Genomic DNA, 56,501 nt, shown 5'->3' with positions numbered 1-56,501 from the left:
GCTGGCCATTGGACGACATTTTAAGGCCCCGATGCCGACGATGCCCGCATTGATTCGCATCCCCAGTGTTCTGCTGCTGTCCCTGGCCTGCGCCCAGGCCCTAGCGGCGGTGCCGGCCAGGGTCCCCGTGCGGGCCGCGGCCACCGGGGAACTGGCGCTGGAGCCGGTGATGGCCGGTGAGTTCGCCCTGCAGGCCGGCAAGCTGGCCGAGGCCGCGCGCTGGTACCTGCAGGCCGCGCAGCAGACCGACGGCGACGCTGGCCTGGCCGAGCGCGCGACCCGTATCTCCATGCTTGCCAATGATGACGCCAGCGCCGCCAAGGGCCTGGCCCTGTGGCAGCAGCGCGCCCCGCGTTCGTTGACCATGCGCAGCGCCGCCGGTGCGCTGGCCATGCGCCAGGGCGATGTGAAGGCCGCCCGCACTGAATTGCAGGCGCTGCTGGCCGACCCCGACGAGCGCGGCTGGAAGTTCGCCCTGGCCGCGCTGATCGGCGGTGGCCGCGACCCGGCGGTGCCGGCGCAGGTGCTCGGCGAGCTGGTCGATGCCAATGCGATTCCGCCGAAGATCGAGGCCTGGCAGGAGTTCGGCCGCCTCGCCCTGCGCATGGACAAGCCCGACCTGGCGCGGCGCATGATCGATGAAGTGGTCAGGCGCTTCCCCGAAGAACCGCGCGTAGCGTTGCTGCGTGCCAGCCAGCTGCAGCAGGCCGGCGAGACCGACAAGGCCTTGTCGCTGCTGCACGACGTCGAGCCGAAGACACGGCAGGACCCCGAGCTGCGCAATGCGGTGGCCATCGCCTACGACAGCCTGGGGCAACCGGCTGCGGCCGAGCGCGTACTGGCATTCGGCCCGCAGGATGTGCAGACCTGGGGCATGCGCGCTTCACTGTTGGCCAAGCAGGGCGACAAGGCGGCGCTGTCCAACCTCTACAACGAACTGTCGCGGCAGGCGGCCAAGCCGGACCCCGCGCAGCGCCTGTTGCTGGGCAAGATCGCCGAATACCTGAAGCGCTATCCCGAGGCGGTGCAGTGGTACCACAGTGTGCCCGGCGGTGATGAGCTGAGCGAGGCGCGCCTGCGTGCGGCCAACGCCCAGGCCCTGGCCGGACGGCTGCCGCAGGCACTGGATGAGGTGCACGCGATCCAGTCCGACGCGGTGGTCGATGATGATGTGCGCCGTGACGCGTATCTGCTGGAGGCCGAGCTGCGCCAGCGCGGCGATGACAGTGCTGGCGAGCTGGATGCGCTGGCCCGCGGCCTGGCCGCCTACCCGGATGACAATGGCCTGCTGTACGCCCGCGCGCTCACCTGGGAGCGTCGTGACGATATTCCGCGCGCCGAGGCCGACCTGCGCAAGATCCTGGTGACCGACCCGGAAAACGTGCCGGCCCTGAATGCCTTGGGCTACACCCTGGCTGACCGTACCGGGCGCCTGCAGGAGGCGCTGGAGCTGATCGACCGCGCCCGCGTCGCCGAGCCGGACAACGCCGCCATCGTCGACAGCTATGGCTGGGTGCTGTATCGCCTGGGCCGCAAGGACGAAGCGCTGGTGCAGCTGCGCCGGGCCTGGACCCTGGCCAAGGACCCGGAGATCGCCGCCCATGTCGGCGAGGTGCTGTGGGTGCTGGGCAAGCATGACGAGGCCCGCCACTTCTTCGACGAAGCGGCCAAGCTCGACCCTGAAAACCGCGCGCTGCTGCGCGCCCGCGAGAAATTCAATCCATGAGTGTTTCCCTGATCCGGCCGCTGCTGTTGGCGGCTGCGACCCTGGCGGTGACCGCCTGTACCAGCGTGGGCACGCAGAAGACCCCCCCACCGGCGGTGGTCGAGACGGTCTCGGCCGAAGCGGCGCAGGCCGAAGCGGCGCGCGTGGCCGCCCTGCATGCACAACCGGACTGGGCCTTCCAGGGCCGGGTCGCGGTCAGCAAGGGCAAGGACGGCGGCAGCGGTCGCATCGACTGGAAGCAGCAAGGCCGCCGCTACGTGGTGGAGTTGAGCGCGCCGGTGACCCGGCAGAGCTGGAAGCTGACCGGTGACACCCATTCCGAAGCTGGCCGCCTGGAAGGACTGGCAGGCGGTCCGCGCGACGGCGAGGACGCCCAGCAGCTGTTGCTGGAAGCGACCGGCTGGGACATTCCGGTCAACCAGTTGCCGGAGTGGATCCGTGGCCTGGTGGCCGGCGACGCCGCCGGCCCCGAGACGGTCGAACGCGACGGTGAAGGCCGGCCGCGCCGCATGCAGCAGATGGGCTGGCAGGTACAGTACCTGGACTGGTACCCGGCCGACGCCGGACGGCCGGCGCTGCCGCGCCGGATCGAGGCCAGCAACGGTGACGCCAAGGTGCGCCTGCTGGTGGACGAGTGGGGGCAGGGCACGCCATGAGCGGGGCAGTCGACGACGCGGGCTGGTCCTGGTGGCCGGCCCCGGCCAAGCTGAACCTGTTCCTGCACATTACCGGCCGCCGGGCCGACGGCTACCACGAACTGCAGACCGTGTTCCGCCTGCTGGACTGGGGGGACCGCATCGGCCTGCGCCTGCGTGAAGACGGCCAGGTGCGCCGGCAGGGCGAGGGCCTGGCCGGCGTGGCCGAGGCCGATGATCTGGCGGTGCGCGCCGCGCGTCTGCTCCAGGAAGCGGCGAAGGTTGCGCAAGGTGCTGACATCATCGTCGAAAAGCACGTTCCTGCCGGTGGTGGATTCGGCGGCGGTTCGTCCGACGCGGCCACCGTACTGGTGGTACTGAACCGGCTCTGGCATGCCGGCCTGGATGAAGATGCCCTGGCCGCGCTGGGCCTGCGCCTGGGCGCCGACGTGCCGGTGTTCGTGCGCGGCCGCAACGCCTGGGCCGAAGGGGTGGGCGAGCGCCTGCAGCCGATCACGCTGGCGCCGGCCTGGTATGTGGTGGTTGAACCGGGCGTTCATGTTCCCACGCCGGCCCTGTTTGCAGACCCGGATTTGACGCGCGACAGCCCAGTGGCGAAAATAGAGGACTTCGCTTCCGGGACCCTGGTCGGGAACGCGTTCGAACCGGTGCTGCGCCGCCGTGAGCCTGCCGTCGAGGCAGCGCTTGCCGCGTTGAGAGACATCGGCACGGCGCGGCTGACCGGTTCGGGAAGTGGTTGTTTCGTCGAATTCGCGTCGCAGTCTGCTGCAGAGCAGGGACGGTCGAAATTGCCGAAGGAGTTGCGGGCAAGGGTGGCAGCGGGCGTTGCGCGTTCGCCACTGCTGGATGCACTCGAGCAACACTGATTTATCAATGCAGGGGCGTCGCCAAGAGGCCCAAGGCACCAGGTTTTGATCCTGGCATTCGTAGGTTCGAATCCTACCGCCCCTGCCAATAGCGGCTGTGTCCGCGCCTTCCAGCGCATCGCCCGCGCGGGACGTGGAAACAACCGCGGTGTTGTCAGCAGCAAGGGTCCATCCGGGTCCTTGCCGCCCCCGGATCCCCGCCACTCGTCCCCGCCCGAGACAATCATGATGCAAGAGTCCCCGAACCTGCTGGTCTTTTCCGGCAACGCCAACAAACGTCTGGCGCAGAACATCTGCAAGGAACTGGGGGTTCGCCCGGGCAAGGCGCTGGTCTCGCACTTCTCCGATGGTGAAGTGCAGGTGGAGATCGAAGAGAACGTCCGCAAGCAGGACGTGTTCGTGATCCAGCCGACCTGCGCGCCGAGCGCGGAAAACCTGATGGAACTGCTGGTGCTGATCGACGCGCTCAAGCGCGCATCGGTGGCCAGCGTGACCGCCGTGGTGCCGTACTTCGGCTACTCGCGCCAGGATCGCCGCATGCGCTCCTCGCGCGTGCCGATCACCGCCAAGCTGGCGGCCAAGATGTTCAGCACCGCGGGCGCTGATCGCGTGCTGACCGTCGACCTGCACGCCGACCAGATCCAGGGCTTCTTCGATATTCCGGTGGACAACGTGTATGCGTCCCCGCTGCTGCTGGCCGACATCTGGCGCGCCTACGGCACCGAGAACCTGATCGTCGTCTCGCCGGACGTGGGCGGCGTGGTCCGCGCCCGTGCGGTGGCCAAGCGCCTGGATGACGCCGACCTGGCGATCATCGACAAGCGCCGCCCGCGCGCCAACGTCTCCACCGTGATGAACATCATCGGCGACGTCGAAGGCAAGACCTGCGTCATGGTCGATGACATCGTCGATACCGCCGGCACCCTGTGCGCCGCTGCCGCTGCGCTGAAGGCGCGCGGTGCGCTCAAGGTCGCCGCCTACTGCACCCACGCGGTGCTGTCGGGCCCGGCGGTGGACAACATCACCAATTCCCAGCTCGACGAACTGGTGGTGACCGACACCATCCCGCTGAAGGACGCCGCGCGGGTGTGCAGCAAGATCCGCCAGCTGAGCGTGGCGGAAATGCTGGCCGAAACGATGCGCCGCATCGCCTTCGGCGAGTCGGTCAGCTCGCTGTACGTGGACTGAGTTTTTCGTCCCTGCCGGCAACGGCGGGGACATACCCCGGGTGCTTCTGGTCGCGGAAGCATCTTCAACCGCCAAGCCGCAAGGCGAGGCAACAACCTGAGTAGTCGAAAATGTCGAAGACCCATGAAATCAAGGTCACCAAGCGTGAACTGCAGCGTAAGGGTGCGAGCCGCCGCCTGCGTCACGCTGGTGTGATCCCGGCCATCGTGTACGGCGGCAACGCCGAGCCGGTCGCCATCAGCCTGGACCACAACGAAATCTGGCTGGCCCAGCAGAACGAATGGTTCTATGCCTCGATCCTGGACCTGAACCTGGACGGTCAGGTGCAGAAGGTCCTGCTGCGTGACATGCAGCGCCACCCGTACAAGCAGCTGATCATGCACCTGGACTTCCAGCGCGTGAACGAGAACGAAGCCCTGACCGCTTCGGTCCCGCTGCACTTCATCAACGAAGACACCTCGCCGGCTGGCAAGGCTGCCGACGTCGTGGTCACCCACGAACTGAAGGAAGTGACCATCACCTGCCTGCCGAAGGACCTGCCGGAGTCGATCGAAGTCGACCTGGGCGAGCTGAAGGCCGGTGACGTGGTGTACCTGTCCGACATCAAGCTGCCGAAGGGCGTGGAAATCCCGGCGCTGGCGCTGGGCAAGGACCACGACGACGCCATCGTCACCGCCAAGGCCGGCAAGGCCGACGCGGCTGACGAAGAAGCGGCTGCCGCCGAGTAATACCGTTACGGTGCCTGCCTCCGGGCAGGCACCGTACTGGAAGGAACCATGGCAGGACTGCGACTGATCGTCGGTCTGGGCAACCCCGGATCTGAACACGCCCGGACCCGGCACAATGCCGGGTTTCATTTCGTTGAGGCCCTGGCGGAAAAAGCCGGTGCGCGATGGAATGTGGACAGCAAGCTGTTCGGCGAGACCGCCAAGGTCGAGATCGCCGGGCAGACGGTGTGGCTGCTCAAGCCCGCCACCTTCATGAACCTCAGCGGCAAGTCGGTCACCGCCGCCCAGCGGTTCTGGAAGATCGAGCCGGAGGAAACCCTGCTGGCCCACGACGAGCTGGACCTGCCGCCCGGCGCGGCACGGCTGAAGTTCGACGGTGGCCACGGCGGCCAGAACGGCCTGCGCGACACCATCCGCCTGCTCGGCCACGGCAGGTTCCATCGCCTGCGCGTGGGCATCGGCCATCCCGGTCACAAGGACCGCGTGGTGGGTTGGGTGCTGGGGCGCCCGTCGAAGGACGACGACGTGCTGATTGCACGCGCCATCGATGATGCGATCGACGTGATGCCGCTGGCGGTGCAGGGCGATTTCAACGAAGCGATGAAGCGGCTGCACACCCCGAAGTAGCCGGTAGGTACCGACCGTTGGTCGGTACGGAACCAACCAATCCGGTAGGTACCGACCGTTGGTCGGTACGGAGAATGATTGGAAAAGCAGCGCCCAGGTCGCTGTTTCCCCAATCACTTTCACCCCAGAGAGCTGTCACCCATGGGTATCAAATGCGGCATCGTCGGCCTGCCCAACGTCGGCAAGTCGACCCTGTTCAATGCGCTGACCAAGGCGGGTATCGCCGCGGCGAACTTCCCGTTCTGCACCATCGAGCCGAACGTCGGCATCGTGCCGGTACCGGATCCGCGCCTGAACGAGCTGGCGGGCATCATCAACCCGCAGAAGGTCATCCCGACCGCAGTCGAGTTCGTCGACATCGCCGGCCTGGTAGCCGGCGCCGCCAGCGGTGAAGGCCTGGGCAACAAGTTCCTGGCACACATCCGCGAAGTCGATGCGATCACTCACGTGGTGCGCTGCTTCGAGCACGGCGACATCGTGCACGTGGCCGGCAAGGTCGATCCGATCTCGGACATCGAAACCATCGATACCGAACTGGCGCTGGCCGACCTGGACAGCGTCGAGAAGGCACTGAACCGTGCCGAGCGTGCGGCCAAGGGCGGCGACAAGGATGCAGCGGCGCGCAAGCCGGTACTGGCCAAGCTGCAGGCGGCGCTGTCGGAGGGCAAGGCCGGCCGCTCGGCCGGCCTGGACGAGGAAGAGAAGGCGCTGGTGCGCGACCTGTTCCTGCTGACCCTGAAGCCGGTGATGTACATCGCCAACGTGCTGGAAGACGGTTTCGAGAACAACCCGCACCTGGAAGCCGTGCGCGCGCATGCCGCCGCAGAAGGCGCGCAGGTGGTACCGGTGTCGGCCGCGATCGAAGAAGAGCTGTCCCAGCTCGACGACGAGGACCGCGATACCTTCCTGGCCGACCTGGGCCTGAGCGAGCCGGGCTTGAACCGCGTGATCAACGCGGCCTACAGCCTGCTCGGCCTGCAGACCTACTTCACCGCTGGCGTGAAGGAAGTCCGTGCGTGGACCGTGCGCAAGGGCGCCACTGCCCCGCAGGCCGCCGCGGTCATCCACACCGACTTCGAGAAGGGCTTCATCCGCGCCGAAACCATCGCGTATGACGACTTCATCAAGTACAAGGGCGAAGCCGGCGCCAAGGAAGCAGGTCGCCTGCGCCTGGAAGGCAAGGAATACCGCGTGCAGGAAGGCGATATCCTGCACTTCCGCTTCAACGTCTGATCCGGCGGCAACGGATCGACCCCGGACGCCCCGCCCTGTGCGGGGCGTTCGCGTTTCCGGCGATGGACAAAAAATCACCACACTGCGAAACGCTTGCGGCGTGACGTTCGCCGGCACTTGTCCACAGCAAACTCCCATCGCTTTCCACGCCACATGTGGAAAACCGCACAGCTCCCCTGTAGAGCCGAGCCTACGCTCGGCTCAGGGGGTATCAGCAGAGCGTGGGCTCGGCTCTGCCAGGTTGCCTGTGCAATATGGACAAATTTTCACCACGCTTCGAAACGCCTGCGGTGCAATGCTCGCACCCACTTGTCCACACCAAATCCCAACCACTCTCCACGGCGGATGTGGAAAACCGCGCATGGGCGTGGACAAAAAAACGCCACACCCTGAAACGCTTGGTGCGTGGAGCTCACCGCCACTTGTCCACACCAAACTCCCACCGCTTTCCACGCGGCATGTGGAAAAAGCGCCCGGCACTCCCTTGCCGGGCACTTCCCGCATCACCAGGTGTACGACACGCCCAGCTGGGCACCGACGTCGCGGAAGCCCATGCCGCCGCTCTGCCGGCTCAGTTCGCCCCAGCCGCGCCAGCCGCCGGACAGATCCACCTGTACACCGGCCTTGGCCTCGTAGATGTCGCGCGGCAACTGCCGCTGCAGCCGTTCACCGTCCATCGCCAGGCCCGCGCCATTGCCGCCGGACCACCAGTTCACTGCCACGTACGGATGCACCTGGCCCTGCGCCGCGCTCAACCCACGGCTGTACAGGCGCAGGCCGAGGCGGGTGCTGGTCTCGTCACCACTGCGGTCTTCGACCACCGTGCCGTTGGCCTCGACCACGCGGTCGCTGTCATAGCGGCTGTGCACTACCTGCAGTTGCGGTTGCAGGTAGATGCCGCGCTGCGCGGTGCGCCGCAGGGGCAGCACATAGCCAGCTTCGGCCGATGCACTCCAGTTGCGGGCGTCATAACGTTCCTTCTGCAGTCCATCGCCCTGCACGCTGTTGCGGAAGCGGCCGTACTGCAGCCAACCATCCACATAGGCGCCGCCTTGCATGCGTGCATCCTGCAGCCAGGTGGCATAGGCACCCACACTGGTGCCGGTGACCACGCCACGCGCGGTGTAGCCGGTCACCTGCGAGCGGCTGTCATTGCGCGCGCGGCCGTGGCCGAGCATCGCACCTGCCTGCAGTTCGCCCGCGCCGCCCACCTCGAAGCGACGGCCGACGCCGACCAGCACGCTGCTGATCTGCCCATCGACCTGGACCTGGCGGTTGCGGTCGTGGCTGTCGGGCTGCGCGCTGCGAAGGTGCATCCAGGCCACGGCATCGCTGCTGGCGCCGGCCTCGGCGGCGGGGTCACCGGCGCGGTCGTGCAGGCTGTGCCGGAACATGCCCAGCGCGGCGTTGCGGTTGGCCAGGTAAGCCGCCGGTTCCGGGCGTTCCACCTGCGGGCGCGGCGGGTCGATCGGCGGTTCCGGCGGCAACGGCGGGTCGACCGGCGGTTCCGGCGGTGACGGCGGGTCGACCGGCGGCTCCGGCGGCTGCGGCGGATCAATCGGCGGTTCCGGCGGCTCCGGCGGATCGACGGGTGGCACGTATTCCGAACGCAGGTACCAGTTGCCATCATCCGGGGTCGACACGCCGCCCTTGAACAGGAAGTAGTCGTAGGCACCGGCGACCGCGCGTCCCTGCAGGCTGAACTGTGCATCGGACTGGCCGCCAACGGTGATCAGGCGGATACCCTCCTGCGTCAGTGCACCGGCACCGCCGGCATTGCGCACGCTCACGCTGGCAGTGCCGCTGCTGTTGCCATTGATGACCAGCTGGTCGCCCAGCGAAGTGTCGTCACCCAGTGCACGGTTGAAGATCCACTGGCCCCCGTTGCCCACATAGTCGCCGCTGACAGTGACGGTCTTGAAGCCGCTTGCCCCCGGGGTATCGAAGGCGATGGTGCCGGCGTGTTCGAGCGCGCCGACGCTGGAACTGGCACGCACGTTCCACTGGCTGCTGCCATCCAGCGCAAGGTGTGCGACCTGGTAGCCGGAGTCGTTGCGCAGAGCACCGCTGAACGTGGTGCCGTTGCCCAGCACCATGCGTACGTCAGCCGTTGCGCTGTCGACCACCACGTCACCGCGCAGCGTGCTGGCGTCGGCGCTGAAGTCGATGCGGCTGGTCGCCACGCTGCTGCCATCGGTGAACACCGTGTCGCTGACGCGCAGCAGGCGCCCGCTGCCGTCGCCTGCGGTCACATCGCTGCCATTGACGGTCAACGCATGGTTGCTGCCCTGCAGCCAGAACGCGGCGCCGCTGGCGGTCTCGATGTGGCTGTCATTGAAGGTGGCGCGGTTCCAGTACGGGCCGAACGCGGTCAGGTAGGAGCGGTAGCCACCGCTGTTGCTGCCGGTCATGCGGATGTCCAGGCGATCGGCCTGGGTCAGCCGCGCGGTGTTCATGTGCACGATGCCGAACACGTTCTCGCCGTCGCCGCGGATCGCAACGGTGTCGAGCAGCGCGGTGGCGGTGGAGCCACCGATGAACACGCCGCCACCCCCGTTGCCGCGCATGTCGATCACGCTTCCGGTGGCTTCAATGCGGCTGGCGGTGCTGCCGGTGGAACCGGTCACGCGTACGCCATAGGTCGCATCGCCGTGCGTGGTGATCCGGCCGCCCTGCACGGTGGCGACACCGCCAGCGATCTCGACACCGTAGCCGTAGGTGTCGGTCCAGGTGTCGATGGTGCTGTCGGTCAGCTGCAGGCGCGACTCATCGCTGGCCAGCCAGAATCCGGAGTAGCCATCACGCACATCGAACGCGGCGTCGCGGGCGGTCAGCTGCCCCCAGCTGTTGATGTTCACGCCATAGCCGCCGACGGTGTAGAAGCTGCCGCCGTTGATCACTGCGCTGGAATAGGTCTTGCTGATGCGGCTGCCGAGCAGGCGCATGCTGCCACCCACCGAGTGCGCTTCCACGTTCTCCAGCAGCACGCTGCCACCACTGTCGATATCGAACCAGCCGCCTTCCATGTAGGTGTCATACAGCTCGGCGCGGCTGCCCGCGCCATCGACGGCAACGCCGGCGAGGATGCCACCGGGAGCGAGGGTGATGCGGCTGTTGCGGATCGTCAGCAGGCCCGCGCTGTCGGCGCGCAGGCGGGCACCACCGTCGGCGCTCATCTGCAGATCGGCCAGGTGCAGTTCACTGCCCTTGCCGGACGCACCGGCCAGCGCCGCACCGGTACCTGTCACTGAAAGACGGCCCCCGGTGTAACGGATCACGCCACCGTTGTAGGCCTGCACGCTGCCGAATCCGCTGCCGTTGCGCGTGGCATCGATATCGACATCGCGCGCATCGATCACGCTGCCGGCGCCATTGGCATACAGTGCGTAGAAGCCAACGCCGGTAGCGGGTGCGATCGACATGGTGGCACCGCGCAGCTGCACCTGGCCGCCACTGGCAGCAGACACGGCGCTGCCATTACCGGTCACGTTGATGCGGCTGCCATCGATCAGTGCGCTGCTGCCAGCGCCGGTGACGGTCAGTGCGAAGCTGCCCGCGCCATGGGTGAGGACATCATCGGCACCCAGCTGCAGGTTGTTGCCGTCGCTGACCTGCAGGGGCCCGGTCAGATCGGCGGCGTGGACTGGCAGTGCCGCCCACAGGGCGGTTGCCAGCAGGCTGGGAAGGAGGGGAGCAGGCGCGAGGCGCGCGCGCCCGGACGCTCGGCGGCGCCGAGTGGGGGAGGCGTACATGCTGTTGGACTTCCTGTGGCAGGGCGCAGCAGGGCTGCGCGGACTGGCGCGGCAGGGCCGCGTCGCTGCGGAAGCCACACGCGATAGCAGCTGCAGGCGCCATCGGGCTTCCGTCCCCCACGGCGACGCGGTTGCTGCCGGCAGGCGCACCATGGCGGGATGCGTCCAGCCTAGAAATCGGCACTGTCCTATGGAATCAGGCGTTTCCTAAAGCCGTCGCAGGCCCTCGTACGGGGCCCGCAGGATTCAGCCTGGAGTGGGCCTCAGGCGAACAACGAGGCCTGCAGGCAGTACTCGATCAGTGCCTGGTCACTGTCCACGCCGAGCTTGCGCATCGCACTGATCTTCTGCGTGCTGACCGTCTTGGCGCTGCGCTGCAGCTGGCGTGCGATGTCGCCCACGCTCATGCCGCCGGTAAACAGCCGGATCACTTCCAGTTCGCGCGGCGACAGGCGTGCACGGACCGCATCGGCATCGGCTGGTTCGCTCGCCGCGACCGGCAGCAGGCCCGGTGGCCGGTAGACGCGGTCGGCCAGCACCACGCGCAGGGCCTGTACCAGGCTGCCCAATCCATGGCTCTTGAGCACGACGCCGCCGGCGCCGGCGGCATACATCGCTGCAACCAACGACGGATTGGACACCATCGTCAGCACCAGCAGGCGCGTCTCCGGGAAGCTGCGGCGCAGGAACGAGATCAGCTTGATGCCGTCACCGAAGCGGTCGCCCCCCGGCATGCTGTAGTCGGTGATCACGACCTGTGGGCGGGTGCGGGTCATCAGTTCGATCAGCGTCGCCGGGTCGGCCGCCTCACCCACCACGTCCAGGTCCAGTTCCCCGGCCAATACGTCGCGGATGCCGGCAAGCACGATCGGGTGGTCGTCGGCGATGAGGATCCGTGTGGTCATGGCAGGGTCGGGTCGTCAGGTGGGGAAGGGGAGGCCGCATCAAGCAGCGGATGCAACAGCTGTTCGAGGCGTCGCTGGAAGTGGGCAAGCGACGCCGCCTGGGTGGTCAGGTCATCGCCGCTCGCAAGGCTGTGCTCGATCTGCAGGCCGCTGTCCACCAGGGCGGGTGCGCCCACGATGACCAGTGCGCCACGGATGCGATGCAGTACCTGCACCACGCGCGCGGGATCGGCGCTGGCAATCGACTGGCGCAGGCTGTCCAGGTCGGCCTGCATGGTCTGCACGAACAACGCCTGCATCCTCGCGGGAACCTGCAGCGGGAGATCATCATCGCCCGTATCGGTGGATTCCGGTGCTTGCGATGGCGCGGGAACCGTTGCGTCGCCCCGGGTTATCCCGATCAGCAGGCGTTGCAGCGCTTCCAGCGTGATCGGCTTGACCAGCACGCCCTGCATGCCCGATTCCTGGCAGCGCTGGCGTTCGGCCGGGTCGGCATTGGCGGTGGCGCCGTGGATCGGCACGCTGACACCGCGCGCCCGCAAGGCGCGCGCCAGGCCATAGCCATCCAGCCCGGGCATGTTCAGGTCGGTCAGCACCAGCGCGAACTCGTCCTGCTGCCAGTAGCCCAACGCTTCATTGCCGTCGCTGGCGACCACGGCGCGGCAGCCGAGCTGTTCCAGCTGGTCGCGCAGGATCGCCTGGTTGATCGGGTTGTCCTCGGCCACCAGCACCTGCAGGCCGAAACGGCGCGTCGCCGGCAGGCGCCCTTCGGCGCTGGCCGCCAGCGGCTGGCCACTGGCGGCAGCCAACGCGAGCACGATCGCGTCGAACCGGTGCAGGCCAACCTGCCAGGCGCCATCGATCTGCCGTGGCCGCACGCCGCCGTCGCGGCAGGCAACCGCACGCGGTCCATCCACCCACCCGGGCAACGCGTCGCCCAGGACCAGGTCGAGCAGCACGGTGGACGACGGCAAGCCCGCCGCGCTTTCATCGCGGTACACGCTGGCCAGTGCACCGCGCTGCTGCAGGCGGTCGCACAGTGATTGGACCAGCTCGCGCACACCACCCCGCACCTGTACCTGCAGGCCCGCAGGCAACTGCGGCGCAGGAGATTGCTGCGGATCGGCCGGCGCCGGGGGCAGCGGCAGTTCTACGCTGAAGCTGCTGCCCAGGCCGCTCTCGCTGACCACGCGCAGCTGGCCTTCCATCAACGCCACAAGATGCGCGCAGATGGAAAGGCCCAGGCCGGTGCCGCGCATCGCATCGGTGCCCGGGTTGGCCTGGAAGAACGGCTCGAACAGGTGTGCCTGGTGCTCGCTGGCAATGCCGATGCCGGTATCGGCGACCTGCCACTGCAGCCAGCAGCGCTGCTCTTGCCAGCGTGCCGAGACGCGCACCACCACGCGTCCGCTGTCAGTGAACTTCAGCGCGTTGCTGATCAGGTTGTTGAGTATCTGGCGGATCCGTGCCGCATCACCGCACACCACGGACGGCACGTCGGCATCGATGCAGGCGTAGAACTGCAGCCCTTTGCTGGCGGCCGCGGCAGCATACGAGTCGAGCGCATCCTCGGTCAGATGCACTGGATCGAACGGGCTGGGTTCCAGGCTCAGTTGCCCGGCCTCGGCCTTGCTGACATCGAGGATGTCGCTGATCAGTTGCATCAGCGTCGAGGACGAACGCTGGATCGTCCCCAGGTAGTCCCGCTGACGCGCATCCAGTGGCGTGAGTCCGAGCAGTTCGAGGGTGCCGAGCACGCCGTACAGCGGCGTGCGGATCTCGTGGCTCATGGTGGCCAGGAACTGGCTCTTGGCCCGGTTGGCCTGGTCGGCGGCACGGCGCGCCTGCTGCAGCACCTGCTCGGCTTCGTGCTGGCTGCTGAGATCGATGAACAGACACAGCACCGCCGGCTCGCCGCGATAGCGCGCCGGCGTCGCGGTCACCAGCAGGTGGCGGCCTTCGGGCGTGGTGTAGGCCAGCCCATCGCCGAGCGTGGTGCCTCCAGCGGACAGCACGCTGCGCCGCCAAGGGCCATGCCAGCCTCCGCTGTGGTGGTCTTCGCCCAGCCAGCGGCGGGCGAGGGTGTTGTCCAGCAGCACATTGCCATCGGTACGGTGCAGCAGGCACAGCCCGATCGGCGCGTTGTCCAGGATGGTGCGGCTGAAGGCTTCGCTTTCCAGCAGCCGCGCGTGGTTGCTGCGCAGCGGCTCGATGACCGAACGCCGATACGCGCGCAGCACCAGCGTGCCACCCAGTGCCAGCAGCAGGGCCACCACCGTCGCACCGAGCAGCGGCCCCTGCGGGTGCTGGAATACCTGCCGCCAGCTGACGTGGTAGACCGCCAGCCAGCCGCGCTCGCTGCGCATGCGGAACTGCAGGCCTCCCAGGCCTGCCTGCCAGGAGGTGCCAGCGTTGCTGGCATCTGCAGCATCGCCCAGCAGGCGCTGGCCATCGGCATCGAACAGCGACAGCCGTTGGAACACCGGAACACCCAGCACCTGCCGGTAGTCATCGACGCGTGCCGGATCGAGCAGGCACGCCAGCGCGGCCTGCGAATCCTTGCCGTCCTCCCCCCACAGGCGCGCATCCTGCGGAGCGTGGGCGATGGCGAGCAGCCAGGTCTGCCGGTCGCGCCACGGCACGCTTACCCAGGCGATGCCGCCGCGCTGCAGCGTGGGCCGCGTACCCAGTGCGCGGTGGATGTCGGCGATCGCCGGTCGCAGGTGATGCGGGCTGTTCTGGCTTGCATCGGTACCGACGGTCTGTACCGGTGCCAGCAGCCCGCGTGTGCCCTGGCCATCGACCAGCAGGCATTGCGGTGGTGGGTAGCGCGAAGCGGACCAGAACGTGCCGTAGAAGCGCAGGAACCGGTCGCCCAGCTCGGTCGGTGGCGAACGACCGGCCCCCTCGCTCCCGATCACCGCGAAGTTGGCATACAACGGACCGCGTTGCAGTTCCACGCTGGCATCGGCAACCGGCTGGCCTCGTACGCCGACATCATGCAGCCGCCACTGGCGCAGGAAGCGCTCCTGCTCGCGCAACGTGCCGTCCAGGCGGCGGAAGTGGTACTCGATCTTGCTGCGCTCTTCGTTCAACAGTTGCGAGCCGGCCGACAGCAGCAGTCCGGCCTGCAGGGTCGCCAGCACCACCACGCCGATCAACAGGGCATGGACGCGGAGCGAGCGGCGAGCGAGTCGGCGTACAGGAGCGGCCTCGGCCGGCATGGCAGGTCTCAGGGCATGGGGCGGACATCGGCACCGGTGGCGGCGCGAAGTCCGCCGCTACTGCATAGACAGGATCATCAATGCCGCTTGATGTTTTTGTGAAGCCGTCGTGGAATCCGCGTCAGCGCAGGGCGGCCTGCGGTCTTTCGTCCAGTTGCGGTGCTTCCTCGTCCAGCAAACGGTTGAATTCGTCCGACGGCAGCGCCTGCGAGATCAGGAACCCCTGCACCTGGCTGCACCCTAACTGCCGCAGTGCGGCCAGGTCGGCATCACTTTCCACGCCCTCAGCCACGATGATCAGGCCCAGCTGGTTGGCCAGTGCGATCACCGTCGACAGGGTCAGGTGCAGGGCCGGGTCACGGGCGCAGCCACTGACCAGCGCGCGGTCGATCTTGACCTCGGTGAAGGGGGTATTGACCAGGTTGTGGACCGAGCTCAGGCCCTGCCCGAAATCATCCTGGGCCAAGCCGAAGCCCTTCATGCGCAGCCGGCAGGCACCGGCATAGAAGTCGCTGACGTGCCGCGTGGTGCTGTTCTCCATCAGTTCGAAGCACAACTCGCCGGGCGTCCCGCCGTGGGCCAGGGTCAGCGCCAGCAGCTCATCGGGCAGGTCCGACTGCTCCAGCAGATGAGGCGGCAGGTTGATCGACACCGGTACCCGGAAGCCCTGCTTGCGCCAACGCGCCTGTGCGCTGATGCTGGCCTTGAGCATCATCCGCAGCAGGTCGCCCTCCAGCCCGTAGCGGCAGATCGCCGGCAGGAAGCTGCCGGCGGCCAGCGTGCCCAGCTGCGGGTGGCGCCAGCGCACCAGTGCTTCGGCCGCCACCACCCGTCCGGACTGCAGTGACTTCTTGGGTTGGAACCACGCCGTCAGGCTGCCATCGGCCATCGCCTGGCGCAGCTGCGACGCATCCGGTTCGGGGACTGCCGCTGCCGCGAGTGAGGGGGCCTTGTCGGTGGCCGGGCGCGCCTGCGCCAGCGCCTCGAACAGCGCGTCCACGTCGGCGGCCGCCACCGGCTTGGGCAGCAGGCCGATCACATCCAGCCCCAGCGATTCGGCCATCAGCCGTGCCGAGGTCATCATCCGCCGCGGGGCCGCGCTGACCACGGCAAGGCGCGGCGGGCGTGGTTGCGCCGCCAGTGCCTGGATGAACTGGATGCCGTCCTGCCCGGGCATCAGCAGGTCACTGACCACCAGGTCGTAGGGCTGGCAGGCACACAGTGCGATGGCGGCATCCACGTCTTCGCAGGCATCGACCTGGACACCGGCGCGGCTGCCGAACAGATTGGCCAGGAAACCACGTTGGAAGGGCTGGTCTTCCAGGATCAGGACGCGCTGGGTCATGCGGGGTCTCCTTGGCGCAGGGCGGTGAGCGCCTTGCGCAGGCGGGCGATGTCGACGGGTTTGCTGAGGTAGCCCTGCATGCCACTGGCCAGGCAGCGCTCGCGCTCTTCGGCGGTGGCATTGGCGGTGGCGCCGATCACCGGTACCGGGTTGCCGTCATCGCGCAGCTGGCGGGCCAGCGCGTGGCCGTCCATGCGCGGCATGTTGATGTCGGTCACCACCAGATCGAAGCACTGCTCGCGGCACCGCTGCAGCGCTTCCATGCCATCCTGTGCCAGCTCCACGTCGCAGCCGAGGGTGCGCAGCTGCTCGGCCAGGATCACCCGGTTGATCGGGTTGTCCTCGACGGCCAGCACGCGCAGGCCCAGAGGCATCGGTGGTGCCGTGCGCGTGGCCTCCGGCTGCGCCGCGCGCTGCTGCTGCACGCTGGCCAGCGCCTTGCCGATCGCGGTCATGCCGTGCAGGGTCACCACCAGGCTGCCGTCGGCGGCAGTGATCGGCTGGTCACCGCCCTCGATCGATGCCACCACGCGCGGGCCCGACCAGGCCAGCGGCATCCCGGCTTCGCCATCCATCAGGATCGCGCCGTCATGGTCCAGCAACGCCGGGTCACCAAGCAGGGGCTGCGCGTTGGCGCCCCAGCGACACAGCCAGCCACAGGCACTGTCGACCAGCTCGCGGTCGCGGCCGCGCACCAGGATCGGTGGTTCCGGCAGCAGTGTGGGGCCATCCTCGGCAGCGGCCAGCACCGGCAACGGCAGGCGGACGCTGAAGCTGCTGCCCAGCCCGGGTTCGCTCACCACCTGCAGCTCGCCGCTCATCAGGCGTACCAGGCGGTCGCTGATGGACAGGCCCAGGCCGGTGCCCTGCGCGCTGGCTGCGCCGCGGACCTGGCGGAACGGTTCGAACAACCGCGCCTGTTCCTCCGCAGCGATGCCCACGCCGGTATCGGTCACCTGCCATGCCAGCACGCTCGATTCACCTTCGCGCTGCACCTGGCGCACGCGCAATACCACCCGGCCATGCTCGGTGAACTTGATCGCGTTGCTGAGCAGGTTGCCCAGCACCTGGCGGATGCGGTCGGCATCACCGAGCACCCGTGTCGGCAGGCGCGGATCGGTACAGACCAGGATCTGCAGGCCCTTGCAGGTGGCCGACGCGGCGAAGCTGCGCAGCACGCTCTCGGTCAGCTCGCGCGGCGAGAACGCCGTCGGCTCCAGACTGAGCTGTCCTGACTCGATCTTGGAAACATCCAGCACATCGCTGATCAACTGCAGCAGGACCGACGAGGAACTCTCGATGGTGCGCAGGTACTGCGACTGCCGGGCGTCCAGCGAGGTGTGCCCCAGCAGCTCCAGCGTGCCCAGCACGCCATACAGCGGGGTGCGGATCTCATGGCTCATGGTGGCCAGGAACGCGCTCTTGGCCTGGTTGGCCGCATCGGCGGCCTGGCGTGCCGACGACAGTGCGGCCTGTGCCTGGCGGTGCCGGGAAATATCATGGAAGACGCATAGCAGCACGTCATCGCCCTGGTAGCGGCAGGCCGCGTGCAGCACTTGCAGCTGGCGCCCATCGCGGGCGGTGAATTCAAGTCCACGCCCGCGTTCGCCGGCATGTCCGCGCCATGGTGCCTGCCAGTCGCTGTGTTCGCCTTCTTCGCCGAGCCAGTCGCGCAGCAGCTGGTTGGAGAGCAGCAGCGCGCGGTCGCTGCGGCGCAGGACGCAGATGCCGACCGGCGCCATGTCGATCACCGTCGAACTGAAGTCCAGGTTCTCCAGCAGGCGGCGGTGCTGCTGCAGGGCCGGCTGGATCAGCTGGAGGTCAACGCGATGCCGTAGCAGGCGCAGCGCAACACCGGCCAGCAGCAGCAACAGCACGCAGACCAGCAGGGGCACGGCCAGGTCGCCCAGCAGCAGCGGCGGCGGCAGGTGGTAGACCAACCGCCAGCCGTCATTGCCGACACTTTTCACCAGCGCTACGCCGCGCGGCAGGCCGCCGCTCCACAACGTGCCGAAGCTGTCGTCCTGGCGCTCCCGCAGGGTCTTCCAGCCCGCACCATCCAGCCGCGGTGCCTGGCTGGACAATGCAGGCTGCCCCGCACGGTCGAGCAGCGCGTAACCGCCAATGCCCTGGCCGTCGATCATGCTCGCCGCCGCCGCGCCATCGAGCAGCAGCACCAGCCACTGCGCCGGTTGGGGGCCCGCCTGTACCGGCTGCGCCAGCGCAACGCCACTGTCACCCGGCCGCAGCCAGTACACCGGGTCTGCACCCTGGAGGCTGCCGCTGCGTGCCTGCAGCGCACGCAGTGATGGCAGGTGCACCAGGTCGACGTCGACCTCGCCCCCGGCCAGCCAGTGCGCGCCGCGTGCATCGATCAGCAGCAGATGCGTCTGCAGTGCCTGCAGCGTGTGCTCGGCGCGCGCTGACAGCAGCAGCCGCTGGCCCGGCTGGCCACCGGGACCATCCAGCGGCAGCTGGCGCACGCCCTCGCTGTCTGCGGCCGGTGCATTCGGGTTGCCGGCCAGTACCGAATCCCCCAGGTAGCGCAGCAGGGCTTCGCGCTGGTCGAAATAGATCTGTGCCTTGTAGGCCGCTGCATTCATCTCGCGGCGATGGGTCGAGATGTCTTCGGTGAATGCCGTGAGCAGGTAGAACCCGGCCGCGGCGGCCAGGCAGATGAAGACGCAGACGGTCAGGCAGCGCAGCAACACCGACGCGGTGGTCGATGGCACGGCCTGCTGCAGCGAAGGGCGGGGAAAGCGGAACATGCAACGATGCTAGGGAGCGGCGCTGATGGCGCGGAATCAGCTGTTTCCTAAAATCCCCCGCTGGCCGGTCAGGCCGGAGCCTGCGCGTGGGTACCGTTCAGGCGGCGGAAAAGAGAACCCCCGCCGAAGCGGGGGTCTCCTGTATCGGCGCTGGCCAGGCACTTACAGTGCGCTGCCACCGAACTTGTGGGTGTACTGCAGGTTGATCGTGCGGCCGACGCTGTCGAACCAGGACACGTCGTAGTACGGGTAAGCGGTGTAGGTACGGTCCTTCGGCGGCATCTTGTTGAACACGTTGACCACCGACAGCGACAGGCGCGAGTGGTCGTCGACGCGGTACTGCAGCGAGGCGTTGTAGCGATAGGTCGCCTTCACGTACGGGCTGTCGCCGCTGTCCCAGTCGAACACCTGGTCGTAGCTGTCCGAGGTCGGCAGCTTGCCCAGGCGCGAGCCGTACACCGTTGCCGACCACGCATCCTTCTCCCAGGTTACGCTCAGGCTGGTCTTGGTGCGCGGAATGTCGAAGCCACTGTTGACCGCGAACTGGTCTTCGGTGCGGTCGCCGGGGTAGCGCTGGAAATCATGCTTCTTCACCCAGGTGTGCGTGCCGTTGAAGATGAAATCGCCGATGCCCGTCTGCAGGCGATAACGCAGGCCGGCGTCGATGCCGGAGGTGGATTCGCGGGCGACGTTGATCGGCTCCACGCGCACGCCATACAGGCGTCCGTCGTTGCTGCGGGTGATGCGGGCGAGCGCGTCCACGCAGGTCGGCGAATTGATGTCGGCGCTGCCCAGGCGGCAGTTTGCTTCGTTGGCCAGGAGCGTGCGCACGTCCATGTCCTGCACCTGGTTGCGCATATCGATGTCAAACCAGTCCACCGACAGGTCCAGGCCGATCGCCGGTGACCAGACAAAGCCGGCGCTCCACGAGGTGCTGGTTTCCGGGTCGAGCTGGCGGTTGCCGGTGCGGCTGCGGATCAGGTTGCGCTCGTAATCGGAACAGTCGCTGGCCTCCTCGAGGCGGCAGGTGTACAGATCCTCGGCGCTGGTCTCGTCGTTGCCCGGTCCGGCAAACACATAGTGCAGGTCCGGTGCACGGAATGCGGTGCCGTAGGAGCCGCGCACCAGCAGGGTATCGATCGGGCGCCATTCCAGGCCGCCGCTCCAGGTCTCCTTGCCGATGCTGTGTCCGGAATAGCGGTACTGGTCGTAGCGGCCCGCCACGCTCAGGTTGACCGTGTCGTGCAGCGGCATGCGCAGCTCCGCAGCCGTCGCCCAGCGGTTGCGCGAACCCTTGCCGTCCGAATCCTTCCAGCTGTAGTAGTAGTACCCGGTCGCCAGCGGATCGGGGTTCAGAGAATAGGCCTGCTGGCCCACTTCCACGGTCGCGGCAAACCCGGCATCGCCACCGGGCAGTGCGAACAGTGCTGCGTTGGTCAGGGTGAAGGCGGCGGTTTCCGTGCGCGACTTCGGAGTGTAGGTGGTACGCGCGGCGATCGAGTCGTACTCGGCGCGGGTCAGTGGACGGTACAGGCGTGACGGATCGGCGTTGTAGACCGGGAAACCGTCGTCATCCACGCCCAGCTGCGGGCCGAGGAACAGGTCATTGGCCTTGGCGGCAATGATCTGTGCCCAGCTGATGCGCGACTGGTACTGCGAATGGCTCAACGCCGCTTCGTAATCCCAGTTGCCAATCAGGTTGCCCTTGAAGCCGATGGTCACGCTGAAGGTCTTCTGAGTGCTGCGCACCATGGCGTTGCGCAGGCCGCCCATTTCCTCGGGCGAGAACTGTCGCTGCCAGAACTCGATCTCGCCAGTGGCTTCGTTGTTGAAGTAGCCCGACTCATCACCGTTGGCATCCATGCGGCCCCACTGGGTGACGTCGCGCATCAGCGACATCGTGTGGTAGCCGAGCTGCACGTCGGCGAACCACTGCTGGCCATTGTCGAAGTCGTAGCTCAGCGACGCGTAGCCGTTGGCGCCGCGGCGCTTGCTGAGGATGGTGCCGTAGCCGATCGAGCTGTCGCTGCCGCAGTAGTAGCCGTACTTCGGGCGGTAGGCACGATAGGTGCTGCCCTGGTTCTGGCCGGACAGCGCTTCGCAGGTGGCGGCGCCCGGGCCCAGGTAGTCATCGTTGTAGTCGGTGCGAAGATAGGCACGGCGCGCGATGCGCGAACCCTCGGTGGGGCCATCCTGGGTCGAGTCCTGGATGTCACGGTCATAGGCCCACAGCGGGGTCTGCGACTGCAGCTCGACGCTGTACACGGCGTTGAAGTTGCCACGGCTGAAACCGCTGGCCAGGCTCATGTCGAACGACTCGCCGCCGCCTTCGCTGGTGGTGCCCATGCGCATGTCGATCGTGGTGCCGTCGGCCTTCTTCTTCAGGATGAAGTTGACCACGCCGGCGATCGCGTCCGAGCCGTAGATGGCCGAGGCGCTGCCGGTCAGTACTTCGATGCGCTCGATCATGCCCAGCGGGATGTTGGAGACATCGGTGAAGTTGCTGCGGCCCTTGAACGGCATCGGGAAATCGGCAATACGCCGACCATTGACCAGCACCAGCGTGTGGTTCGGGCCCAGGCCGCGCAGGTCCACCTGCTGGGCGCCCGGCGAGAAGTCGGCGCCACTGGAAGACTGCTGGCTCTGCGTCTCACCGCCGTTCTGGGTCATTGCACGCAGCACGTCCGGCACGGTGGTGAAGCCACTGGAGCGGATCTGCTCGGCATTGATCACCGTGATCGGAGCGGGGCCTTCCACCTGGGCGCGCGGAATGCGCGAGCCGGTGACCTGCACCGCGTCCAGTTGTTGCACCGAAGAGGAAGCCGGTGCCTGGGCCGCCGCGGAAGCAGCCACGCCCATCAACGCCAGCTGGATCGACCACGCCATCGCCTGTCTACGCATGAGGAATTCTCGGAAATGAAGCCGGCCCGCAGAGGAGGGGCCCTGTCCCCCATTCAGACTTCCGGAATGGGCGCGCGCATTTAACGCCTTTTTCATGTCCTTGACTACTGGGCCCCTATCTGGCAAAGAGTGAAAACGCTTGCAAGTCGATTTTGTTCAGGGAGATCAAGATGCGACGCCTCGACCGGATCCTGCCTGGCCCCTTCGCCTGGCTGGCGCTGCTGGTGCTGGCCTGGCCATTGGCCACGCCCGCGCAGGACCTGCAGGGCCCCGGCTTCGCCTATTACGAAATCGGCGATCTGGAATCCCCGCGTCCCGGTCCGCGCGCGCCCGCCATGATGCTGATGGGCGGTGGCGAGTGGGTGCCGGAGGCCTTCCAGTGGTGGCTGAAGCAGGCCGGCAATGGCCGTGTGCTGATTCTGCGCGCCTCCGGTGGCGACGAACTGCAGGACCGCCTGTACCGCGAGATCGGCGGCACTACCGCAGTGCAGACCCTGGTCTTCGACAGCCGCCGCGGTGCCGATGATCCGGCGGTGCTGCGCGTGGTCGCGGCGGCCGATGCCATCTTCATTGCCGGCGGCGACCAGTCCCGCTATATCCGCTTCTGGAAGGGCACCGCACTCAACCGTGCACTCAACGCCCATGTGCGCGCCGGCAAGCCGATTGCCGGTACCAGCGCTGGCCTGGCCATCCTCGGCGGCTATGCCTATGGCGCCATGGATGGCGGCAGCATCACCTCGGCCGGTGCGCTGGCCGACCCGATGGGCAGTGCCGTGACCCTGGACAGCGGCTTCCTGCAGATGCCCTACCTGCAGCGCGTGGTCACCGACACCCATTTCGACAAGCGTGACCGGCTCGGTCGCCTGATCGTGTTCGTGGCACGTGCCGCCCAGGACAGCGGCGACCCTGACATCGTCGGCATCGGCGTCGATGAGGACACCGCCCTGTGCGTTGAGCCCGATGGCCGGGCCCAGGTCTACAGCGCAGATGGCGAAGGCAAGGTCTGGGTGGTCAGCCCCGGCCGCGACGCCGACCGCCTGGTGGAGGGCGAGCCGCTGCGCTTCCATGCGGTGCCGGTGACGGTGGTCGCCAGCGGCAGCCGCATGCGGCTGGATGATTTCCAGGCCGAGGCCGATTACCAGGCCGTGGCCGACGTCAGCGACGGCGAGATTGAGTTCACGCTTCGGTAGTACCGGCCGCTGGCCGGCAACCCACCTTCCTGATGCGACCGGTGCCGGCCAGCGGCCGGCACTGCCGGTGCAATCCATTCACTACACCTGCTGGAGATGTACCCGATGAAACTGCGCCTGGTGCTGTCCGCGCTGCTGTCCCTGCCGTTGCTTGCCCAGGCCGCCCCGGCCGCCTCGCCGTTGCTGGTCATCCACGGCGGTGCCGGTGTCGAGCGCAAGGACCTGTCGCCGGCTGAAGAGAAGGCTGCGCGCGACGCGTTGCGCGCGGCGCTGCTGAAGGGCCATGCCGAACTGGCGGCCGGTCGCCCGGCGCTTGCAGCCGTCACTGCGGCAATCACCGTGCTGGAGGACGATCCGACCTTCAACGCCGGCAAGGGCGCGGTGTTCACCCATGACGGCCACAACGAACTGGATGCCGCAGTGATGGATGGCGCCACCCTGGCTGCAGGTGCGGTGGCCGGCGTGCAGCGGGTGCGCAACCCGATCCTGCTGGCCCAGGCCGTGATGCAGAAGTCCAGGCACGTGATGATGGTCGGGCAGGGTGCCGAGGCATTCGCGGTGGAGCAGGGCATCGGCCTTGTCGATCCATCCTACTTCCGTACCGACAAGCGCTGGCAGCAACTGCAGCGCGCATTGAAGGAAGAGGCCAGTGGCCAGGCGCACGCCGACCTGGAGACCGCAAGGCACTTCGGCACGGTGGGCGCGGTTGCCTTGGATGCGCAGGGGCAGCTTGCCGCCGGCACCTCCACCGGTGGCATGACCAACAAGCGCTATGGCCGTGTGGGTGATTCGCCGATCATCGGCGCCGGTACCTGGGCCGACGCGGGCTGCGCGGTATCGGGCACCGGCTGGGGCGAGTACTACATCCGGACTGCGGCCGCGCACGAGATCTGTGCGCGCATGCGCTACCAGCGGCAGACGCCGGAGCAGGCCGGCAGGGGCGTGATCAACGAGATGATTCCGAAGATGGGCGGCGACGGCGGCGCGATCGTGCTTGCCGCAGACGGAAAAATGGCCATGCCGTTCAACACCCGGGGCATGTATCGGGGCTGGATCGGCGCCGATGGCGTCCCCCATGTCGCAATTTTCGCCAGCGAGACCCTGTCGGTCCCTGGGCAATAACCTTGCGTATCAATGGGTTTGCGACAACGTGTGAAAAAGATGGAAAAAAGCGTTGACAGCCCCCCGCCTGATCAGCAGAATAAGCGGCTCACCACCACACACCGCAACGCTTCGGCGGCAACGGGTTGGGGTGGTAAGGAGGGATACCCAAGCGGCCAACGGGGGCAGACTGTAAATCTGCTGGCTTACGCCTTCGGTGGTTCGAATCCACCTCCCTCCACCAGTTTCACGTTGTGACATTCCCGGCGCGGGAGTAGTTCAATGGTAGAACCTCAGCCTTCCAAGCTGATGGTGCGGGTTCGATTCCCGTCTCCCGCTCCATTGAATGAACTTTGAATATTATCGAGTTCATGTCATAATGCAAAACTCGGCTCACGTAGCTCAGTCGGTAGAGCACTTCCTTGGTAAGGAAGAGGTCGAAGGTTCGATTCCTTTCGTGAGCACCATCTTAAGCATCACCTCTCAGACGAATTCGAGATAAGCAGCCATGGCCAAGGGTAAGTTCGAGCGCACCAAGCCGCACGTCAACGTCGGCACCATCGGTCACGTCGACCACGGCAAGACCACGCTGACCGCCGCACTGACCAAGATCGGTGCCGAGCGCTTCGGTGGCGAGTTCAAGGACTACTCCTCGATCGACGCCGCGCCGGAAGAAAAGGCGCGTGGCATCACGATCTCGACCGCGCACGTCGAATACGAATCCCCGACCCGTCACTACGCCCACGTTGACTGCCCGGGCCACGCTGACTACGTCAAGAACATGATCACCGGTGCCGCCCAGATGGACGGCGCGATCCTGGTGTGCTCGGCCGCTGACGGCCCGATGCCGCAGACCCGTGAGCACATCCTGCTGTCGCGCCAGGTCGGCGTGCCGTACATCGTCGTGTTCCTGAACAAGGCCGACATGGTGGACGACGCCGAGCTGCTCGAGCTGGTCGAGATGGAAGTGCGCGAGCTGCTGAGCAAGTACGAGTTCCCGGGCGACGACACCCCGATCATCGCCGGTTCGGCCCGTCTGGCGCTGGAAGGCGACCAGAGCGACATCGGCGTGCCGGCCATCCTGAAGCTGGTCGACGCGCTGGACAGCTGGATTCCGGAGCCGGAGCGTGCGATCGACAAGCCGTTCCTGATGCCGGTGGAAGACGTGTTCTCGATCTCGGGCCGCGGCACCGTGGTGACCGGTCGTATCGAGCGCGGCGTGATCAAGGTTGGCGACGAAATCGAAATCGTCGGCATCCGTCCGGTGCAGAAGACCACCGTGACCGGCGTTGAAATGTTCCGCAAGCTGCTGGACCAGGGTCAGGCAGGCGACAACGCTGGCCTGCTGCTGCGCGGCACCAAGCGTGACGACGTCGAGCGTGGCCAGGTGCTGGCCAAGCCGGGCACGATCAAGCCGCACACCAAGTTCGAAGGCGAAGTGTACGTGCTGTCGAAGGACGAGGGCGGCCGCCACACCCCGTTCTTCAACGGCTACCGTCCGCAGTTCTACTTCCGCACCACCGACATCACCGGCGCCGCCAAGCTGCCGGAAGGCGTCGAAATGGTGATGCCGGGTGACAACGTCAAGATGGAAGTCACCCTGATCAACCCGGTGGCCATGGACGAAGGTCTGCGCTTCGCCATCCGCGAAGGCGGCCGTACCGTCGGCGCCGGCGTGGTCTCGAAGATCATCGAGTAAGCCTGCAGTACCGGTGGTTGCATAGCGCCGCCGGTTACGCGAATGGCGGGCCGGGAACCTCGGTCCGCCTTCGCCGTCTAAGGGAAGGCAAGTTTTCAACGTACGCCAGTAGCTCAATTGGCAGAGCAGCGGTCTCCAAAACCGCAGGTTGGGGGTTCGAGTCCCTCCTGGCGTGCCATCTGCCCACCTTATCCAGCGGCCTGGGCCGCTAAAGCAGACACAGCCGGATGAATAGCAAGATCGAACACTCCAAGGACAACTCCGCCAACGGTGGAGATATCGTCAAGTATGTCGCCGCATCGCTGCTGGTGCTGGCCGGTCTGTTCGTCTGGTTCTGGTTCTCCGCGGACTCCGGTCGCGCCGCCCAGCTGGGTGCGTGGGCGGGTCAGTTGCGTGCATTGGCGGTCGTGGTCGGTCTGGTTGGCGGTATCGGCGTGTTCATGCTGACCGGCAAGGGGCGCGACACCCGCGAATTCCTCTCCGAGTCGCGCTTCGAACTGCGCAAGGTGGTCTGGCCGACGCGCCAGGAAGCCGTCCGCATGACCTGGGTCGTGATCGTCGTGGTGCTCATCCTCAGCCTGCTGCTGGGTGGCTTCGACTTCCTGATCCAGAAACTGACTCAGTGGTTCCTGAGCCGCTAAGGAGAATTGCATGAAGCGTTGGTACGTCGTTCACGCCTATTCGGGCTTCGAGAAGTCGGTGGCGCAGGCTCTGCGCGATCGCATCGTCCGTGATGGCATGGAAGAGCGCTTCGGCGACGTCCTGGTCCCGACCGAGGAAGTGGTCGAGATGCGCGCCGGCCAGAAGCGCCGTTCCGAGCGCAAGTTCTTCCCGGGTTACGTGCTGGTCCAGATCGAGACCCACGAGGAAGCCGGCATTCCGCGCATCGACAACGAAAGCTGGCATCTGGTCAAGGAAACCCCGCGGGTCATGGGCTTCATCGGCGGCACCGCTGATCGCCCGCTGCCGATCGCCGATTCCGAGGCCGAGGCCATCCTGAATCGCGTTCAGGAGGGTGTCGAGAAGCCGCGTCCGAAGGTGCTGTTCGAGCCGGGCCAGATGGTTCGCGTCACCGACGGTCCGTTCAACGATTTCAATGGCGTCGTCGAAGAAGTCAACTACGAGAAGAGCCGTCTGCGCGTCTCGGTGCTGATCTTCGGTCGTGCCACTCCGGTCGAGCTCGAGTTCGGCCAGGTCGAAAAGGCCGTCTGACCTGTGCTGTCGAGTCGAGCCATGCTCGGCTCCGGGGTATGGATGGTGCGGTAGTCGGGCAAGGCTCGACTCTCCAAAGGGAACCGGGCCTGGCCCGGTTCCGTTCGTTTACCTGCCGCTTCAGGCATGTGAAGAAAAAACCTGTTATAGTGCGCGGCTCCCCGCTGGGAAAGCCAGCAGGACGAGGCCGCCGCAAGGTGGCCTTCAGCATGATTTCAAAACGCGATGCCGGGACGCGTGATTCCCGGTCCGATGGGGAGCCTGTTGTCGAAAGGCGCTAGCACCCGGAGAGCACTCACATGGCAAAGAAAGTTGTCGGTTACATCAAGCTGCAGGTGAAGGCCGGTCAGGCCAACCCCTCGCCGCCGGTCGGTCCTGCGCTGGGTCAGCGTGGCCTGAACATCATGGAATTCTGCAAGGCGTTCAACGCTGCCACGCAGAAGCTCGAGCCGGGTCTGCCGGTTCCGGTGATCATCACGGCCTACTCGGACCGTACGTTCACCTTCATCACCAAGAGCACCCCGGCTACCACCCTGCTGAAGAAGGCCGCTGGCATCTCGTCGGGCTCCAAGCGCCCGAACACCGAGAAGGTCGGCAAGGTCACCCGTAAGCAGCTGGAAGAGATCGCCAAGGCGAAGGAACCGGATCTGACTGCCGCCGATCTGGACGCCGCCGTGCGTACCATCGCTGGCTCTGCCCGTTCCATGGGCCTCGTGGTGGAGGGTTAATAAGATGGCACAGACCAAGCGTGAGAAGGCCATCAAGGCCGCCGTCGTTCCGGGCAAGGCATACGCCTTCGAGGACGCGATCAACATCCTGAAGACCGCCACCAAGGCCAAGTTCGTCGAGTCGATCGACGTCGCCGTGCGCCTGGGCGTCGATGCGAAGAAGTCCGACCAGCAGGTCCGTGGCTCCACCGTGCTGCCGGCCGGTACCGGCAAGTCGGTCCGCGTCGCCGTGTTCGCTCCGGCCGGTGCCAAGGCTGACGAAGCCCTGGCTGCTGGCGCCGACGCCGTCGGTATGGATGACCTGGCCGAGAAGATGCAGGCCGGCGATCTGAACTACGATGTCGTCATCGCGACCCCGGACGCCATGCGCGTCGTCGGTAAGCTGGGCACCGTGCTGGGCCCGCGCGGCCTGATGCCGAACCCGAAGGTCGGCACCGTTTCCCCGAACCCGGGTGAAGCCGTGAAGAACGCCAAGTCGGGTCAGGTCCGTTACCGCACCGACAAGGCCGGCATCATCCACTGCACCATCGGCAAGGCCGACTTCGCCGAAGACGCGCTGAAGTCGAACCTGACCGCGCTGCTGCTGGACCTGATCAAGGCCAAGCCGGCCACCTCGAAGGGCACCTACCTGCAGAAGGTTTCGGTCAGCTCGACGATGGGCCCGGGCGTCACCGTCGACCAGTCGTCGCTGACCCTGAAGTAATTGTTTCAAGCGGTCACGGTGCCCCGGGTGCCGTGACCGTGACATTTGAAGGCATCGCTGGCAGTGCATCGCCCGCGGTAGCCGTCAAAGACCGCAGGCGCGGTCGTGGCAATACCGGCGACGGGCATGGAAGCTCGATCTGGCAAGGAGTCGCCGCCGGAGCAGTCAGGAGCGCTTAATCGATTCCCCGGAATCACCCTGCGTAGATGGTGCCCTTCTGGAGTTTTTCTGGTTCACGCACGTCTGGGTTTCCCAGGTTGGCCCACTCCAGGTCTAGAACGGCCCACCCCCGGAACATCATCCCGATGTTCCCGGCGTCCAGGATGGATGCCGCACAGGACCGCACACGGCAGGAGCCGTAAGCGGAGTTCAATAGGAGGAGTGCAATGGCTCTCAATCTGTCCCAGAAGCAAGAAGTAGTCGCCGAGCTGGCAGACGTCGCCGCCAAGGCCCACTCCTTGATCGCAGCCGAATACGCTGGCACCACGGTCGCCCAGATGACCGCGATGCGCAAGCAGGCTCGTGAAACCGGTGTTTTCTTGAAGGTTGTCAAGAACACCCTGGCTTCGCGCGCCGTTGAAGGCACCGAGTTCGCAGTCGCCCAGGACCAGATGGTTGGTCCGCTGCTGTACGCGTTCTCGCTCGAGGAGCCCGGCGCTGCCGGTCGCCTGATCAAGGAAGCCGCCAAGGGCAACGACAAGCTGAAGGCTAAGGTCGTCGCCATCGGTGGTGAAGTGTTCCCGGCGAGCCACGTCGACGTGCTGGCATCGCTGCCGACCCGCGACCAGGCCCTGGCCATGCTGGCCCGCGTCCTGACCGAGCCGGTCACGATGTTTGCCCGCGCCATCAAGGCCGTTGGCGAGAAGCAGGGGGGTGGCGATGTCGCCGCTGACGCTGCCGAGCCGGCCGCCGAGACCGCCTGAGTTTCGACTTACCGTGGTTCCTGACGGAACCTCAATCCAGAAAATCATCCAAAGGTATTAATCATGTCCCTTACCAACGAACAGATCGTCGACGCCATCGCCGAGAAGTCCCTGATGGAAGTGATGGAGCTGGTCAAGGCCATCGAAGAGAAGTTCGGCGTCTCCGCCGCTGCTCCGGTTGCCGTGGCTGCTGCCGCTGGCCCAGCTGCTGCTGTTGAAGAGCAGACCGAATTCGTCGTCACCCTGAAGACTGCCGGCGAGAAGAAGGTCGAAGTCATCAAGGCCGTCCGCGCCATCACCGGCCTGGGCCTGAAGGAAGCGAAGGACCTGGCCGAAGCCGGCGGCGTCCTGAAGGACAACGCTTCGAAGGAAGAAGCCGAGAAGATGAAGAAGGACCTGGAAGCTGCTGGCGCGACTGTCGAAGTCAAGTAAGCAGTTACCTTGCATCGTCACCGATTCGCGGCGATGCAGCCAAGGCTGGGGGCGTAAGCCCCCGGCCTTTGGTCGTTGTTGCGGTGTTGTAGATCCGCGCCATGCGTGGATGTGAAAAAAAGCAGGAAAAAGCCCAACACGGGCTGCAGTCAAACCCCGGCAGGCCAGCGCCGAGCGCGGCAGCGGGGGAGTGGTAGCAGACGAGTTGGCAGTTGGAAGTAGCGGGAGAAGGCGTGCTGGTGCCGGCAATACCAGCGACTTCCAACTGACAATTTCAAGTTCCCTTCGGATCGTGGGCGCACGATCCGCACAACAAGGTGGAAGACCTCATGACGTCCTATTCGTTCACCGAAAAAAAGCGTATCCGCAAGGATTTCGGCAAGCAGCGCTCGATTCTCGAAGTGCCGTTCCTGCTCGCCATCCAGGTGGATTCCTATCGTGAATTCCTGCAGGAAAACGTCGATCCGGCCAAGCGCACGGACCACGGCCTGCACGCTGCGCTGAAGTCGGTCTTCCCGATCGCCAGCTACAGCGGCAACGCTGCCCTGGAATACGTCGGCTACAAGCTGGGCGAACCGGTCTTCGACGAGCGTGAGTGCCGCCAGCGCGGCATGAGCTACGGCGCCCCGCTGCGCGTGACCGTGCGCCTGGTGATCTACGACCGTGAGTCGTCGACCAAGGCCATCAAGTACGTGAAGGAGCAGGAGGTCTATCTGGGCGAAATCCCGCTGATGACCGAGAACGGCACCTTCATCGTCAACGGCACCGAGCGCGTCATCGTCTCCCAGCTGCACCGCTCGCCGGGCGTGTTCTTCGACCACGACCGTGGCAAGACCCACAGCTCGGGCAAGCTGCTGTACAGCGCCCGCATCATTCCCTACCGCGGCTCCTGGCTGGACTTCGAGTTCGACCCGAAGGACGCGCTGTTCACCCGTATCGACCGCCGCCGCAAGCTGCCGGTGTCGATCCTGCTGCGCGCGCTCGGCTACAGCAACGAAGAGATGCTGGCCGAGTTCTTCGAGATCAACACCTTCCACATCAACCCGGATGAAGGCGTCCAGCTGGAGCTGGTGCCGGAGCGCCTGCGTGGCGAGACCCTGGGCTTCGACCTCGCCGACGGCGACAAGGTCATCGTGGAAGCCGGCAAGCGCATCACCGCGCGTCACATCAAGCAGCTGGAAGCCTCGGGCATTGCCGCCCTGGCCGTGCCGGACGACTACATCGTCGGCCGCATCCTGTCGCACGACGTGGTCGATGCCTCGACCGGCGAACTGCTGGCCCAGGCCAACGACGAGATCACGGACGAGCAGCTGCAGGCCTTCCGCAAGGCCGGTGTGGATGCCGTGGGCACCCTGTGGGTGAACGACCTGGATCGTGGCCCGTACCTGTCCAACACCCTGCGTATCGACCCGACCAAGACCCAGCTGGAAGCCCTGGTCGAGATCTACCGCATGATGCGTCCGGGCGAGCCGCCGACCAAGGATGCCGCGCAGAACCTGTTCCACAACCTGTTCTTCACCTTCGAGCGCTACGACCTGTCCGCGGTCGGCCGCATGAAGTTCAACCGTCGCGTGGGCCGCAAGGAAACCACCGGCGAAGCCGTGCTGTACGACAGCAAGTACTTCGGCGAGCGCAACGACGAAGAGTCCAAGCGCCTGGTCGCTGCCCACGGCGAAAGCTCCGACATCCTGGACGTGATCAAGGTCCTGACCGAGATCCGCAACGGTCGCGGCGTGGTCGACGACATCGATCACCTGGGCAACCGTCGCGTGCGTTCGGTCGGCGAAATGGCCGAGAACGTGTTCCGCGTCGGCCTGGTCCGCGTCGAGCGTGCGGTCAAGGAGCGCCTGTCGATGGCCGAGTCGGAAGGCCTGACCCCGCAGGAACTGATCAACGCCAAGCCGGTCGCCGCTGCCATCAAGGAGTTCTTCGGCTCCTCGCAGCTGTCGCAGTTCATGGACCAGAACAACCCGCTGTCGGAAGTGACCCACAAGCGTCGCGTCTCGGCCCTGGGCCCGGGCGGCCTGACCCGTGAGCGCGCCGGCTTCGAAGTGCGCGACGTGCACCCGACCCATTACGGCCGCGTCTGCACCATCGAAACCCCGGAAGGCCCGAACATCGGCCTGATCAACTCGCTGGCCGTGTACGCCCGCACCAACAAGTACGGTTTCCTCGAGACCCCGTACCGCAAGGTCGTGGACGGCAAGGTCTATGACGAAGTCGAGTTCCTGTCGGCCATTGAAGAGAACGAGTACGTCATTGCGCAGGCCAACGCGCTGACCGACGCCAAGGGCACCCTGACCGAGCAGTTCGTTCCGTGCCGCTTCCAGGGCGAATCGCTGCTGAAGCCGCCGGCGGAAGTCCACTTCATGGACGTTTCGCCGATGCAGACCGTCTCTATCGCGGCCGCGCTTGTTCCGTTCCTGGAGCACGATGACGCGAACCGCGCACTGATGGGCGCCAACATGCAGCGTCAGGCCGTGCCGACCCTGCGTTCGCAGAAGCCGCTGGTCGGCACCGGCATCGAGCGCGCCGTGGCGCGTGACTCGGGTGTGACCGTGAACGCCCGTCGTGGTGGTGAGATCGTGCAGATCGACGCGGCCCGCATCGTGGTCAAGGTCAACGAGGAAGAGATCGTTGGCGCCACCGACGCCGGCGTGGACATCTACAACCTGGTCAAGTACACCCGGTCGAACCAGAACACCTGCATCAACCAGCGTCCGCTGGTCCAGGTGGGTGACGTCATCGCCCGCGGCGACGTGCTGGCCGACGGTCCGTCCACCGACATCGGCGAGCTGGCCCTGGGCCAGAACATGCTGATCGCGTTCATGCCGTGGAACGGCTACAACTTCGAAGACTCCATCCTGCTCTCCGAGCGCGTGGTGGAAGAGGATCGCTACACCACGATCCACATCGAAGAGCTGACCTGCGTCGCGCGTGACACCAAGCTGGGGCCGGAGGAAATCTCCGCCGACATCCCGAACGTCTCCGAGCAGGCGCTGAACCGCCTGGACGAGAGCGGCGTGGTGTACATCGGTGCAGAAGTGCGCGCTGGCGACATCCTGGTCGGCAAGGTCACCCCGAAGGGCGAAAGCCAGCTGACCCCGGAAGAGAAGCTGCTGCGCGCGATCTTCGGCGAGAAGGCTTCGGACGTTAAGGACAGCTCGCTGCGCGTTCCGCCGGGCATGGACGGCACCGTCATCGACGTGCAGGTCTTCACCCGCGACGGCATCGAGAAGGACAAGCGCGCGCGCCAGATCGAAGAGTCCGAAATCAAGCGCGTCAAGAAGGACTTCGATGACCAGTTCCGCATCCTGGAAGCGGCCATCTACATGCGTCTGCGTTCGCAGATCGTGGGCAAGGTGGTCAATGGTGGTGCTGGCCTGAAGAAGGGTGACGTGATCACCGACGCCTTCCTCGACGGCCTGAAGAAGTCTGACTGGTTCGCCCTGCGCATGAAGGACGAGGACGCCTCGGAAGCCATCGAGCGCGCCCAGAAGCAGATCCAGGCGCACGAGAAGGAATTCGAGCGTCGCTTCGCCGACAAGCGCGGCAAGATCACCGCGGGCGACGACCTCGCCCCGGGCGTGCTGAAGATGGTCAAGGTGTTCCTGGCGGTGAAGCGCCGCATCCAGCCGGGTGACAAGATGGCAGGCCGCCACGGCAACAAGGGTGTGGTGTCCAACGTGGTGCCGGTCGAGGACATGCCGTACATGGCCTCGGGCGAGACCGTGGACATCGTGCTGAACCCGCTGGGCGTGCCGTCGCGTATGAACATCGGCCAGATCCTGGAAGTGCACCTGGGCTGGGCCGCCAAGGGTCTGGGTCGCAAGATCCAGGCGATGCTGGAAGCCCAGGCGGCGGTCGCCGACCTGCGCAAGTTCCTGGACGACATCTACAACCACGACGACACCAACGTGGCCAACCGTGTCGACCTGTCGCAGTTCAGCGACGAGGAGCTGCTGCGCCTGGCCCGCAACCTGACCGACGGCGTGCCGATGGCCACCCCGGTGTTCGACGGCGCCACCGAAGCGGAAATCAAGCGCATGCTGGAACTGGCCGACCTGCCGAGCAGTGGCCAGACCCAGCTGTACGACGGCCGCACCGGTGAAGCCTTCGACCGCCATACCACCGTCGGTTACATGCACTACCTGAAGCTGAACCACCTGGTCGACGACAAGATGCACGCCCGTTCGACCGGTCCGTACTCGCTCGTCACCCAGCAGCCGCTGGGCGGCAAGGCGCAGTTCGGCGGCCAGCGCTTCGGTGAAATGGAAGTCTGGGCGCTGGAAGCCTACGGCGCGGCCTACACCCTGCAGGAAATGCTGACGGTGAAGTCCGATGACGTGCAGGGCCGCAACCAGATGTACAAGAACATCGTCGACGGCGAGCACGAGATGGTCGCGGGCATGCCGGAATCCTTCAACGTGCTCGTGAAGGAAATCCGCTCGCTGGCCATCAACATGGAACTGGAAGACAACTGATCCATGCCGGCGCGGCGGTCCGCCGCCGCGCCGCTGGCAGTGAACTGAAAGCCCATCGACACAGCATTCCTCCTTCTGGAGAACACCATGAAAGACCTGCTCAACCTCTTCAACCAGCAGCGCCAGACGCTGGACTTCGACGCGATCAAGATCGCGCTGGCCTCGCCGGACCTGATCCGTTCGTGGTCCTTCGGCGAAGTGAAGAAGCCGGAAACCATCAACTACCGTACCTTCAAGCCGGAACGCGACGGCCTGTTCTGCGCCGCCATCTTCGGCCCGGTGAAGGACTACGAGTGCCTGTGCGGCAAGTACAAGCGCATGAAGCACCGCGGCGTGGTCTGCGAAAAGTGCGGTACCGAAGTGACCCTGGCCAAGGTGCGCCGCGAGCGCATGGGCCACATCGACCTGGCCTCGCCGGTCGCGCACATCTGGTTCCTCAAGTCGCTGCCGTCGCGCATCGGCCTGATGCTGGACATGACCCTGCGCGACATCGAGCGCGTGCTGTACTTCGAAGCGTACGTGGTGACCGAGCCGGGCCTGACCGCCCTGGAGCGCCGCCAGCTGCTGACCGAGGAACAGTACCTGCAGGCGCGCCAGGAACACGGTGACGACTTCGACGCCGCCATGGGCGCCGAGGCCGTCTACGAACTGCTGCGCACGATCGACCTGCAGTCCGAGATGACCCGCCTGCGCGAGGAAATCGCCGCTACCGGTTCGGAAACCAAGCTCAAGCGCCTCACCAAGCGCATCAAGCTGATCGAAGCCTTCCTGGAATCGGGCAACCGTCCGGAATGGATGGTCATGACCGTGCTGCCGGTGCTGCCGCCGGACCTGCGTCCGCTGGTCCCGCTGGATGGCGGCCGCTTCGCGACCTCCGACCTGAACGACCTGTACCGCCGCGTCATCAACCGCAACAACCGCCTGCGCCGCCTGCTCGAACTGAGCGCGCCGGACATCATCGTGCGCAATGAAAAGCGCATGCTGCAGGAATCGGTCGATGCACTGCTGGACAACGGCCGCCGCGGTCGTGCCATCACCGGCACCAACAAGCGCCCGCTGAAGTCGCTGGCCGACATGATCAAGGGCAAGCAGGGCCGCTTCCGCCAGAACCTGCTCGGCAAGCGCGTCGACTACTCGGGCCGTTCGGTCATCGTGGTCGGCCCGTACCTGCGCCTGCACCAGTGCGGCCTGCCGAAGAAGATGGCGCTTGAGCTGTTCAAGCCGTTCGTCTTCGCCAAGCTGCAGCGTCGTGGCCTGGCCACCACCATCAAGGCTGCCAAGAAGCTGGTCGAGCGCGAAGAAGCCGAAGTCTGGGACATCCTGGAAGAGGTCATCCGCGAGCATCCGGTGATGCTGAACCGTGCGCCGACCCTGCACCGCCTGGGCATCCAGGCGTTCGAGCCGGTACTGATCGAGGGCAAGGCCATCCAGCTGCACCCGCTGGTCTGCACCGCGTTCAACGCCGACTTCGACGGTGACCAGATGGCCGTCCACGTGCCGCTCTCGCTGGAAGCCCAGCTGGAAGCGCGTGCGCTGATGATGTCGACCAACAACATCCTGTCGCCGGCCAACGGCGAGCCGATCATCGTGCCGTCGCAGGACGTCGTGCTGGGTCTGTACTACATGACCCGCTCGCTGGAGAACAAGAAGGGCGAGGGCATGGCCTTCGCCAACATCGCCGAAGTCAAGCGCGCCTACGACAACCGCGTGGTGGAACTGCACGCCAAGGTCAAGGTCCGCATCACCGAGGTGGTGACCGACGAAGACGGCAACAAGCAGAACAAGACCTCGATCGTGGACACCACGATCGGTCGCGCCCTGCTGGCTGAAATCCTGCCGGAAGGCCTGCCGTTCGCGCTGGCCAATGTCGAGCTGACCAAGAAGAACATCAGCCGCCTGATCAACTCCAGCTACCGCCAGCTCGGCCTGAAGGACACGGTCGTGTTCGCCGACAAGCTGATGTACACCGGCTTCGCCTATGCGACCCGCGCCGGCGTCTCGATCGGCATCGACGACATGCTGATCCCGGACGAGAAGAAGGGCATCCTCACCGAGGCCGAAGCCGAAGTGCTGGAAATCCAGGAGCAGTACCAGTCGGGCCTGGTCACCGCCGGCGAGCGCTACAACAAGGTGGTCGACATCTGGTCGCGCACCAACGAGCGCATCGCCAAGGCGATGATGGACACCATCGGTACCGAGAAGGTCGTCAATGCCAAGGGCGAGACCATCGACCAGAAGTCGATGAACTCGCTGTACATCATGGCCGACTCCGGTGCGCGTGGTTCGCAGGCGCAGATCCGTCAGCTGGCCGGCATGCGTGGCCTGATGGCCCGCCCGGACGGCTCGATCATCGAGACGCCCATCAAGGCGAACTTCCGCGAAGGCCTGAACGTGCAGGAGTACTTCAACTCCACCCACGGTGCCCGTAAGGGTCTGGCCGATACCGCGCTGAAGACCGCGAACTCGGGTTACCTGACCCGTCGCCTGGTCGACGTGGCGCAGGACGTGGTGATCACCGAAGTGGATTGCGGTACCACCGAAGGCCTGATCATGACCCCGATCGTGGAAGGCGGCGACGTGGTCGAGCCGCTGAAGGATCGCGTGCTGGGCCGCGTGGTTGCCGAGGACGTGTTCCTGCCGGGCAACGACGAAGATCCGATCGTCACCCGCAACACCCTGCTGGACGAAGCCTGGGTTGCCAAGCTGGAAGATGCCGGCGTGCAGACCATCAAGGTCCGCTCGACCATCTCCTGTGAATCGGCCTTCGGTGTCTGCTCGCGCTGCTACGGCCGCGACCTGGCGCGTGGCCACCTGGTCAACATCGGTGAAGCGGTCGGCGTCATCGCCGCCCAGTCCATCGGTGAGCCGGGTACCCAGCTGACCATGCGTACGTTCCACATCGGTGGTGCGGCGTCGCGAGCTGCTGCGGTCGACAACATCACCGTCAAGACCACCGGCTCGGTCAAGTTCAGCAACCTCAAGTCCGTGGAGCACGCCAACGGCTCGCTGGTGGCGGTGTCGCGCTCGGGCGAAATCTCGGTGCTCGATGCGCACGGCCGTGAGCGTGAGCGTTACAAGCTGCCGTACGGTGCAACCATCACGTCCAAGGACGGTGATGCGATCAAGGCTGGCCAGACCGTGGCCAACTGGGATCCGCATAACCACCCGATCGTGTCGGAAGTGGCCGGCTTCATCCGCTTCATCGACTTCGTCGACGGCGTCACCGTCATCGAGAAGACCGACGAGCTGACCGGCCTGGCCTCGCGCGAAATCACCGATCCGAAGCGTCGTGGTACCCAGGCCAAGGACCTGCGCCCGATCGTGCGCATCGTCGACGCCAAGGGCAACGACCTGTCGATCCCGGGCACCGACCTGCCGGCGCAGTACCTGCTGCCGCCGCGTTCGATCGTCAACCTGCAGGACGGCGCCCCGGTGGGCGTGGGCGACGTCGTCGCCAAGATCCCGCAGGAAGCGTCGAAGACCCGCGACATCACCGGTGGTCTGCCGCGCGTGGCCGACCTGTTCGAAGCGCGCAAGCCGAAGGATCCGGCGGTGCTGGCCGAGCGTTCGGGCATCATCAGCTTCGGCAAGGACACCAAGGGCAAGCAGCGCCTGATCATCAAGGACACCGATGGTTCGGAGCACGAAGAGCTGATCCCGAAGTACCGCCAGGTCATCGTGTTCGAAGGCGAGCATGTCACCAAGGGTGAAACCATCGTGGACGGCGAGCCGAGCCCGCAGGACATCCTGCGCCTGCTGGGTGTCGAGCCGCTGGCTGCCTACCTGGTCAAGGAAATCCAGGACGTGTACCGCCTGCAGGGCGTGAAGATCAACGACAAGCACATCGAGGTGATCACCCGCCAGATGCTGCGCAAGGTCGAGATCACCGACCAGGGCAGCAGCAAGTTCCTGAACGGCGAACAGGTGGAGCGCCAGCGCATTATCGAGGAGAATGCGCGCCTGTCGACCCGCAACGAACTGCCGGCGCGCTTCGATCCGGTTCTGCTGGGTATCACCAAGGCCTCGCTGGCGACCGAATCGTTCATCTCGGCGGCCTCCTTCCAGGAGACCACCCGAGTGCTGACCGAGGCTGCCGTCCGCGGTACCAAGGACAACCTGCGTGGCCTGAAGGAAAACGTCATCGTCGGCCGCCTGATTCCGGCCGGTACCGGCCTGTCCTACCACAGCAGCCGCCGTCGCGGCGCTTCCGGTCTCACCGACTCGGAAATGCAGACCCTGGCCGGCACCCCGGCTGCGGTCGAGTCCCCGGTGGTTGAAGCCGAAGCTGAACAGGCCTCGGGCGAAGAATGAGGTATCCGGTCCGGCCGCAAGGCCGGACCACCCCGTCGGTCCATCGATGGGATTGGGAAAGGGCAGGGGAGATCGTCCGCGATCGACCCAGCCAACCTGAACGGGGTACATGGAGGCCCCCCAGTAACGTCCCGGGATCAGGGACGGGCTTGACAGGAGGCGTTTGACTGCTTTCCTTGCAGGTTGCTACAATCGTCTGTCTCAGCAGGCCAAAATTTCGGCCTGCTTTAACATTTCCGCATCTCTGGCCGGATTTTCCGGCCACCAATCAGAAGAACCTACTGATGGCGACGATCAACCAGCTGGTCCGCAAGCCGCGGCAAGCGACCACCTACAAGAGTGCCTCGCCGGCGCTCGACAAGTGCCCGCAGCGCCGTGGCGTCTGCACCCGTGTCTACACCACCACTCCGAAGAAGCCGAACTCGGCTCTGCGCAAGGTTGCCAAGGTCCGCCTGACCAACCAGGAAGAAGTGATTTCCTACATCGGTGGTGAAGGCCACAACCTGCAGGAGCACTCCGTGGTCCTGATCCGCGGCGGTCGCGTCAAGGACCTGCCGGGTGTGCGTTACCACACCGTTCGTGGCTCGCTCGACGCCGCCGGCGTTGCCAAGCGTCGCCAGGCCCGTTCCAAGTACGGCGCCAAGCGTCCGAAGGCATAAGGAGAGAGCACTATGTCGCGTAAGGGTAATACTCCGCAGCGTTCCGTCCTGCCCGATCCGAAGCACGGAAGCGAAACCATCGCCCGTTTCATCAACATGGTCATGCAGAGCGGCAAGAAGTCCGTCGCCGAAAAGATCGTGTACGGCGCCATGGACGTGATCACCGAGAAGAACAGCAGCGCCAACGCCATTGAACTGGTGCAGAAGGCTCTGGACAACGTCGCTCCGGCGGTCGAAGTCAAGTCGCGCCGCGTCGGTGGTGCCACCTACCAGGTGCCGGTCGAAGTGCGTTCGTCGCGCAAGATGGCCCTGGCCATGCGCTGGTTGATCGACTCCGCGCGCAAGCGTGGTGAGAACACCATGCCGAAGAAGCTGGCTGCTGAACTGATCGACGCCTCGGAAAACCGCGGCGGCGCCATCAAGAAGCGCGAAGAAACCCACCGCATGGCCGAAGCCAACAAGGCATTCGCCCACTACCGCTGGTGAGTTTGACGGCCTTGTAAAACAGGCAGGGCAGCACCACTTCGGTGCGTGCTGCCTCGCGGTCCCAGAAGGACTGCGCCAATCCGAAGGCCGCCGAAAGGCGGCGTTCGGCCATCCGAAATCCAAGAAATCTGAGAGGCTCCCGTGGCCCGTTCCACTCCCATCGAGCGTTACCGTAACTTCGGCATCATGGCTCACATCGATGCCGGCAAGACCACCACGTCCGAGCGCATCCTGTTCTACACCGGCAAGAGCCACAAGATCGGTGAAGTGCACGACGGCGCCGCCACCATGGACTGGATGGAGCAGGAGCAGGAGCGTGGCATCACGATCCAGTCCGCTGCCACCACCGCGTTCTGGAAGGGCATGGACAAGTCCCTGCCGGAGCACCGCTTCAACATCATCGACACCCCCGGGCACGTCGACTTCACCATCGAAGTGGAGCGTTCGCTGCGCGTGCTCGACGGTGCCGTCTTCGTCCTGTGCGCCGTCGGTGGCGTGCAGCCGCAGTCGGAAACCGTGTGGCGCCAGGCCAACAAGTACCACGTGCCGCGCATCGCGTTCGTCAACAAGATGGACCGCACCGGTGCCAACTTCCAGAAGGTCGTCGGCCAGCTGAAGGCCAAGCTGGGTGCGGTTGCCGTGCCGATGCAGCTGCCGATCGGCGCTGAAGACAACTTCAAGGGCGTCGTCGACCTGCTGAAGATGAAGGCCATCCACTGGGATGAAGCTTCGCAGGGCATGAAGTTCGAATACAGCGACATCCCGGCCGAACTGCAGGGCCCAGCGGAAGAAGCTCGCCAGTTCATGGTCGAGACCGCTGCCGAAGCCAGCGAAGAGCTGATGGAAAAGTACCTGGGCGGCGAAGAGCTGGCCGAGGCTGAAATCATCAACGCGCTGCGTACCCGCACCCTGGCCACCGAAATCGTGCCGATGTACTGCGGCTCGGCCTTCAAGAACAAGGGCGTGCAGGCCATGCTGGACGGCGTGATCCAGCTGCTGCCGTCGCCGGTCGACGTGCCGGACGTGAAGGGCGTGGACGTTGACGACGACACCGTCGAAATGACCCGCAAGTCGGACGACAAGGCTCCGTTCTCGTCGCTGGCCTTCAAGATCATCACCGACCCGTTCGTCGGCGCGCTGACCTTCTTCCGTGTCTACTCGGGCACCCTGAACGGTGGCGACACCGTGCTGAACTCGGTGAAGGGCAAGAAGGAGCGCATCGGCCGCATCCTGCAGATGCACTCGAACAACCGCGAGGAAATCAAGGAAGTTCTGGCTGGTGACATCGCCGCTGCCGTGGGTCTGAAGGACACCACCACCGGTGACACCCTGTGCGCCGTGGACGCCCCGATCATCCTGGAGCGCATGACGTTCCCGGAGCCGGTGATCTCGATGGCCGTCGAGCCGAAGACCAAGTCGGACCAGGAAAAGATGGGCCTGGCCCTGGGCCGCCTGGCGCAGGAAGATCCGTCGTTCCGCGTCAAGACCGACGAAGAATCCGGCCAGACCATCATCTCGGGCATGGGCGAGCTGCACCTGGACATCATCGTTGACCGCCTGAAGCGCGAGTTCAACGTTGAAGCCAACGTCGGTGCGCCGCAGGTGGCCTACCGCGAAACCATCACCCTGGCCGACGTCAAGTCGGACTACAAGCACGCCAAGCAGTCCGGTGGTAAGGGTCAGTACGGTCACGTCGTGATCGAACTGTCGCCGATCACTGCTGCCGACCGTGCCGATCCGAAGATCGCTCCGATGATCAAGGACGACTTCCTGTTCATCAACGACATCACCGGCGGCGTGATCCCGAAGGAATTCATCCCGTCGGTCGAGAAGGGGCTGCGCGAAACCATCACCAGCGGCCCGCTGGCTGGCTTCCCGGTCGTGGACGTCAAGGTGAAGCTGGTGTTCGGTTCGTACCACGACGTCGACTCCTCGGAAATGGCGTTCAAGCTGGCTTCGTCGATGGCCTTCAAGCAGGGCTTCGCCAAGGCCAAGCCGGTGCTGCTGGAGCCGATCATGAAGGTCGAGATCGTGACCCCGGAGGATTACCAGGGTGACGTGATGGGCGACGTCAGCCGTCGTCGCGGCGTGCTGCAGGGTTCCGACACCACCGGTGACGGTTCGGCCAGCATCATCAACGCGATGATCCCGCTGGGTGAAATGTTCGGCTACGCCACTGCACTGCGTTCGCAGACCCAGGGCCGCGCCACTTTCACCATGGAATTCGATCACTACGAGCCGGCTCCGACCAACATCGCCGAAGCCGTCATGAAGAAGGGCTGAGCCTCGCTCAGCCTCTCTTGAAACCACTTACGAACAATCAAGGTATAGAACAATGGCAAAGGGTAAGTTCGAACGCACCAAGCCGCACGTCAACGTCGGCACCATCGGTCACGTCGACCACGGCAAGACCACGCTGACCGCCGCACTGACCAAGATCGGTGCCGAGCGCTTCGGTGGCGAGTTCAAGGACTACTCCTCGATCGACGCCGCGCCGGAAGAAAAGGCGCGTGGCATCACGATCTCGACCGCGCACGTCGAATACGAATCCCCGACCCGTCACTACGCCCACGTTGACTGCCCGGGCCACGCTGACTACGTCAAGAACATGATCACCGGTGCCGCCCAGATGGACGGCGCGATCCTGGTGTGCTCGGCCGCTGACGGCCCGATGCCGCAGACCCGTGAGCACATCCTGCTGTCGCGCCAGGTCGGCGTGCCGTACATCGTCGTGTTCCTGAACAAGGCCGACATGGTGGACGACGCCGAGCTGCTCGAGCTGGTCGAGATGGAAGTGCGCGAGCTGCTGAGCAAGTACGAGTTCCCGGGCGACGACACCCCGATCATCGCCGGTTCGGCCCGTCTGGCGCTGGAAGGCGACCAGAGCGACATCGGCGTGCCGGCCATCCTGAAGCTGGTCGACGCGCTGGACAGCTGGATTCCGGAGCCGGAGCGTGCGATCGACAAGCCGTTCCTGATGCCGGTGGAAGACGTGTTCTCGATCTCGGGCCGCGGCACCGTGGTGACCGGTCGTATCGAGCGCGGCGTGATCAAGGTTGGCGACGAAATCGAAATCGTCGGCATCCGTCCGGTGCAGAAGACCACCGTGACCGGCGTTGAAATGTTCCGCAAGCTGCTGGACCAGGGTCAGGCAGGCGACAACGCTGGCCTGCTGCTGCGCGGCACCAAGCGTGACGACGTCGAGCGTGGCCAGGTGCTGGCCAAGCCGGGCACGATCAAGCCGCACACCAAGTTCGAAGGCGAAGTGTACGTGCTGTCGAAGGACGAGGGCGGCCGCCACACCCCGTTCTTCAACGGCTACCGTCCGCAGTTCTACTTCCGCACCACCGACATCACCGGCGCCGCCAAGCTGCCGGAAGGCGTCGAAATGGTGATGCCGGGTGACAACGTCAAGATGGAAGTCACCCTGATCAACCCGGTGGCCATGGACGAAGGTCTGCGCTTCGCCATCCGCGAAGGCGGCCGTACCGTCGGCGCCGGCGTGGTCTCGAAGATCATCGAGTAATCTGGTAGTATCAGCGCCCCGATGTTGCCTGGGTAGGGCATCGGGGCGTATCAAATGGGAAAGCAGGCACAGGATGTGCCTTGTGTTCCCCGGACCAGGAAGGGTCAATGCCATTCAGGCGGCGTCAACAGGCGACTGTTGACAGCTGCCTTGCGTGCCATTATGCTTCTACGTCTGGGCAGGCCGGGTAACTGGTCTGCCTACGTTTTTGAGGTCCATGGATTGACCTTGGCGGCCTGCAGGACTGCGGGCCGTCCGTATTCAGGAATTTCATGGGACAAAGCAACCCAGAGGCTTTGTCTGTCGCTCTTTTAACGAAGGAACCTACCGCCATGGCGGACCAAAAGATCCGGATCCGGCTGAAAGCGTTCGATCATCGTCTGATCGACCGTTCGGCCAGCGAGATCGTTGAAACGGCAAAGCGGACCGGCGCGCAAGTGCGTGGCCCGATCCCGCTGCCGACCAAGATCGAGCGTTACACCGTTCTCGTTTCCCCGCACGTCGACAAGGACGCGCGTGACCAGTACGAGACCCGCACGCACAAGCGCGTGCTCGATATCGTTGACCCGAATGACAAGACCGTGGACGCGCTGATGAAGCTCGAACTGGCTGCCGGCGTCGACGTTCAGATCAAGCTGACCTGAGGACTACGACCATGACGAAGAAGTATTCGTTGGGCTTCGTGGGCCGCAAGGCCGGCATGAGCCGCGTGTTCACTGAAGATGGCCGCTCCATCCCGGTGACCCTGATCGAAGCAACCCCGAACCGCATCGCGCAGATCAAGACCGTCGAAACCGACGGCTACAGCGCCGTGCAGGTGACCGTCGGCGCGCGTCGCGCTGCCCTGGTCAACAAGCCGGAAGCCGGCCACTTCGCCAAGGCGAAGGTGGAAGCGGGTCGCGGCCTGTGGGAATTCCGCGTTGAAGACGCGCAGCTCGGCGATTTCGCCGTTGGCGGCGAAGTCAAGGCGGACATCTTCGAAGTCGGCCAGATCGTCGACGTCCAGGGTGTCACCAAGGGTAAGGGCTTCCAGGGCACCATCAAGCGCCACAACTTCCGTATGGGCGATGCAACCCACGGTAACTCGCTGTCGCATCGCGCGCCGGGTTCGCTGGGTCAGCGCCAGACCCCGGGTCGCGTTTTCCCGGGCAAGAAGATGTCGGGCCACATGGGCGCGGTGCAGCAGAGCACCCAGAACCTGGAAGTGGTCAAGGTCGACGTCGAGCGCGGTCTGATCGCGGTTCGCGGCGCCGTTCCGGGCGCGGCGGGTGGCGATGTGATCGTCCGTCCGGCGAGCAAGGCATAAGGAGAGATGACGATGGAACTCGTTATCACGGGTAGCAACAACAAGGTCTCGGTCTCCGAAGCCGTGTTCGGTCGCGATTTCAGCGAAGATCTGGTCCACCAGGTCGTCGTTGCTTACCGCAACGCCGGTCGCGCCGGCACCAAGGCACAGAAGACTCGCTCCGAAGTGGCTGGTACCACCAAGAAGTCGAAGAAGCAGAAGGGCGGCGGCGCGCGTCATGGCGCACTGACGGCTCCGATCTTCGTCGGCGGCGGTGTCACCTTCGCGGCCAAGCCGCGCAGCTTCGAGCAGAAGGTCAATCGCAAGCAGTACCGTGCCGCCATGTGCGCGATCCTGTCCGAGCTGAACCGTCAGGGCCGTCTGACCATCGTGGAGGCCTTCGACGTCGAAGCCACCAGCACGAAGGGTCTGATCGCCAAGCTGGCCGGCCTGGAAGTGGGCAAGCGCCCGCTGATCGTCACCGAGGAAGCGTCCGAGCACCTGTACCTGTCCGCCCGCAATCTGCCGTACGTGCAGGTGCGTGATGTGCAGGGTCTGGACCCGGTCTCGCTGGTGGGTGCCGACACGGTCGTCATCACCGCTGACGCGGTCAAGAAGGTCGAGGAGTGGCTGGCATGAACAGCAACGAAAAAATCTTCAGCGTGCTGCGTGCCCCGCGTGTCTCGGAAAAGACCGCGCGCCTGCAGGAACTCTCCAATCAGTATGTCTTCGAAGTTTCGAACGAAGCCACCAAGGCCGATGTAAAGGCCGCGGTTGAGCAGCTGTTCGACGTCAAGGTCGAAGCCGTCAACGTGGTCAACGTCAAGGGCAAGAACAAGTCCTTCCGTAACCGTGCTGGCCGCCGCGGCGATTGGCGCAAGGCGTACGTTCGCCTGGCCGACGGCCAGTCGATCGATGTAACGGCCAAGGCCTGAGGTACATCCCATGCCATTGATGAAATTCAAGCCCACCTCCCCCGGCCGCCGTTCGGCCGTGCGCGTGGTCACCCCCGACCTGCACAAGGGTGCTCCGCACGCCGCGCTGGTCGAGTCGCAGAGCCGCTCGGGTGGTCGTAACCACCACGGTCGCATCACCGTGCGTCACGTCGGTGGTGGTGCCAAGCAGCACTACCGCATCATCGACTTCAAGCGCAACAAGCTGGGCATCCCGGCGCGCGTGGAACGCATCGAATACGATCCGAACCGCACCGCCCACATCGCTCTGCTGTGCTACGTCGACGGTGAGCGTCGCTACATCATCGCCCCGAAGGGCCTGAAGGCTGGTGATCAGGTGATCGCTGGTTCGGACGCCCCGATCAAGGCCGGCAACACCCTGCCGCTGCGCAACATCCCGGTCGGTACCACCATCCACTGCATCGAGCTGAAGCCGGGCAAGGGCGCTCAGATCGCTCGCGCCGCTGGTGCGGCCGTGCAGCTGGTGGCTCGTGAGGGCATCTACGCCACCCTGCGCCTGCGCTCGGGTGAAATGCGCAAGGTTCCGGTCGAGTGCTGCGCCACCATCGGCGAAGTCGGCAACGACGAGCACAGCCTGGAAAAGCTGGGCAAGGCCGGTGCCAAGCGTTGGCGCGGCGTCCGCCCGACCGTTCGTGGTGCTGCCATGAACCCGGTTGACCACCCGCACGGTGGTGGTGAGGCCAAGGCCGGCCAGGGTAACCCGCATCCGGTCACCCCGTGGGGTGTCCCGACCAAGGGTTACAAGACGCGCCATAACAAGCGCACTCAGCAGTTCATCGTCCGCGATCGTAGGGGCTAATCGACCATGGCACGTTCACTCAAGAAGGGCCCGTTCGTCGATCACCACCTCGTCAAGAAGGTGGAGGCCGCTGCGGGCAGCAAGAAGCCGATCAAGACCTGGTCGCGCCGTTCGATGATCCTGCCTGACATGGTAGGCATCACCATTGCCGTGCATAACGGCAAGAACCACATCCCGGTTCTCGTCAACGAGAACATGGTCGGCCACAAGCTCGGCGAATTTGCCATCACCCGGACCTTCAAGGGTCACGGTGGTGACAAGAAGTCGGGCAAGTAAGGAGAGATGACAATGGAAGCGAAAGCCATCCTGCGCACTGCGCGCATCTCCCCGCAGAAGGCTCGTCTGGTCGCTGACCAGGTGCGCGGTCTGCCGGCCGAACGTGCGGTCAACCTGCTGAAGTTCTCGGACAAGAAGGCTGCCCACCTGATCAAGAAGGTGGTGGAGTCGGCAATTGCCAACGCCGAGAACAACCAGGGCGCCGACGTCGACGAGCTGAAGGTTCAGACCATCATGGTTGATGAAGGTCCGACCCTGAAGCGTTTCATGGCGCGGGCGAAAGGCCGCGGTACCCGCATCCTCAAGCGCACCAGCCACATCACTGTGGTTGTGGGCGCCGCCAAGTAAGCGGATAAGGAAAAGACCATGGGTCATAAAGTTCATCCGATTGGTATCCGCCTCGGCATTTCCAAGGACTGGAACTCCAAGTGGTACGCCAACAAGGCCGAGTTCGCCGGTTACCTGGCAGCCGACCTGAAAGTGCGCGACATGCTGCGCAAGAAGCTGGCTCAGGCCGGCATCAGCAAGATCCTGATCGAGCGTCCGGCCAAGACCGCTCGCGTGACGATCCACACCGCCCGTCCGGGCGTGGTGATCGGCAAGCGCGGTGAGGACATCGAGAAGCTGCGCAAGGAAGTGAGCGAGATGATGGGCGTCCCGGCGCACATCAACGTCACCGAAGTGCGCAAGCCGGAACTGGACGCGCAGCTCGTTGCCGAGTCGATCGCCCAGCAGCTGGAGCGTCGCATCATGTTCCGCCGTGCAATGAAGCGCTCGGTCGGCAACGCGATGCGCCTGGGTGCCCTGGGCATCAAGGTCAACGTCGGTGGCCGCCTCAACGGTGCAGAAATCGCCCGTTCGGAGTGGTACCGCGAGGGCCGCGTGCCGCTGCACACCCTGCGTGCCGACATCGACTATGGCTTCGCTGAAGCCAAGACGACCTACGGCATCATCGGCATCAAGGTCTGGATCTACAAGGGCGAGGTCTTCGATTTCTCCCAGGTTGGCCAGGAAAAGCAGGACGACACCCCGTCGCGCAACGATCGTCACGATCGCGGCGACCGCGGTGACCGTCAGCGCCCGGCCCGTGAAGCGAGGTAACGACAATGTTGCAACCCAAGCGAACCAAGTACCGCAAGGTACACAAGGGCCGTAACGATGGCCTGAGCTGGAGCGCCAACGCTGTCAGCTTCGGCGAATACGGCCTGAAGGCAACCGCACACGGTCAGCTGACCGCGCGCCAGATCGAAGCGGCCCGCCGCTCGATCAGCCGCTACGTCAAGCGCGGCGGCAAGATGTGGATCCGCGTGTTCCCCGACAAGCCCATCACCAAGAAGCCCATCGAAGTCCGAATGGGTTCGGGTAAGGGTAACGTGGAATACTGGGTGGCCCAGATCCAGCCCGGCCGCATGATCTATGAAATCGAGGGTGTTTCCGAGGAAGTGGCTCGCGAGGCGTTCCGCCTGGCCGCCGCCAAGCTCTCGGTCACCACCACTTTCGTGACCCGTACGGTGCGCTGATGGATATCAAAACTCTCCGTGAAAAGTCGGCTGACGAACTCAAGGCCCACCTGATCGACCTGCGTAAGGAACAGTTCTCTGTCCGTATGCAGCAGGTCACCGGCCAGCTGCCGAAGACCCACGACATTCGCCGGGTCCGTCGCGAGATTGCTCGCGTCAAGACCCTGCTCGGCAGCACGAAGTAAGGATGGCCGCTATGAGCGACAATACTGAAAAGAAGACGCTGCGCACGGTCGAAGGCCGTGTCGTCAGCAACAAGATGGACAAGACGGTTACCGTCCTGGTTGAGCGTCAGGTCAAGCACGCGCTGTACGGCAAGTACATCAAGCGCTCGACCAAGCTGCACGCCCACGATGCCGACAACGCCTGCAAGGAAGGCGACGTCGTCCGCGTGACCGAGATTGCTCCGATGTCCAAGACCAAGAACTGGCGCGTGGTGGAAGTCATCACGCGTGCGGCTGAATAAGGAGTCTGAATCATGATCCAGATGCAGAGCTACCTTGACGTCGCGGACAATTCGGGTGCCAAGCAGGTGATGTGCTTCAAGGTGCTGGGTGGTTCCAAGCGCCGTTACGCCGGTATCGGCGACATCATCAAGGTCACCGTGAAGGATGCGATTCCGCGCGGCAAGGTCAAGAAGGGTGAAGTGTATGACGCCGTCGTGGTGCGTACCCGCAAGGGTGTGCGTCGCGCCGACGGTTCGCTGATCCGCTTCGACGGCAACGCTGCCGTCCTGCTGAACAACAAGCAGGAGCCGATCGGTACCCGTATCTTCGGGCCGGTGACCCGTGAACTTCGTTCGGAGAAGTTCATGAAGATCGTCTCGCTCGCTCCCGAAGTGCTGTGAGCGACAGGAGATAATCATGGCTAACCGTATCAAGAAGGGCGACCAGGTTGTCGTCAACGCTGGCAAGGACAAGGGCAAGCAGGGCGAAGTCGTCCGCGTCGACGGCGACCGCGTGGTCGTCGCCAACGTGAACATCGTCAAGCGCCACACCAAGCCGAACCCGCAGGCAGGTGTTGCCGGCGGCGTGGTCGAGCGCGAAGCTTCGATCCATATCTCCAACGTGAACGTGCTGAACCCGGCTTCGGGCAAGGGCGAACGCGTTGGCTTCAAGGTGCTGGAGGATGGACGCAAACTGCGTGTGTTCCGCTCCAGCGGTGAGGCGCTCGACGCCTGAGGAATGTGAAGATGACTTCCCGTCTCGAAAAGATCTACAAGGAAGAAGTGGTGCCGGCGCTGATGAAGCAGTTCGGCTACACCAATCCGATGGAAGTACCGAAGCTCGTCAAGGTCACCCTGAACATGGGTGTCGGCGAGGCTGCCACCAACAAGAAGATCCTGGAAAACGCCGTCGCGGACATGACCAAGATTTCCGGCCAGAAGCCGGTTGTCACCAAGTCGCGTATCTCGGTTGCGTCGTTCAAGATCCGTGATGGTTGGCCGATCGGCTGCAAGACCACGCTGCGTCGCCACAAGATGTACGAGTTCCTGGACCGCCTGATCAACATCTCGCTGCCGCGCGTGCGCGACTTCCGTGGTGTTTCCGGTCGTTCCTTCGACGGCCGCGGCAACTTCAACATGGGTGTGAAGGAACAGATCATCTTCCCGGAAATCGACTTCGACGCCGTCGACGCGATCCGCGGTATGGATATCGCCATCACCACCACTGCGAAGACCGACGCGGAAGCGAAGGCGCTGCTGGCAGCGTTCAAGTTCCCGTTCCGTAACTGATCTGTCGAGGAAACCGAAATGGCAAAGACCTCCATGGTCAACCGCGACATCAAGCGGGAAAAGCTGGCCAAGAAGTACGCTGAGAAGCGTGCGGCTCTGAAGAAGATCGTGTCCTCCGTGGACGCGACCTACGAAGAGAAGATCGACGCCGCAACCAAGCTGGCCAAGCTGCCGCGCGATTCGTCGCCGAGCCGCCAGCGCAACCGTTGCGAGCTGTCGGGTCGTCCGCGTGGCGTGTACAGCAAGTTCGGCCTCGGCCGCAACAAGCTGCGCGAAGCCACCATGCGTGGCGACGTCCCGGGCCTGCGCAAGGCCAGCTGGTAATCCCAGCCGGCCCTGCGATCAGGAGCCCCCTCGGGGGCTTCTGAACCGGGGGAGGGAGGCGTTCAGCTTCCTTTCTGCGAAAAAACCCGAAGAGCCCGGCGCAAGTCGGGCTCTTTTGGCGTATACTCCCGCGTCTTGCCCTGCGCAAACGGGGTTGTAGGAGTGGGCCCCGGCCCGCTGCATCAAGGGACCTGGCCCGTTTCCAGGAGACAACAGATTTTCGCGAAAGCGGATATCGGTGCACTCAAAGGTACTCATATGAGCATGACTGATCCCATCGCCGACCTGCTGGTCCGCATCAAGAATGCGGCTGCGGTTGGCAAGCAGACGGTGAAAGCCCCGTCGTCCAAGATCAAGGTTGCGATCGCCCAGGTCCTGAAGGACGAGGGTTACATCACCGACCTGCGCGTGACCCAGCTGGAAAACAACAAGGCCGAGCTGGAAATCGTGCTGAAGTATTTCGAAGGCAAGCCGGTCATCGCGACCCTGAAGCGCTTCTCGCGTTCGGGCCTGCGCCAGTACCGCGGCAAGAGCGAGCTGCCGAAGGTCATGAATGGCCTGGGCATCTCCATCATTTCCACCTCCAAGGGCATCATGACTGATGCGCAGGCGCGCCAGCTGGGCGTCGGCGGCGAAGTCCTGTGCTTCGTGGCCTAAGGCGAAAGGAGTAGAACTATGTCCCGCGTAGCCAAGAAGCCCGTCACCCTGGGTAAGGTCGAACTGAACGTCCAGTCGGAAAGTGTCACCGTCAAGGGCCCGAAGGGCACCCTGTCGCTGGTCAAGCCGGCCGGTATTGCCATCAACGTCGACAGCGGCGTTGCCACCCTGAGCACCGAGAGCGCCGACCTGGTCGCGCTGACCGGTACCGTGCGCGCGATCCTGGCCAACATGGTCAAGGGCGTGTCCGAAGGCTTCGAGCGCAAGCTGGAGCTGGTCGGCGTGGGTTACCGTGCTGCCATGCAGGGCAAGGATCTGAGCCTGTCGCTCGGTTTCTCGCATCCGGTCGTGTTCGTGGCGCCGGAAGGCATCACCATTTCCACCCCGACCCAGACCGAGATCCTGGTCCAGGGCGCTGACAAGCAGGTCGTCGGTGAAGTCGCCGCCAAGATCCGTGCGTTCCGCAAGCCGGAGCCGTACAAGGGCAAGGGCGTGAAGTACTCCGACGAAGTCATCATCCGTAAGGAAGCCAAGAAGGCCTAATTAGGCGCTTCCGCTTTCAAGGAAAAAACATCATGAACAAGAACATCGCCCGCCTGCGTCGCGCCAAGTCGACCCGCGCCCACATCCGTGAGCTCGGCGTCGCCCGCCTGTCGGTGCTGCGCACCGGCCAGCACCTGTACGCCCAGGTCTTCACCGCTGACGGTTCGAAGGTGCTGGCTGCCGCCAACACCACCCAGACCGACGTCAAGGAAGGCCTGAAGAACGGCAAGAACGCCGATGCCGCTGCCAAGGTCGGCCGCATCGTTGCCGAGCGCGCCAAGGCCGCCGGCATCGAGAAGGTTGCCTTCGATCGTTCGGGCTACCGCTACCACGGCCGCATCAAGGCCTTGGCAGAAGCCGCCCGCGAAGCCGGCCTGCAGTTCTAAGGGACAAGGGCAGGGGGCCGATGGCCTCCTGCCTGCCTGCTCGCCAGCCTGAGTGAGGCTGGACGGCGCCGCTCTTCTGCAGCGGTCCACCGGAACAACGCGTCACTCCACAACCATAAGCGGCCTCGAGCCGTACATACCCAAACAACCAAGGAATCAACATGGCAGAAGAGCGTCAGCAGCGGGGTCGCGATCGCGACCGTAACCGCGAAGAGAAGATCGACGACGGCATGATCGAAAAGCTGGTCGCGGTCAACCGCGTCAGCAAGACCGTCAAGGGTGGCCGCCAGTTCACCTTCACCGCCCTGACCGTGGTCGGCGACGGCGAAGGCAAGGTCGGTTTCGGTTATGGCAAGGCCCGCGAAGTGCCGGTCGCCATCCAGAAGTCGATGGAACAGGCCCGCAAGAACCTGGTCAGCGTTGACCTGAACAACGGCACCCTGTGGCACACCATCAAGGATGGTCACGGCGCAGCCCGCGTGTTCATGCAGCCGGCTTCGGAAGGTACTGGCGTCATCGCCGGCGGTGCGATGCGCGCCGTGCTGGAAGCCGTTGGCGTGAAGAACGTGCTGGCCAAGGCCACCGGTTCGCGCAACCCGATCAATCTGGTGCGCGCCACCGTGAAGGGCCTGACTGCTGCGCAGTCGCCGGCCCGCATCGCGGCCAAGCGTGGCAAGAAGGTGGAGGAACTCAACCATGGCTAATGAGTCCAACAAGACTGTGAAGGTCCGCCTGGTGCGTGGCCTGCGTGGCACCCAGTCGCGTCACCGCCTGTCGGTGCGTGCCCTGGGCCTGAACAAGCTCAACGATGTGCGTGAACTGAAGGACAGCCCGCAGGTGCGCGGCCTGATCAACAAGGTTCAGTACCTCGTCCAGGTTGAGGAGTAATCGACCATGACTCTGCGTCTCAATGAACTGAGCCCGGCACCGGGCGCCCGCACCGAGCGCACCCGCGTCGGCCGCGGTATCGGCTCGGGCCTGGGCAAGACTGCCGGCCGCGGCCACAAGGGTTCGTTCGCCCGCAAGGGTGGCGGCAAGATCAAGGCTGGCTTCGAAGGCGGCCAGACCCCCATGCAGCGTCGTCTGCCGAAGATCGGCTTCCGTTCGCCGATCGCCAAGGACACCGCTGAAGTGCTGCTGTACGCGCTGGACAAGCTGCCGGCCGGTGAGATCGACTTCGCCGCCCTGCGTGCTGCCAAGCTGGTCCCGAGCACTGCCAAGAAGGCCAAGGTCGTCGTCAAGGGCGAAGTGACCAAGGCGTTCACCCTGAAGGGTATTGCTGCCACGGCTGGTGCCAAGGCTGCGATCGAAGCTGCCGGCGGCAGCGTAACGGAGTAAGAAAATCATGGCGCAAGCTGGCATCGGTAACCTCGCGGGCGGAATGGGCAAGTTCACTGAACTTCGCCAACGTTTGCTGTTCGTCGTCGGGGCTTTGATCGTCTATCGCATCGGCTGCTACGTGCCGGTGCCGGGCGTCAATCCCGATGCCATGCTTGCCATGATGCAACAGCAGGGCGGCGGCATCGTGGACATGTTCAACATGTTCTCGGGCGGCGCCCTGCACCGTTTCAGCATCTTTGCGCTGAACGTGATGCCGTACATCTCGGCATCGATCGTGATGCAGCTGGCCGTGCACATCTTCCCCGCCCTGAAGGCGATGCAGAAGGAAGGTGAGTCCGGCCGCCGCAAGATCACCCAGTATTCGCGCATCGGCGCCGTGCTGCTGGCAGTGGTGCAGGGCGGTTCGATCGCGCTGGCCCTGCAGGGCCAGGTTTCGCCGTCGGGCGCTCCGGTCGTGTACGCCCCCGGCATGGGCTTCGTGCTCACCGCGGTGGTCGCACTGACTGCCGGCACCATGTTCCTGATGTGGGTCGGTGAGCAGGTCACCGAACGCGGTATCGGCAACGGCGTGTCGCTGATCATCTTCGCCGGTATCGTCGCCGGTCTGCCGGGTGCGGTCATCCACACCTTCGACGCCTACCGCGACGGCAACATCCAGTTCATCCAGCTCCTGCTGATCGCCATCGTCGTACTCGCCTTCACCTTCTTCGTGGTGTTCGTGGAGCGTGGCCAGCGCCGGATCACGGTCAATTACGCGCGCCGCCAGGGCGGTCGCAACGCGTACATGAACCAGACCTCGTTCCTGCCGCTGAAGCTCAACATGGCCGGCGTCATCCCGGCGATCTTCGCCTCGAGCCTGCTGGCCTTCCCGGCCACCCTGGCCATGTGGTCCGGCCAGGCTGCCAACCAGAGCAGCTTCGGCCAGGTCCTGCAGAAGGTCGCCAATGCCCTGGGCCCGGGCGAGCCGCTGCACATGATCGTGTTCGCTGCGCTGATCACCGGTTTCGCGTTCTTCTATACCGCGCTGGTGTTCAATTCGCAGGAAACCGCCGACAACCTGAAGAAGTCGGGCGCTTTGATTCCGGGCATCCGTCCGGGCAAGGCCACCGCCGACTACATCGACGGCGTGCTGACCCGCCTGACCGCGGCCGGCTCGGCCTACCTGGTGATCGTCTGCCTGCTGCCGGAACTGATGCGCACGCAGCTGAATGCCTCGTTCTACTTCGGTGGCACGTCGCTGCTGATCGTGGTGGTGGTGGTGATGGACTTCATCGCCCAGGTGCAGGCACACCTGATGTCCCATCAGTACGAGAGCCTGCTGAAGAAGGCCAACCTGAAGGGCGGCAACCGCGGCGGTTTTGCCCGCGGCTGATAGGCCTGTTATACTTTCGTCTTCCTGACGTGATGGTCCCTCCGCTTCGCGGACTCCGGCCACACAAACGAAGGGCGGCCCCCGCAGCGGTTCCGGGTGGGGGTGTGATGAGGTGGTCCCGCGCTGGAGTAGCGCGGGCGGTCCCGGGGGAAACCCCAGGTCCAACCCCATCCGGCGCCGGAGCCTGGGCACACTCCCCAGGCCGGGTTCATGAAACCAATGGTTTCACGGGCTTCCATGTAAACCGGAACCTTGTTAGTATCGCTAGTTCACTTTTTTGATCCATCCTGCCGGATTGGCGTGCCCGAGGCGCGCTGTCGGCCATCACTCAGCTGGAGAACCGCGTCATGGCGCGTATTGCAGGCGTCAACCTGCCAGCCCAGAAGCACGTCTGGGTCGGGTTGCAAAGCATTTACGGCATCGGCCGTACCCGTTCGAAGAAGGTCTGCGAAGTCGCAGGCGTTGCTTCGACCACCAAGATCCGCGATCTGTCGGAGCCGGAAATCGAGCGCCTGCGCGCCGAAGTCGGCAAGTACATCGTGGAAGGCGATCTGCGCCGTGAGATCGGCATCGCGATCAAGCGCCTGATGGACCTGGGCTGCTACCGCGGCCTGCGTCACCGTCGTGGCCTCCCGCTGCGTGGCCAGCGCACCCGTACCAACGCCCGCACCCGCAAGGGTCCGCGCAAGGCGATCAAGAAGTAAGGGACTGAGAAATGGCTAAGCCCGCTGCTAAGACCAAGAAGAAGATCAAGCGCGTCGTCACCGACGGCGTTGCCCACGTCCACGCTTCGTTCAACAACACCATCGTCACCATCACCGACCGCCAGGGCAACGCTCTGTCGTGGGCGACCTCCGGTGGCGCTGGCTTCCGCGGTTCGCGCAAGTCGACCCCGTTCGCTGCCCAGGTGGCTGCTGAAAAGGCCGGTCGTGCTGCGCTGGACTACGGCGTGAAGTCGCTGGAAGTCCGCATCAAGGGCCCGGGTCCGGGCCGTGAGTCGGCCGTGCGTTCGCTGAACAACGTCGGCTACAAGATCACCAACATCATCGACGTGACGCCCATCCCGCACAACGGGTGCCGTCCGCCGAAGAAGCGTCGCGTCTAAAGGGAGCGATAAGAAATGGCTCGTTATATCGGTCCTACCTGTAAGCTCGCCCGCCGCGAAGGCGCCGACCTGTCCCTGAAGAGCCCGGCGCGTGCGCTGGACTCCAAGTGCAAGCTGGAGCAGAAGCCCGGCCAGCACGGCGCCACTGCCCGCAAGGGCAAGCTGTCCGACTACGCCACCCAGCTGCGTGAAAAGCAGAAGGTCAAGCGTATCTACGGCCTGCTGGAGCGTCAGTTCCGCAACTACTACAAGAAGGCCTCGACCAAGAAGGGCAACACCGGCGAGAACCTGCTGCAGCTGCTGGAAACCCGCCTGGACAACGTCGTCTACCGCATGGGCTTCGCCGTGACCCGTCCGGCTGCCCGTCAGCTGGTGTCGCACCGCGGCGTCACCGTGAATGGCAAGTCGGTCAACCTGGCTTCGTACCAGGTCAAGGCTGGCGACGCCATCGCTCTGTCCGAAAAGGCTGCCAAGCAGCTGCGCGTCCAGGAAGCCCTGACCGTCGCCGCCCAGCATGACCTGAGCCCGTCGTGGGTTGAAGTGGATTCCGGCAAGTTCACCGGCATCTTCAAGGCTGTTCCGGATCGTTCGGATCTGCCTGCGGACATCAACGAAGCGCTGATCGTCGAGCTGTATTCGAAGTAATTCACATTGGAGAGCCCCCGGCGACGGCCGGGGGTTCACTAGGAGAACCCGCAACATGACGGTTACCGCCAACCAGGTTCTGCGTCCTCGCGGTCCGCAGATCGAACGCCTTACCGACACCCGTGCAAAGGTCGTTATCGAACCTTTGGAGCGGGGTTACGGGCAT

The 56,501-nt window shown here is 65.0% G+C and carries 54 protein-coding genes and 5 tRNA genes (1 of these 59 running past the window's edge); 53 read left to right on the top strand and 6 right to left on the bottom strand.

All coding sequences use genetic code 11. The annotated features are described in order from the left end of the window. Window positions 1–40 precede the first annotated feature (40 nt). From ACM0PB_RS11660 to ychF, 8 genes are all read left to right on the top strand, one after another. On the top strand, window positions 41–1,726 hold the full coding sequence (locus ACM0PB_RS11660; protein WP_171956431.1) for a tetratricopeptide repeat protein: 1,686 nt from the start codon (window positions 41–43) through the stop codon (window positions 1,724–1,726). Then, window positions 1,723–2,382, top strand: coding sequence for a lipoprotein insertase outer membrane protein LolB (lolB, locus tag ACM0PB_RS11655; RefSeq protein ID WP_065178968.1), 660 nt, complete (start codon window positions 1,723–1,725; stop codon window positions 2,380–2,382). Before ACM0PB_RS11660 ends, lolB begins: the two co-directional genes overlap by 4 nt. Continuing rightward, a complete protein-coding gene (gene ispE / locus ACM0PB_RS11650; RefSeq protein ID WP_414604517.1) occupies window positions 2,379–3,248 on the top strand; it encodes a 4-(cytidine 5'-diphospho)-2-C-methyl-D-erythritol kinase in 870 nt (289 codons plus the stop codon). Before lolB ends, ispE begins: the two co-directional genes overlap by 4 nt. Window positions 3,249–3,259: 11 nt before the next feature. Next, a tRNA-Gln gene (locus ACM0PB_RS11645) sits at window positions 3,260–3,336 on the top strand. Window positions 3,337–3,476: 140 nt separating this feature from the next. After that, window positions 3,477–4,436 (top strand): ribose-phosphate diphosphokinase, encoded by a 960-nt coding sequence (locus ACM0PB_RS11640; RefSeq protein ID WP_005415400.1) that lies wholly within the window; start codon window positions 3,477–3,479, stop codon window positions 4,434–4,436. Window positions 4,437–4,546: 110 nt separating this feature from the next. After that, on the top strand, window positions 4,547–5,164 hold the full coding sequence (locus tag ACM0PB_RS11635; RefSeq protein ID WP_065178966.1) for a 50S ribosomal protein L25/general stress protein Ctc: 618 nt from the start codon (window positions 4,547–4,549) through the stop codon (window positions 5,162–5,164). Between the two features lie 48 nt (window positions 5,165–5,212). Then, entirely contained in the window at window positions 5,213–5,791 is a 579-nt protein-coding gene (gene pth, locus ACM0PB_RS11630) for an aminoacyl-tRNA hydrolase (protein WP_138953763.1), read from the top strand. Between the two features lie 141 nt (window positions 5,792–5,932). Further along, a complete protein-coding gene (ychF, locus tag ACM0PB_RS11625; protein WP_005415403.1) occupies window positions 5,933–7,024 on the top strand; it encodes a redox-regulated ATPase YchF in 1,092 nt (363 codons plus the stop codon). Between the two features lie 503 nt (window positions 7,025–7,527). Here the strand turns inward: ychF and ACM0PB_RS11620 are convergent. The 6 genes from ACM0PB_RS11620 to ACM0PB_RS11595 all read right to left on the bottom strand — a co-directional run bounded on the left by ACM0PB_RS11620 (window position 7,528) and on the right by ACM0PB_RS11595 (window position 21,919). Then, on the bottom strand, window positions 7,528–10,776 hold the full coding sequence (locus ACM0PB_RS11620; protein WP_329953306.1) for an autotransporter family protein: 3,249 nt from the start codon (window positions 10,774–10,776) through the stop codon (window positions 7,528–7,530). 263 nt (window positions 10,777–11,039) lie between these two features. Further along, window positions 11,040–11,681, bottom strand: a complete 642-nt coding sequence (locus ACM0PB_RS11615; protein WP_049416983.1) for a response regulator — start codon at window positions 11,679–11,681, stop codon at window positions 11,040–11,042. After that, the gene (locus ACM0PB_RS11610) at window positions 11,678–14,905 is read right to left on the bottom strand and encodes a hybrid sensor histidine kinase/response regulator (RefSeq protein ID WP_065186357.1); all 3,228 of its coding nucleotides are present in this window, start codon (window positions 14,903–14,905) and stop codon (window positions 11,678–11,680) included. The genes ACM0PB_RS11615 and ACM0PB_RS11610 overlap by 4 nt, the downstream gene beginning before the upstream one ends. Window positions 14,906–15,026: 121 nt before the next feature. Beyond that, a complete protein-coding gene (locus ACM0PB_RS11605; protein WP_065196890.1) occupies window positions 15,027–16,250 on the bottom strand; it encodes an EAL domain-containing response regulator in 1,224 nt (407 codons plus the stop codon). Continuing rightward, window positions 16,247–19,018 (bottom strand): response regulator, encoded by a 2,772-nt coding sequence (locus ACM0PB_RS11600; RefSeq protein ID WP_414604518.1) that lies wholly within the window; start codon window positions 19,016–19,018, stop codon window positions 16,247–16,249. Before ACM0PB_RS11600 ends, ACM0PB_RS11605 begins: the two co-directional genes overlap by 4 nt. A gap of 162 nt (window positions 19,019–19,180) precedes the next feature. Continuing rightward, window positions 19,181–21,919, bottom strand: a complete 2,739-nt coding sequence (locus tag ACM0PB_RS11595) for a TonB-dependent receptor plug domain-containing protein (protein WP_414604519.1) — start codon at window positions 21,917–21,919, stop codon at window positions 19,181–19,183. A gap of 170 nt (window positions 21,920–22,089) precedes the next feature. On the opposite strand from ACM0PB_RS11595, the gene ACM0PB_RS11590 reads away from it, so the two are divergent. The 45 genes from ACM0PB_RS11590 to ACM0PB_RS11370 all read left to right on the top strand — a co-directional run. Further along, entirely contained in the window at window positions 22,090–23,109 is a 1,020-nt protein-coding gene (locus ACM0PB_RS11590) for a cyanophycinase (protein ID WP_095377075.1), read from the top strand. A gap of 105 nt (window positions 23,110–23,214) precedes the next feature. Further along, window positions 23,215–24,231: an isoaspartyl peptidase/L-asparaginase family protein gene (locus ACM0PB_RS11585; RefSeq protein WP_139726761.1), complete on the top strand. Its 1,017-nt coding sequence runs from the start codon at window positions 23,215–23,217 to the stop codon at window positions 24,229–24,231. A 137-nt stretch (window positions 24,232–24,368) separates the two neighbouring features. After that, window positions 24,369–24,454, top strand: a tRNA-Tyr gene (locus ACM0PB_RS11580). Between the two features lie 24 nt (window positions 24,455–24,478). Then, a tRNA-Gly gene (locus ACM0PB_RS11575) sits at window positions 24,479–24,552 on the top strand. Between the two features lie 49 nt (window positions 24,553–24,601). Then, window positions 24,602–24,677 (top strand) — tRNA-Thr (locus ACM0PB_RS11570). A gap of 41 nt (window positions 24,678–24,718) precedes the next feature. Then, on the top strand, window positions 24,719–25,909 hold the full coding sequence (gene tuf, locus ACM0PB_RS11565; protein WP_065178958.1) for an elongation factor Tu: 1,191 nt from the start codon (window positions 24,719–24,721) through the stop codon (window positions 25,907–25,909). A 102-nt stretch (window positions 25,910–26,011) separates the two neighbouring features. Beyond that, a tRNA-Trp gene (locus ACM0PB_RS11560) sits at window positions 26,012–26,087 on the top strand. Between the two features lie 49 nt (window positions 26,088–26,136). Next, complete coding sequence (gene secE / locus ACM0PB_RS11555; RefSeq protein ID WP_004145202.1) at window positions 26,137–26,550, top strand: preprotein translocase subunit SecE; 414 nt, start codon at window positions 26,137–26,139, stop codon at window positions 26,548–26,550. Between the two features lie 10 nt (window positions 26,551–26,560). Beyond that, window positions 26,561–27,121 carry a transcription termination/antitermination protein NusG gene (nusG, locus tag ACM0PB_RS11550; protein WP_004154362.1) on the top strand — a complete coding sequence of 187 codons (561 nt, stop codon included), beginning with the start codon at window positions 26,561–26,563 and terminating at the stop codon, window positions 27,119–27,121. A gap of 299 nt (window positions 27,122–27,420) precedes the next feature. Continuing rightward, window positions 27,421–27,849 carry a 50S ribosomal protein L11 gene (gene rplK / locus ACM0PB_RS11545; RefSeq protein ID WP_004145248.1) on the top strand — a complete coding sequence of 143 codons (429 nt, stop codon included), beginning with the start codon at window positions 27,421–27,423 and terminating at the stop codon, window positions 27,847–27,849. A gap of 4 nt (window positions 27,850–27,853) precedes the next feature. Further along, entirely contained in the window at window positions 27,854–28,552 is a 699-nt protein-coding gene (rplA, locus tag ACM0PB_RS11540) for a 50S ribosomal protein L1 (protein ID WP_005415407.1), read from the top strand. 386 nt (window positions 28,553–28,938) lie between these two features. Beyond that, complete coding sequence (gene rplJ / locus ACM0PB_RS11535) at window positions 28,939–29,475, top strand: 50S ribosomal protein L10 (RefSeq protein WP_005408203.1); 537 nt, start codon at window positions 28,939–28,941, stop codon at window positions 29,473–29,475. A 63-nt stretch (window positions 29,476–29,538) separates the two neighbouring features. After that, window positions 29,539–29,907, top strand: a complete 369-nt coding sequence (rplL, locus tag ACM0PB_RS11530) for a 50S ribosomal protein L7/L12 (RefSeq protein WP_005415408.1) — start codon at window positions 29,539–29,541, stop codon at window positions 29,905–29,907. A 329-nt stretch (window positions 29,908–30,236) separates the two neighbouring features. Then, on the top strand, window positions 30,237–34,391 hold the full coding sequence (gene rpoB / locus ACM0PB_RS11525) for a DNA-directed RNA polymerase subunit beta (protein WP_005415409.1): 4,155 nt from the start codon (window positions 30,237–30,239) through the stop codon (window positions 34,389–34,391). Between the two features lie 87 nt (window positions 34,392–34,478). After that, window positions 34,479–38,702, top strand: a complete 4,224-nt coding sequence (rpoC, locus tag ACM0PB_RS11520; RefSeq protein WP_414604520.1) for a DNA-directed RNA polymerase subunit beta' — start codon at window positions 34,479–34,481, stop codon at window positions 38,700–38,702. Between the two features lie 284 nt (window positions 38,703–38,986). After that, entirely contained in the window at window positions 38,987–39,361 is a 375-nt protein-coding gene (rpsL, locus tag ACM0PB_RS11515; protein WP_004145320.1) for a 30S ribosomal protein S12, read from the top strand. A gap of 12 nt (window positions 39,362–39,373) precedes the next feature. After that, complete coding sequence (gene rpsG, locus ACM0PB_RS11510; protein ID WP_004145321.1) at window positions 39,374–39,847, top strand: 30S ribosomal protein S7; 474 nt, start codon at window positions 39,374–39,376, stop codon at window positions 39,845–39,847. Between the two features lie 141 nt (window positions 39,848–39,988). Beyond that, entirely contained in the window at window positions 39,989–42,130 is a 2,142-nt protein-coding gene (gene fusA / locus ACM0PB_RS11505) for an elongation factor G (RefSeq protein WP_049414677.1), read from the top strand. Between the two features lie 52 nt (window positions 42,131–42,182). Beyond that, window positions 42,183–43,373 (top strand): elongation factor Tu, encoded by a 1,191-nt coding sequence (tuf, locus tag ACM0PB_RS11500; protein WP_065178958.1) that lies wholly within the window; start codon window positions 42,183–42,185, stop codon window positions 43,371–43,373. A 332-nt stretch (window positions 43,374–43,705) separates the two neighbouring features. Then, the gene (gene rpsJ, locus ACM0PB_RS11495) at window positions 43,706–44,017 is read left to right on the top strand and encodes a 30S ribosomal protein S10 (protein ID WP_005408208.1); all 312 of its coding nucleotides are present in this window, start codon (window positions 43,706–43,708) and stop codon (window positions 44,015–44,017) included. An 11-nt stretch (window positions 44,018–44,028) separates the two neighbouring features. After that, on the top strand, window positions 44,029–44,679 hold the full coding sequence (rplC, locus tag ACM0PB_RS11490; RefSeq protein WP_004145336.1) for a 50S ribosomal protein L3: 651 nt from the start codon (window positions 44,029–44,031) through the stop codon (window positions 44,677–44,679). A gap of 12 nt (window positions 44,680–44,691) precedes the next feature. Then, window positions 44,692–45,297: a 50S ribosomal protein L4 gene (gene rplD / locus ACM0PB_RS11485; protein WP_005415412.1), complete on the top strand. Its 606-nt coding sequence runs from the start codon at window positions 44,692–44,694 to the stop codon at window positions 45,295–45,297. Then, window positions 45,294–45,593 carry a 50S ribosomal protein L23 gene (gene rplW, locus ACM0PB_RS11480; protein ID WP_004145338.1) on the top strand — a complete coding sequence of 100 codons (300 nt, stop codon included), beginning with the start codon at window positions 45,294–45,296 and terminating at the stop codon, window positions 45,591–45,593. The genes rplD and rplW overlap by 4 nt, the downstream gene beginning before the upstream one ends. A 10-nt stretch (window positions 45,594–45,603) precedes the next feature. After that, the gene (gene rplB / locus ACM0PB_RS11475) at window positions 45,604–46,431 is read left to right on the top strand and encodes a 50S ribosomal protein L2 (protein WP_004145339.1); all 828 of its coding nucleotides are present in this window, start codon (window positions 45,604–45,606) and stop codon (window positions 46,429–46,431) included. Window positions 46,432–46,437: 6 nt separating this feature from the next. Continuing rightward, a complete protein-coding gene (rpsS, locus tag ACM0PB_RS11470; protein WP_005415413.1) occupies window positions 46,438–46,707 on the top strand; it encodes a 30S ribosomal protein S19 in 270 nt (89 codons plus the stop codon). Between the two features lie 12 nt (window positions 46,708–46,719). Further along, window positions 46,720–47,055, top strand: a complete 336-nt coding sequence (gene rplV / locus ACM0PB_RS11465; protein WP_004145348.1) for a 50S ribosomal protein L22 — start codon at window positions 46,720–46,722, stop codon at window positions 47,053–47,055. Between the two features lie 18 nt (window positions 47,056–47,073). Beyond that, window positions 47,074–47,808, top strand: a complete 735-nt coding sequence (gene rpsC / locus ACM0PB_RS11460) for a 30S ribosomal protein S3 (protein ID WP_005415414.1) — start codon at window positions 47,074–47,076, stop codon at window positions 47,806–47,808. A 5-nt stretch (window positions 47,809–47,813) separates the two neighbouring features. Next, window positions 47,814–48,227 carry a 50S ribosomal protein L16 gene (rplP, locus tag ACM0PB_RS11455; protein ID WP_004154486.1) on the top strand — a complete coding sequence of 138 codons (414 nt, stop codon included), beginning with the start codon at window positions 47,814–47,816 and terminating at the stop codon, window positions 48,225–48,227. Next, window positions 48,227–48,412, top strand: coding sequence for a 50S ribosomal protein L29 (gene rpmC / locus ACM0PB_RS11450; protein WP_004154487.1), 186 nt, complete (start codon window positions 48,227–48,229; stop codon window positions 48,410–48,412). The genes rplP and rpmC overlap by 1 nt, the downstream gene beginning before the upstream one ends. An 11-nt stretch (window positions 48,413–48,423) precedes the next feature. Further along, window positions 48,424–48,693 (top strand): 30S ribosomal protein S17, encoded by a 270-nt coding sequence (gene rpsQ, locus ACM0PB_RS11445; protein ID WP_004154489.1) that lies wholly within the window; start codon window positions 48,424–48,426, stop codon window positions 48,691–48,693. A gap of 12 nt (window positions 48,694–48,705) precedes the next feature. After that, window positions 48,706–49,074 carry a 50S ribosomal protein L14 gene (rplN, locus tag ACM0PB_RS11440; RefSeq protein WP_010483978.1) on the top strand — a complete coding sequence of 123 codons (369 nt, stop codon included), beginning with the start codon at window positions 48,706–48,708 and terminating at the stop codon, window positions 49,072–49,074. A gap of 16 nt (window positions 49,075–49,090) precedes the next feature. Continuing rightward, entirely contained in the window at window positions 49,091–49,408 is a 318-nt protein-coding gene (gene rplX / locus ACM0PB_RS11435; RefSeq protein WP_004154490.1) for a 50S ribosomal protein L24, read from the top strand. 11 nt (window positions 49,409–49,419) lie between these two features. Beyond that, the gene (gene rplE, locus ACM0PB_RS11430; protein ID WP_005415416.1) at window positions 49,420–49,962 is read left to right on the top strand and encodes a 50S ribosomal protein L5; all 543 of its coding nucleotides are present in this window, start codon (window positions 49,420–49,422) and stop codon (window positions 49,960–49,962) included. Between the two features lie 18 nt (window positions 49,963–49,980). Beyond that, a complete protein-coding gene (gene rpsN, locus ACM0PB_RS11425; protein WP_005408209.1) occupies window positions 49,981–50,286 on the top strand; it encodes a 30S ribosomal protein S14 in 306 nt (101 codons plus the stop codon). A gap of 258 nt (window positions 50,287–50,544) precedes the next feature. Beyond that, entirely contained in the window at window positions 50,545–50,943 is a 399-nt protein-coding gene (gene rpsH / locus ACM0PB_RS11420; protein ID WP_005415417.1) for a 30S ribosomal protein S8, read from the top strand. Between the two features lie 18 nt (window positions 50,944–50,961). Beyond that, window positions 50,962–51,486: a 50S ribosomal protein L6 gene (gene rplF / locus ACM0PB_RS11415; RefSeq protein WP_005415418.1), complete on the top strand. Its 525-nt coding sequence runs from the start codon at window positions 50,962–50,964 to the stop codon at window positions 51,484–51,486. Between the two features lie 32 nt (window positions 51,487–51,518). Next, the gene (gene rplR / locus ACM0PB_RS11410; RefSeq protein WP_004154495.1) at window positions 51,519–51,872 is read left to right on the top strand and encodes a 50S ribosomal protein L18; all 354 of its coding nucleotides are present in this window, start codon (window positions 51,519–51,521) and stop codon (window positions 51,870–51,872) included. Between the two features lie 161 nt (window positions 51,873–52,033). Continuing rightward, on the top strand, window positions 52,034–52,576 hold the full coding sequence (gene rpsE, locus ACM0PB_RS11405; protein WP_005415419.1) for a 30S ribosomal protein S5: 543 nt from the start codon (window positions 52,034–52,036) through the stop codon (window positions 52,574–52,576). Then, window positions 52,569–52,760: a 50S ribosomal protein L30 gene (rpmD, locus tag ACM0PB_RS11400; RefSeq protein WP_005408214.1), complete on the top strand. Its 192-nt coding sequence runs from the start codon at window positions 52,569–52,571 to the stop codon at window positions 52,758–52,760. Before rpsE ends, rpmD begins: the two co-directional genes overlap by 8 nt. Window positions 52,761–52,766: 6 nt before the next feature. Beyond that, window positions 52,767–53,210 (top strand): 50S ribosomal protein L15, encoded by a 444-nt coding sequence (gene rplO, locus ACM0PB_RS11395; RefSeq protein ID WP_004154498.1) that lies wholly within the window; start codon window positions 52,767–52,769, stop codon window positions 53,208–53,210. 7 nt (window positions 53,211–53,217) lie between these two features. Further along, the gene (gene secY, locus ACM0PB_RS11390; protein ID WP_005415420.1) at window positions 53,218–54,585 is read left to right on the top strand and encodes a preprotein translocase subunit SecY; all 1,368 of its coding nucleotides are present in this window, start codon (window positions 53,218–53,220) and stop codon (window positions 54,583–54,585) included. A 347-nt stretch (window positions 54,586–54,932) separates the two neighbouring features. After that, window positions 54,933–55,289, top strand: a complete 357-nt coding sequence (rpsM, locus tag ACM0PB_RS11385; protein ID WP_004154500.1) for a 30S ribosomal protein S13 — start codon at window positions 54,933–54,935, stop codon at window positions 55,287–55,289. 11 nt (window positions 55,290–55,300) lie between these two features. Beyond that, entirely contained in the window at window positions 55,301–55,690 is a 390-nt protein-coding gene (gene rpsK, locus ACM0PB_RS11380) for a 30S ribosomal protein S11 (protein WP_004145443.1), read from the top strand. Between the two features lie 15 nt (window positions 55,691–55,705). Next, window positions 55,706–56,335 carry a 30S ribosomal protein S4 gene (gene rpsD / locus ACM0PB_RS11375; protein WP_004145446.1) on the top strand — a complete coding sequence of 210 codons (630 nt, stop codon included), beginning with the start codon at window positions 55,706–55,708 and terminating at the stop codon, window positions 56,333–56,335. A gap of 55 nt (window positions 56,336–56,390) precedes the next feature. Further along, window positions 56,391–56,501 carry the start of a DNA-directed RNA polymerase subunit alpha gene (locus tag ACM0PB_RS11370; protein ID WP_005408216.1) on the top strand. The gene runs 888 nt beyond the window's last position, so the window shows 111 of its 999 coding nt (coding positions 1–111); the start codon lies at window positions 56,391–56,393; the stop codon falls past the right edge of the window.

Source organism: Stenotrophomonas sp. AR029 (genome assembly GCF_047520695.2).
Lineage (GTDB): Bacteria > Pseudomonadota > Gammaproteobacteria > Xanthomonadales > Xanthomonadaceae > Stenotrophomonas > Stenotrophomonas sepilia.
Note: the sequence above shows the minus strand (reverse complement) of the source record. Positions and strands in the feature narration are given on the sequence as shown.

Coding starts and splice junctions, on each gene's coding strand:
- rplA (WP_005415407.1), top strand. CDS start 27,854: ATGGCACAGACCAAGCGTGAGAAGGCCATCAAGGCCGCCGTCGTTCCG.
- rpsL (WP_004145320.1), top strand. CDS start 38,987: ATGGCGACGATCAACCAGCTGGTCCGCAAGCCGCGGCAAGCGACCACC.
- rpsK (WP_004145443.1), top strand. CDS start 55,301: ATGGCTAAGCCCGCTGCTAAGACCAAGAAGAAGATCAAGCGCGTCGTC.
- ACM0PB_RS11595 (WP_414604519.1), bottom strand. CDS start 21,919: ATGCGTAGACAGGCGATGGCGTGGTCGATCCAGCTGGCGTTGATGGGC.
- secY (WP_005415420.1), top strand. CDS start 53,218: ATGGCGCAAGCTGGCATCGGTAACCTCGCGGGCGGAATGGGCAAGTTC.
- tuf (WP_065178958.1), top strand. CDS start 42,183: ATGGCAAAGGGTAAGTTCGAACGCACCAAGCCGCACGTCAACGTCGGC.
- pth (WP_138953763.1), top strand. CDS start 5,213: ATGGCAGGACTGCGACTGATCGTCGGTCTGGGCAACCCCGGATCTGAA.
- rpoC (WP_414604520.1), top strand. CDS start 34,479: ATGAAAGACCTGCTCAACCTCTTCAACCAGCAGCGCCAGACGCTGGAC.
- rplC (WP_004145336.1), top strand. CDS start 44,029: ATGACGAAGAAGTATTCGTTGGGCTTCGTGGGCCGCAAGGCCGGCATG.
- rplE (WP_005415416.1), top strand. CDS start 49,420: ATGACTTCCCGTCTCGAAAAGATCTACAAGGAAGAAGTGGTGCCGGCG.
- rpoB (WP_005415409.1), top strand. CDS start 30,237: ATGACGTCCTATTCGTTCACCGAAAAAAAGCGTATCCGCAAGGATTTC.
- rplF (WP_005415418.1), top strand. CDS start 50,962: ATGTCCCGCGTAGCCAAGAAGCCCGTCACCCTGGGTAAGGTCGAACTG.
- rpmD (WP_005408214.1), top strand. CDS start 52,569: ATGGCTAATGAGTCCAACAAGACTGTGAAGGTCCGCCTGGTGCGTGGC.
- secE (WP_004145202.1), top strand. CDS start 26,137: ATGAATAGCAAGATCGAACACTCCAAGGACAACTCCGCCAACGGTGGA.
- rpsM (WP_004154500.1), top strand. CDS start 54,933: ATGGCGCGTATTGCAGGCGTCAACCTGCCAGCCCAGAAGCACGTCTGG.
- rpsE (WP_005415419.1), top strand. CDS start 52,034: ATGGCAGAAGAGCGTCAGCAGCGGGGTCGCGATCGCGACCGTAACCGC.
- ACM0PB_RS11620 (WP_329953306.1), bottom strand. CDS start 10,776: ATGTACGCCTCCCCCACTCGGCGCCGCCGAGCGTCCGGGCGCGCGCGC.
- ACM0PB_RS11605 (WP_065196890.1), bottom strand. CDS start 16,250: ATGACCCAGCGCGTCCTGATCCTGGAAGACCAGCCCTTCCAACGTGGT.
- nusG (WP_004154362.1), top strand. CDS start 26,561: ATGAAGCGTTGGTACGTCGTTCACGCCTATTCGGGCTTCGAGAAGTCG.
- ispE (WP_414604517.1), top strand. CDS start 2,379: ATGAGCGGGGCAGTCGACGACGCGGGCTGGTCCTGGTGGCCGGCCCCG.
- rplV (WP_004145348.1), top strand. CDS start 46,720: ATGGAAGCGAAAGCCATCCTGCGCACTGCGCGCATCTCCCCGCAGAAG.
- rplR (WP_004154495.1), top strand. CDS start 51,519: ATGAACAAGAACATCGCCCGCCTGCGTCGCGCCAAGTCGACCCGCGCC.
- rplN (WP_010483978.1), top strand. CDS start 48,706: ATGATCCAGATGCAGAGCTACCTTGACGTCGCGGACAATTCGGGTGCC.
- lolB (WP_065178968.1), top strand. CDS start 1,723: ATGAGTGTTTCCCTGATCCGGCCGCTGCTGTTGGCGGCTGCGACCCTG.
- ACM0PB_RS11585 (WP_139726761.1), top strand. CDS start 23,215: ATGAAACTGCGCCTGGTGCTGTCCGCGCTGCTGTCCCTGCCGTTGCTT.
- rplO (WP_004154498.1), top strand. CDS start 52,767: ATGACTCTGCGTCTCAATGAACTGAGCCCGGCACCGGGCGCCCGCACC.
- ACM0PB_RS11660 (WP_171956431.1), top strand. CDS start 41: ATGCCCGCATTGATTCGCATCCCCAGTGTTCTGCTGCTGTCCCTGGCC.
- rpsQ (WP_004154489.1), top strand. CDS start 48,424: ATGAGCGACAATACTGAAAAGAAGACGCTGCGCACGGTCGAAGGCCGT.
- rplL (WP_005415408.1), top strand. CDS start 29,539: ATGTCCCTTACCAACGAACAGATCGTCGACGCCATCGCCGAGAAGTCC.
- rpsG (WP_004145321.1), top strand. CDS start 39,374: ATGTCGCGTAAGGGTAATACTCCGCAGCGTTCCGTCCTGCCCGATCCG.
- ACM0PB_RS11635 (WP_065178966.1), top strand. CDS start 4,547: ATGTCGAAGACCCATGAAATCAAGGTCACCAAGCGTGAACTGCAGCGT.
- tuf (WP_065178958.1), top strand. CDS start 24,719: ATGGCCAAGGGTAAGTTCGAGCGCACCAAGCCGCACGTCAACGTCGGC.
- rplX (WP_004154490.1), top strand. CDS start 49,091: ATGGCTAACCGTATCAAGAAGGGCGACCAGGTTGTCGTCAACGCTGGC.
- rpsD (WP_004145446.1), top strand. CDS start 55,706: ATGGCTCGTTATATCGGTCCTACCTGTAAGCTCGCCCGCCGCGAAGGC.
- ACM0PB_RS11615 (WP_049416983.1), bottom strand. CDS start 11,681: ATGACCACACGGATCCTCATCGCCGACGACCACCCGATCGTGCTTGCC.
- rpsH (WP_005415417.1), top strand. CDS start 50,545: ATGAGCATGACTGATCCCATCGCCGACCTGCTGGTCCGCATCAAGAAT.
- ACM0PB_RS11600 (WP_414604518.1), bottom strand. CDS start 19,018: ATGTTCCGCTTTCCCCGCCCTTCGCTGCAGCAGGCCGTGCCATCGACC.
- ACM0PB_RS11590 (WP_095377075.1), top strand. CDS start 22,090: ATGCGACGCCTCGACCGGATCCTGCCTGGCCCCTTCGCCTGGCTGGCG.
- ychF (WP_005415403.1), top strand. CDS start 5,933: ATGGGTATCAAATGCGGCATCGTCGGCCTGCCCAACGTCGGCAAGTCG.
- ACM0PB_RS11610 (WP_065186357.1), bottom strand. CDS start 14,905: ATGCCGGCCGAGGCCGCTCCTGTACGCCGACTCGCTCGCCGCTCGCTC.
- rplK (WP_004145248.1), top strand. CDS start 27,421: ATGGCAAAGAAAGTTGTCGGTTACATCAAGCTGCAGGTGAAGGCCGGT.
- rpsS (WP_005415413.1), top strand. CDS start 46,438: ATGGCACGTTCACTCAAGAAGGGCCCGTTCGTCGATCACCACCTCGTC.
- rplP (WP_004154486.1), top strand. CDS start 47,814: ATGTTGCAACCCAAGCGAACCAAGTACCGCAAGGTACACAAGGGCCGT.
- ACM0PB_RS11640 (WP_005415400.1), top strand. CDS start 3,477: ATGCAAGAGTCCCCGAACCTGCTGGTCTTTTCCGGCAACGCCAACAAA.
- rplJ (WP_005408203.1), top strand. CDS start 28,939: ATGGCTCTCAATCTGTCCCAGAAGCAAGAAGTAGTCGCCGAGCTGGCA.
- rpsC (WP_005415414.1), top strand. CDS start 47,074: ATGGGTCATAAAGTTCATCCGATTGGTATCCGCCTCGGCATTTCCAAG.
- rpmC (WP_004154487.1), top strand. CDS start 48,227: ATGGATATCAAAACTCTCCGTGAAAAGTCGGCTGACGAACTCAAGGCC.
- rplD (WP_005415412.1), top strand. CDS start 44,692: ATGGAACTCGTTATCACGGGTAGCAACAACAAGGTCTCGGTCTCCGAA.
- rplW (WP_004145338.1), top strand. CDS start 45,294: ATGAACAGCAACGAAAAAATCTTCAGCGTGCTGCGTGCCCCGCGTGTC.
- rpsJ (WP_005408208.1), top strand. CDS start 43,706: ATGGCGGACCAAAAGATCCGGATCCGGCTGAAAGCGTTCGATCATCGT.
- rpsN (WP_005408209.1), top strand. CDS start 49,981: ATGGCAAAGACCTCCATGGTCAACCGCGACATCAAGCGGGAAAAGCTG.
- rplB (WP_004145339.1), top strand. CDS start 45,604: ATGCCATTGATGAAATTCAAGCCCACCTCCCCCGGCCGCCGTTCGGCC.